The organism is Ruegeria sp. C9 (assembly GCF_056537585.1).
This window is the reverse complement of record NZ_JBQFRU010000006.1, coordinates 164,801-222,471: the sequence shown is the minus strand read 5'-3', so window position 1 is coordinate 222,471 and position 57,671 is coordinate 164,801. Positions and strand designations below refer to the sequence as shown.

The following is a 57,671-nucleotide window of genomic DNA, read 5'->3' as shown; positions in this document are numbered from 1 at the left end:
CTGATGTCGTGCCGGGTGACGCCTGGACCGACTTCCTGCCGGAGTCGGCTGTGCTCGTCTCGGATTGGAAAGAGCTGGGTTGCGGTATGTACAACACCGAGACCAAGACCTGCGTTCAGACCCTGTCGAACTACTAACAGACCACGCAAGGCGGGTTTGTTTGCCCGCCTTGCCACAAAAGACATTCGGGTTTCACCACATGGTACGACTTTTCCTTGCGGGCCTCGCAATCCTGTGCGCCTGCCTGACTGCCAACGCTCAAGAGGTCGGTCTACAACCGATCCTGCAAGAGCATCAGGAGATCATCGCCAAAAGCTCGCGCAAGACGATCAAACCGGCGATTGATGCGATTGCGTCAAGCGGCTTGCCTCAGGCGCAAGTGATGCTTGAGACATGGGCAGCCAAGAACATGTGGATGCGCAAGTCGGACGGTCTGTTCTTTTCTGGTCAGAAAGGAGAGGGGCGGTCGTATGAATTGACCGACTTCGATACCGGAGAAGTCGTCGGTACATTTGAGAAATCCGAGCTTAGGCAGCTTAAGCCCAACAGCGGTATCCGCGCGATGATCGGGACCGCTCTGGTCCGGTTCCAACTGACCGATCCGGATCGCGCAAAACGTCTGGCCGCATTGCAATCCATCCAACGTGATCCCGAAAGTGCACTCTTGGAGCCACTTCGCGCTTCGATAGGGGATGAACCCGAAGCAGAGTTGAAGGCGCAAAAGCAGCGGCTGGAACGGTTGCTGACGATTGGTTTTGACGAAGATACCGCAGCCCGCGTGGCGGCGATCAAAGAAATGTCCGGCGATCTGGGCGTAGACGTTCGTGCGGCTCTGAACCCGTTGGTCGTCACTGCCCGCCAAGCCGCTACCGAATTGCCCCAGGACCTGAACGTCGCCGTTATTCTTGAAGCGGGCTCAGACGCCTTAACGTCTGACGAAGCATATGACTTGCTCGTTGCAGGTAACCTTGCCGCACCGCGTGTTTCGGCGGAAGATATCAGATCGGCACTGGCGGCCAATATAGAAGGTGGTCGTGTAGGTGGTACTCCCGTCGCACAGTTGAATTCAGATACAATGCGCGCGCGTGCGTATACCTCTCTGGCAGAGGCGGGGACTGTGCCAGCCTTGGTCACGAAGGCGGATGTCAACGCTGCAGTTAACACGCATGTATTCTTCGAAACCTACAGTGAGCCATCTGCCGAGGTCACTGAAGCAGCAGAGAAAGCCCTGCAACAGATCGAACTGAAGGTCGGCCTGAACCAAACACTCGACCTGACGCTGGACGCGATCTCACTGGCGTCGATCTATTTCCTCGCCGCCATCGGTCTGGCCATCACCTTCGGCGTGATGGGCGTGATCAACATGGCCCATGGCGAGTTCATCATGATGGGTGCTTATACCGGCTACGTGGTGCAGCAGATTATCCCTGACCATACGATCTCGATCATCGTGGCAATTCCCATGGCCTTTGCAGTGACCTTTGCCATGGGTGTCGCGATGGAGCGGTTGGTGATCCGCTGGCTTTACGCTCGCCCATTGGAGACGTTGCTGGCGACGTTCGGTATCTCAATTGCCCTACAGCAACTGGCCAAGAATATCTTTGGCACGCAGGCGCGCCCGCTGACTGCTCCCGGTTGGTTGGATGGTTCGTGGATGCTGAATGACGTGGTTTCAATCAGCTACATCCGCATTGCGATCTTCGTTCTGGCGCTGATTTTTCTGGGGCTTTTCCTGTACATCATCAAACGGACGAGGCTAGGGCTTGAGATGCGTGCAGTAACGCAGAACTCGCGCATGGCGGCGTCAATGGGGATTAATCCCGGGCGAGTGAATATGCTGACCTTTGGGCTTGGCTCCGGCATTGCCGGCATCGCCGGGGTCGCGATTGGCCTATTCGCCAAGGTCACGTCCGATCTGGGCAGCGACTATATCGTGCAAAGTTTCATGACAGTGGTTGTGGGTGGTGTTGGTAACATCTGGGGCGCGCTTGCAGGTGCGGGCATGATCGGCTTCTTGCAGAAGGGGATCGAGTGGATGAACCCGTCGAACACCCTCGCGGCCCAAACCTACATGATCATCTTCATCATCATTTTCATCCAGTTTCGGCCGCGGGGCATTATCGCCCTCAAGGGTCGCGCGGCGGGGGATTGAGCCATGGAACGCAGCTTTATCGCCAAGAACCCATCCGTGCTGGTCTTTCTTGCCATCCTGTCCCTGTTCACCCTGAGCGTAACCATCCTGTCCGAGGGATTCGGGATCGGTGTAATCTCGACCAGTTTCGTCAAAACGCTGGGCAAAACCCTGTGCCTTTGCCTGATCGCAGTGGCGATGGATCTGGTCTGGGGTTTCACCGGCATCCTGTCACTGGGTCACTTCGCCTTCTTCGGGCTGGGGGGCTACATGATCGGCATGTGGCTGATGTACGAACGCACCCGCCTGATCGTGGTCGACTCGCTGGCACAGGCCGAAATTCCACCGACGTCGTCCGAAGTGGTGGACGCGATTGGAACACAAGTCTTTGGCGTTGTCGGATCGTCGGAGTTTCCGTTGATCTGGGCGTTCTCCCACAGCCTGACCCTGCAACTGATCCTGGTTGTGCTGGTCCCGGGTCTGTTGGCGCTGGTCTTCGGATGGTTGGCTTTCCGGAGCCGTGTCACCGGTGTGTACCTATCGATCCTGACACAGGCGATGACGTTGGCACTGGCCCTGTATCTGTTTCAGAACGACAGCGGGCTGCGTGGGAACAACGGCTTGTCCGGCCTACAGAACCTGCCAGGTGTCACCGCCTCGCAGGACGTGGTGTCGATCTGGTTCCTCTGGGCCTCGGCGCTGGCCTTGGGGCTGGGCTATATGCTGGCGGCGTGGATCGTGTCAGGCAAGTTCGGCTCGGTCATCCGCGGCATTCGCGATAACGAGGCACGGGTGCGCTTCCTTGGCTATTCAGTCGAGGTATTCAAGCTGGCTGTCTTCACCCTGACTGCTTGTATCGCAGCCATTGCTGGCGCGCTTTATTACCCGCAAGCTGGCATCATTAATCCCGAGGAGATGGCCCCCATCGCCTCGATCTATTTGGCCGTCTGGGTCGCCATCGGTGGACGAGGCCGCTTGTATGGTGCGGTAATTGGTGCAGCTTTTGTAAGCCTTCTGAGCACGTGGTTCACGGGTGGGCAGGCCCCCGATATTCCGCTTGGGTTTTACACGATCAAATGGGTCGACTGGTGGCAGGTGCTACTGGGCGTAACTTTTGTGTTGGTTACGTTGTTCGCTCCGCAGGGCATCGGAGGATTGTTCGACTTGTGGACCGACAGCCGCCACCCGGATAGGCATGGGGCAAATCTGGGACCGGATGACGGCGCCCTGCGCGAGAAGGAGGCCATCGAATGAGCACTTTGCTTGAGGTTAGCGGCGTTTCGGTCACTTTCGATGGTTTCCGAGCTATCAACAACTTGTCTTTTCAGATCGGAGAGGCCGAGCTTCGCGCCGTGATCGGCCCGAACGGGGCAGGCAAGACCACATTCATGGACATCATTACAGGTAAAACCCGGCCCGATGAAGGACGTGTCATCTGGGGGGAGAAATCGGTATCTTTGTTGGGGCTGTCCGAGGCAAAGATCGCGCAGGCTGGGATCGGAAGGAAGTTCCAGAAACCTACGGTTTTCGAAGACCAGACCGTGCAGGAAAACCTGTTGATGGCGCTTCAGAACAAACGTGGCTGGCTTCACGTGCTTTTCTATCGAACCTCCACTGACGATTTGCAAAAAGTTGAAGGTCTGGCTGTTGAAATCGGTCTGAATCAGAGTTTAAGCCGCAAAGCTGGTGAACTGAGCCACGGTCAAAAGCAGTGGCTGGAAATTGGCATGCTGCTGGCTCAGGAGCCACGACTTTTGCTGGTGGACGAGCCTGCCGCTGGCATGACACCGCAGGAGCGCGAACACACCACCGACTTGCTAGTACAAGCCGCCAGAACCCGTGCCGTTGTAGTGGTGGAACACGATATGGAATTTGTACGACGCCTGAATTGCAAAGTCACGGTTCTACACGAAGGGTCCGCCTTGGCTGAAGGCAGTCTTGATCACGTGACATCTAACCAGGACGTCATCGACGTATATCTAGGGCGCTAAACAATGCTGAAGCTAACAGAACTGACTTTGCATTATGGGCATTCGCAAATCCTCAACGGGATTTCCATGGAAGCCAGACAAGGTGAAGTGACTTGCGTCATGGGGACCAATGGTGTCGGGAAAACCAGCCTTATGAAAGCAATATCAGGTACGCATCCGCGATCGGGCGGCAGTCTGGAACTGGACGGGGAAATTCTGGGCGTCCTGCCTGCTCATCAAATGGCGTGGAAAGGTGTGGCCTATGTCCCACAAGGTCGTGAGATATTTCCTTTGCTCACAGTTCGCGAAAATCTTGAAACGGGGTATGCCTGTCTGCCTGCCAGCGAACATTTCATTCCAGGTGATATATTTGATATGTTCCCGGTCCTCAAACAGATGCAAAACCGTCGCGGAGGTGACCTTTCTGGCGGTCAGCAGCAACAGCTGGCGATTGCACGGGCATTGATAACACGACCACGCCTGCTTCTGTTGGACGAGCCGACCGAAGGTATTCAGCCCAACATCATCCAACAGATAGGCGAAGTCATCCGACACCTCAGAACCACGAGAGGAATAGCAATCATTCTAGTGGAGCAATACTTTGACTTTGCCTATGAACTTGCCGACAGATTTATCGCGTTGCGACGAGGAGAAGTCATAAGCAACGGCACCAGGGAAGACGTGACACGCGGTGAGTTGCTGCAGGCTGTAACAGTCTAGTGCTGATACTTGAAATTGGTTTCGGAATTGAAGGATGAAATCCAAAATTTGGCACAATCTAAGCTCGGGACATGGTTTGATGATCTGAACAGGTTCAATTGAAACTGTATTTTCTTCTGAAACCCCATCGCGTGGTGTCTTCTGGCTTGAAGAGTAAATATTTTTTGATCAGATGACGGACTTCATTTCGTTCTATGGCTCGACGTGGACGCTCCTCCAACTTGCACCGCAATTAACGTAGTGACGGCTTTCTAGACGCACCTTTGTTGTGGAAGGCTTTTGAGCCGCAAACGGCAAAACCTGTACGCCGAAGAATTACCGAATGACTAATAGTCAATGACTTAAGTGTCATTGGAGGGTAAAACTATGTATCGCACAACTTTCCTGTTGAATGTCACACAAACCTGATCCAACCGTCATAGTCAGACCAGAAAAGCAGGGTACTTTCGACATCGGAAGGCGCTGCCAACGTTAGGCATCAGTTGAATTTGACCTTTGCGTCCTAAGCTTTCCGCAATAGCGGGGGCGCTGCAGCCGGAGGGCGGCCCGGTTACGCGAATCTACTCCGTCCGAGGCAGGAGCAAAGCAGTGCATCTTGATGAACTGTAAGAAGCCGCATCGCGTTACAACAATCTAACCTTTGTCCTGCGCGAAACATCCAAAGTGGACCGCTTCGACGCATCGGCCTTTTTCGGTTTCGCGAGAGACATGGTAGAAAAACCGTTTTGCATTGCGGACCCGTCACCCTTCGGGATGCATTTTGGAAAGGCCTCAAAGAAAAAGGCCAGTTCGCCCGACGCTTTCACTATGCGTTGTTCGAGATCCGACAGGTATTCAACGTCCGTTTTTGTTGTTGGCGGTGTAATCAAATGCTGCCTCCAGCTCTACACTCAGACTTGCGGCCAAATCAAAAAACCGTCGTCGGACGGTCTCGGCGTAGGGATTGGCCTTCTCAATCGCTTCGAATACTTCTGGCGCATCGTGCTGAACCATGGAAATCGCCTCAGACAGCATGTCAAAACTCTTCGTGGTCATGCGCGTTGGCAGCGGTCCCATTCGCAGAAGCACTTTGGCGATGAGGTGCGTGAGCCCTTGGACTACTGCCGCTTCTTGGTCGTGATCTTCTGGAGTTGTCATGATGACAGTCAGACCCAGTGTCTTGCGCAAAAACGCAGCAAGTCTGGCATGTTGCCTTCCCTGAATGGGGCAGACGGCAATTTTCAAACCCTTAATACCTGTCGCAGCACTCTGAGGACCAAACAAGGGGTGGGTCGCGATTATGTCTACATCGTTCGGTAGCCGCCGCCGCATGATTTCCGAGGGAACTACCTTTACTGAGCCTACATCAACAATCAGCGCGCTGGGCTTACAAGCAGCCGCGATCTCGCTGACAACTTGCTCAAATGAGGATACTGGTGCAGCAATGAGGACCACGTCAGCCTGCGATACTGAGTATAATGATGACAGACGTACTCCGAGTTGCTTTGCGGCCTTGGCAACGTCTGGGGACGGATCGTAAGCAGATATTTCGAAGTGCTGGCTAAGATGAAGGGCTGCAAGCTGTCCGAACGCACCAAACCCCACGATACCTAGTGAAGTGTTTTGATTTCTTCTGTTGTTGTTCATTTTTCGACCTTTAAATTTGCCGCCCGGCACAAGGTCGATTGTTTGTTGACCGCTGTCAGGGGCAGCGGAAACTAATGATGAAGCACCCGCAGCTATCGAAGCTGAGGATAATAGTCCTGGAGTGCAAAGAACGATTTCATCATGACAACAGCGATAAGACACCCGAGAGAGCAGAGTCAACGATATTGCTGCATAGCGGCAATCGGCTAGGGCGCTGCGTTTTAGAGTTTTGGATTCTATGCGGCCGTTCGGCCAACTCGATTTGAAGCCCGCATTGCGGGTAAAGTAGATGTTGCTTTTGACTCAGACTGTCCTTCTGGCAGCCGATTACTCGGCTGCCAAAGCCTTGTGCCGGCAATAACATGATGCTTTGATTGGCACTTCGGCTCGGGCAGCGGCCTTGTCCAGTTGTAGTTTTATTTGGGGCGCTTCAACCGTTTCACCGCGCCGAGTCAGGCATTCGTACAAGCCGTGCAAGCTCCAGACATTGCCTGGGTGCTGGCAGGCCCGGCTAAGCGTTGCATCCAGACCAAGGTCGGCGCGATAGACGCTTTCCGCTTCCACCATATGGCCTTGCTCCAATAATAAAGCGCCGAGCGCATGCCGAGTGGGCTGCATCCAACCCCAGGGTTCGTCATAGGGCAGCGCATCATCAATCTCGACCGATCTGCGAAGATGCTCGAAAGCGCTCTCGTGCTCTCCCTTGTGATAGGCTAGCTCACCTAGCATCATTTGCTCAGCAACCTTCAAGATGTCGAGGCACGTGTTGTTGAACAGCATTCTGGTTTCAGGCACCCGATCCAAAGCTTCATAAAACTTTACCTTTTCACCATCGGCTTCAGTGATCTTGTGCTGGTTCGCCAAGGCAACGGTTCGCGCGTACCGCATCATGGCGGTAGTGACGCAGAAAAGCTCTTCATCCACTGGCAGGTCCTGATCGAGTATCTCTTGCCAGCGTCCGAACCGGATCAGAACATGTTGCTTCATAGGGATGAAACCTTCGAACCAGTCGGCCATGGGGCGAAGGGTCTCCGCAGGTAATGTCGCAATCAATTCTTCCGCCGCTTCTATCGCTGCACTCGGTTGTCCGAGGAACATCGCCCCGTAGATCTTGAAGTGGTAATTGTGGCAGCGATAAACGGAGTAGAAGTTGTCGGGGCCTTCGTGCTTCAGAAACTTCCTGTCGGCAACGATGGCCGCTTGATTGCGAAGCACCACGTTCATGTAGTCACCGCACAAAACGTCGACATGAGTAGGCATATGCAGTAGGTGCCCGGCGTCCGGAATCAGTGTGCTGAGCGCATCGCCATGGCGCAGCGCCCTTTCGGGGTGTGGGGACATTTCCATCAGATGGATATACATGTGTAGAAGCCCAGCATGTTCCCATGCGCCAGGAAGAGAGGAGAACGCTGTGTCGAGCACGCCAATTGCCTCAAGCGTGTCTGCGCCTTCGGCTGGCTTCCCGGTCCGTAAATCCCAAAGCTGCCAAGGCGTCCGGTTCATGATAGCCTCGGCAAGGACGGCGCACACGTCCAGATCATTGCTGAATTCGGCATGGACTTTGCGCATTGCGGTAGCAAAGGCATCATTCCAGGGTCTGAAATCCTCTACGTCTGGCGAACTCGGATAGCGGGATGGGATCGCCTCGATCAAGGCACGTTCAATTGGTGTCAATCGATCTAAAAGCGCGGTAGCGGCTTCGATTGATGCACTTGCCAATGCGATGCAGTCGGGCTTCTCGTCGTCCTCAAAAGTTTCCCAAGGCTTGTTGTAGTTAGGTCCGATGCAATACGCGATGCCCCAATGCGCCATCGCACAATCGGGGTCGGCGGCAAGAGCCTTTTGAAAGCAAACTATCGCCTCTTCGTGATTATAGGCATATGTCCACGCCAAGCCCCGATCAAACCATCTCTGAGCGTTATCTGACGACGTTGAAATCTTACGAGTGTAGTCGCCGAGGTCGTAGTACTCCATCGGGATTTTCCCCCACTAAATTCGCTAAGTTTATCATGGAACGCCTTGAGTCGATAGCGACGCCGCAATTTGGCGAGAAATGGAGTACCTGCTCATTCTTTTAGCTGATTTGCGCTCACTGCTGTCATGTGGGCGCTTCTGTCTGATGACGCCTGTCTTCGCTATGCGGTTCTTGGCTGTCTCCGGTTCGAGGTTTCAGTCTTTCAGGTCCGTTTCTTCCGTCTGCGTAAGCTCAGCAAGATCGAGGCAAGGACAGAGACTCGGACAAAACGGCCTTTCGCAAAAAGACGTATCTGCAGGCACTTTACGTGACTGTATCTCCGATTTTCCGACTTTTAGAGACCTTGCGAACGGTAATCTCGAAGCAAAAAACACGCCTTCTGACAAGTTATCGATTCTAACATCTTATGGGCGTGGTAGAGTTTTCGAGCAATCTTGCGGGAAATAACCATGAGCCAACGTCGCCTTGCTGCAATCCTGTCTCTCGACGTCGTCGGCTTCAGTCGGATGATGCAGGGTGGCTCAAAGGCACTGCTCAAAACACTGAACACGCTGTACCGCGATTTGGTGACACCAATCGTTGGACAGCACCATGGCCGGGTGGTCAAACTTCTTGGCGATGGGGCACTAATAGAATTTCCGTCAGCGAGTCACGCACTCGAAGGGGCAATCGCGATTCAATCCCACCTTAGAGAGCCAGACCATCCATATTTGGTTCCAGAACGCATTCAGCTTAGAGCAGGCTTGCATGTAGGCGATGTCACTGTGGACGGTGAAGATATCTTCGGAGACGGCGTAAACATTGCGGCACGTCTCCAAGCGGCAGCTGAACCCGGTGGCATTCTGGTCTCAAAAGTACTCTGCGATCTTGCCGGGTCGGATTATGCCAACCGATTGCACAGAGAGGGACTGCGGACACTCAAAGGTATTGCACAGCCGATTGAGGTATTGTCGATTAATTTCACTGATGAAGGTGTATCAAAGTCACGAGTTGATTTCGCCAAAACACAAGAAATCTGCTACTGTCAAACTGATGACGGCATTAGTCTGGCTTGGAGCGTAGTGGGTGACGGATCCCCGGTTGTTAAAGCACCAAGTTGGATTGGACATCTAGAACTGGACTGGCGCAATCCTGCGGTGGCTCCAATTTGCACTTCGGTTGCGCAACATCACCGACTAATTCGATTTGATGCACGGCTCAACGGTCTTTCTGACTGGGATGCAGAAACTTGCACGTTCGATAGGTTCGTTGATGACTTGGAAACCGTTTACGACGCGGCTGGTCTAAAGCGCGCGCCAATCCTTGCGATTTCACAGGGGTCTGCTGTAGCCGCCGCCTTTGCAGCCCGTCGACCGGACCGTGTCTCGGCAATTGTTATGATCGGTGGTTTCCCAGTAGGACGAGCAAAACGTAAGTCTCCGAAGGATGTGGAGCGGGCTCTGGCTATGAAACAGATGATGACTGCAGGGTGGGACGACGAGTATCCGTCTCTACGCGATTTGATGGCGCAGATCATTGTGCCTAGCGCGAGCCAAGAAGCCCGGCGGCAATATGCAAAAGACATGAGCCAAATGATCTCGCCCGAAAACATGGGACGTTATCGCGATGTGATCGACCAAATTGATATCCAGCAAACACTGTCAAAGGTTGAGGTGCCGTGCCTAGTTTGTCATGCGACGGGAGACAGGATGCAACCGGTCGATCAGGGGCGACTGTTCGCTAAGGGATTACCCAACGCGAAGTTCATCGCCTACGAAAGCTCTAACCATGCCATGCCGGACAACGACCCAGAGTGGCCGCGTTTCGAGAGAGACGCATTGGCTTTCTTAGCAGAACACAAGTGAAAGGTTATGTCAGATTAACTACGCTTGATCGTGGCGCGAGATGGCGTTTGGGAATGACCAGACCAAACTCCGTCATGTACTTCAAAAGCATTCCCGGGGTCATTCGCCCAATCGTGATCCTGGTAGGCATCGACCGCTATCCGGCGATTGAAGTAATGGTTTGCTTGGTCCGCAGGGGAACTGACCACTCAACCAAAGATCGCTTCAAATTAAACCCGTTAAACATCGCTTGTCGTTTGTTTTATCCCATTTGTAGCGAGCGGGTTTGAAGGTGCTGGCTGAAGTATGCGTACCGCAATTACCATGAATTCAAATAGAATGGCTAACGTTAGTTGTTTAACAAGTCCGCACTCAAAGTGCTTTTTCATATGCAAATTTGCCAGCATCGGCTTTGGTTTCTTTCTCACCATTTACATACGTCCAAGTCACCTCGTCGCTGGAAAAATCTAGTTTCAAAACGCCGGGAGCATTGGTGATCAACTGATCCGCAAAAGCGGCGGGTTCTATTCGATCGGTTTCTGTATTCCCTCCAGCGCCTGAGATGAAGTTCATAGTGCCACCCTTGGCGGGCCTCCCATTTCCATCCGTCGGCTTGGTGTGCTCGTAGAAATGGTTATGCCCATATAATACAAATAAAACACCGGAATCCGCCAGGACTTTACAAAGTGCTTTTGCGTAGGAAGCGCCCCTCGGGACGGTTGAGTAGGCAGGTTTGTGATAAAAGGCACCAATGCAAGCATCTGGGTTTGCGGTAATAATTTCGTTCAACCAGGTTGCCTGTGGAGAGCCAGGCGACGCATCAGCCTCGCTATTTAGCGATAGCAGGGGCCAATTACCTGATCGAAGCGCATAGTAGCCCTTCCGATCTGGCCCTGCGCGTTCTCGCCAATAATCATAGTATCCATAAGCACCCGGAGATTTGTATTCATGATTTCCGGGAGCAGGCCATGTCCGTGATTTTGCCGCCCTCCAGTAAGGCTCATGGTAATCATCAAACGCGGCAGGTTCTCCACGCCCAAACCCGATCCACAGTTTGGATATGTAGCAACTATGGCCGCTTAGGTAAACTAACGTTGGGCATGCGATGAAGTCGGCTTTTTTTCGCAACCTATTCTGCGCGGTTGCACCTGCATCCGGTCAATTTGCGCGCTTCGCAATCGACTAGAGCCGATCTACCACCTCAACGACATCGAGGTAAATCGCTTTAGAACCCACTTAAACGTTCTATGAGCCAGTACATCGATACCGACCCGATGCCATAAGCGGCAATCACAGTCGCCCTTTGGCTAACTGGACGTGCCATCAATCGCCAGATCGCGACAAGAAGTGCCAAAGCTCCGACAAAGCTCAACTGACCAGCTTCGACGCCTAGGTTGAAGGCAAACAAGGCTGCAGGAATATCGTTGGAGGGAAGTCCTATCTCGGCCAAAGCGCCTGCAAAACCAAGGCCGTGCAAAAGCCCAAATCCGAAACAAACGATCCAGGGCTTTTGTTTTGAAAGTCGAAAACGCCCGTCACCGCCCTTAACAATTTCCATTGCCAAAAAAACGATAGAAAGCGCAATGACGGCCTCGACCGGCGGGCCGGGGACATTCAGAAATCCCAGCGTTGCCAGTGCCAGTGTTATTGAATGTGCCAAGGTGAATGCCGTGATTGCTCCCGCCAGTCTCCACGGATCAGGGACCAAAATAAATAGGGCGAAGACGAAGAGCAGATGATCCCAGCCTTCTAGTATGTGTTCATAACCCAACTGAAAATAAGCTATGAAAACAGACCATGTTGTCTGTTCAAAAGGTATGTTTTGGATGGCAGCATCTGGGGTGAAACGAAGCGTGGCAGGCTCGGCATGCAGAGGATGCACACGGACCAAAACGTCGTTCTTTTGTGCTGCCAGTCCGTCGATCTCGATGGATTGGCCCGCGATCTCAGCACGGCATTCGACAACCCAGGAAGAAACCCACGCTCGCCCATCGGAGATTGGGTCAGGGCCGTGTGTGGGTGTACAGCCATCCGGTAACACCGCATCAATCGCCATTGGTTGACCATACACATCTGGTTTTCGCCAATGAACACTCCAAGTGTCCGTAGTGATTTGTCGAATTTCCAAGTATCCCGGATCAAGCGCATGCGCGTTGGCGTACCCCGTGGGCCACGCGAACAGCAGAGCAAACATCAAGCTGAAGAAGAAGTTCATTTGACCTGACCTGTGAGATCGGGTGCTGTGATCTCATAATTGTCGGCAAGAGCCTCGTATTGCGCCTGCGCCAAATCTTCGCTCATGGCGCGACGCCAATCACGAAGCACCACACTGTGGATCTCTTGCAAGCGAGGTATCCGGCTTGGTTCAATGGCAAGCACTTTCACCAGATGGATGCCGTAACCTGATTGGACCGGCCCCATCCACTGACCTTTTTCGAGATTGGCGAGACCATTGGAAAATCCGGTTCCAAAGACCGAGTCGATTACCCGTGTCGCGGTTAGGGGCATTGATGCAGGCAGCAGTGTCGCGCTTTCCAAGCCGGAAGTCTCTTGTTCCGCACGCAAGGCGGCCAGTGCCCTTTCAATCTCGGTCTCACTTGGTCCTTCACCAAGAAAAACTTGAGTGAACGCGACCTTGTTGGGTGTCGCGTAGCGGTCCGTGTTTTGTTGGAGGAAAGCCTCTAGATCTTCGTCTTCTGGAATAACTGAAGCGGCGATGGCTTCGGTCAGAAAATCCATCTTTTGGCTCAGCCGCGACCTGATCACACTATCTCCGCGTTCTAAACCAAGTTTTCTTGCTTCCCTAACTAATACTTCTTCGCGAATTGAAGCGTCGACCAAAGCTTGTAACTCGGAACCGCTTGGCTGGCGTTTCCACCTTGCTTCGAACTGTGAAGCTAACAGCGCGGCATCACTTTCGCTTATAGTTATCGTCTCCGGATCTGCAGCGGCGTCGTTATCTGGTGATATTATGTGGAACCAAATGAATATGGCAGCTCCGATCAAGAAGAAATGGAACAGAGGTTCTTTCACTATTCGCATGAAGGCTCCTGCGTGAAACGCGATACGGCATTATGTTTTATGCTGGCATCAGGCAGTTGAATAACACAAGGAATTGCAACTCAAGGCGCGCCGCTTATCATAAGAGCGTCCCGAGTTAGTGATTGCGACCTGGGTCCCCAAATCTGCATGAAGTAAGGTCACTCTGCAGGCGTGTACCAAATCGGCGAGGAATACGCGCGCTCCTGATGCGTAAGTACCGCATCTTCTGGCAGCTCCGCACCAAACCTCAGTTTGTCGTACAACACCCAGCGTGGGGTTGGGATTTCGAGCGCACGTACGTAATAGAATGCCCGCGCATTTGGATCGAAATCAGGGTCAGACCAAACGGTTACCAGTTCGGCGGTTCCAATTGTATTGGTCCAGCTGGCGGTTTCCAGATCCACGGTATTCCCAACCGCAGGGATCTTGCCGTTTTGATCGGCAACACGGTTGTCCGACCATGCCACGTCATAGACGTTTTCCTGCAAAGCACCTTCGGAATCGAGCCATCCCTTTATCACCTGTACACGATCCAGGTTGGCCCCGACCGGGTCGCGCAGAGCAGCGATCAGGAATGTGGGTGGACCTTCACCCTCGCGAGGTCGCAGATCCGAACCCATTGGAACACCTTTTGTGTAGCCCACATCCGCAAGGAAGCGAGTTTCGACATCAGCGTCGAGGAAATCCCATCCGCCAAAGAACCGTAGACCAATCCGCGGTCCAGTGCTCGCGTAGGTTTCGCGCCGCTTGAACGCATCGAAGATCGCAGCGCGAGTATTGTCGGTCGCCCAAACGGCCGTGTACCCGGAAGCTACAAGGAGGTCGCCAGGAATTTCGCCAAGATCGTTGGCGATGAAAGGATGCTTTATTCTCGTGGCCGAAGGTTCAACGCTGACGGATTTTCCGAAGAAGTTGTCTTCCTCAGCAGTTGCCAGAGACGTATGGCTGTCCGTCGCGCCACCCATGCCAAACTTATATGGATTCACGCCGAACTTCTCTTCCAACAACAAACCGCGCTTCAAGGCTTCTCGGGCGTACTCGCCGGCCAGCATGTCATCGGTTTTCAGCTCGGTTATGTCGAGGTTGCCAACGTCCCAGTTTTCGTAATCCGCGAATTCGTCGTCGGGGCTCAGATAGGGGTGCGCTTCGCCATCGCCCTTGATCTGAGTGACTTCGTAATGGGGTTCCCATTTTGCGCGGGCAGCCACATATTCCTCGTCGACCTTGCCTCCGTGATAGGTGTCTTCGGTCGGGAACATCCATCCGTTCGAAAGGTTGCCATTATGGGCGAAAGCTACCGCGCGACCACCCGTTTTTTCTTGATAGTCATCTAGCCATGCATACAGCGTTCTTGGGTCGGTATCACCAAATGGCGGTTGCGTGACTGGCGGCACCATCTGAAGCGCCCTGATGGGCCCATCGCGCAGCATAACATTCCGGTGCAGGTTGAAGCCCTTGGGTACAGAAGTCCACTCGAACCCTATGAACGCCGTGAAATTGCCGGGGTCGTTATGTTCTTCCGCAGCCAGAACGATTTGCTCCCATGTAAAAGCAAAAGCGTCAGCACCCGGGCTGTAGGAGTCCAGAAGGACTTCTGGCAGGGTCATTTGCGAGAAATTGGTGATGATATCGAACGCCGCTTTGCCGGCCTCTTCGCCGCCTGCCTTGTAACCTTCGTACCATTCCAAACCTTTCGGATCGGCAAGAACGCCTGGCTTGCCAGCCTGAAGGTCAGGGGCGAATCCCATTAGGTCAGTGTGATCCGTGAGAACCATCCAGTCCAAAGGCCGGGCCAGTCTTACTGGTTGACCCGTTGAAGAAGTAACCTGTTCACCTTTTGCAAAACGCCATGCTTCATCAGGCAACAGAGTGTTCCCAAAAGCACCTGCGTCCAGCGAAAGCCCGGTGTGAAGATGCGTGTCTCCCCACAGCGGTCGCTCGGGGAAAGTGCGTTCGGCATACGGGGAATACGGTTGATCTGAGAACAAGCCTGCCGCGGCTTCTTCACTTGGAACAGCATCTGCAAGGACAGACGATGATGTCAGCCCTAGTGAGATAGAACAAACAAAAGCTCGAAGCATGTGGAACTCCTAAATCAAGATAGCGCGGTGGTGCCGATGACCTACAACTCAAGAATTTATATTCCTATTTATCTATATAACATCAATTTTCCGTTTGTGGGGATATTCCGCTTTTGGCATTGTCACGATGGTACACTTAGGAGTTTGTCTGAAGAAGTTGGTCTAACAATAACTCCATAAGCCATCTCCTAGATTGTTGTGCTCAACATCGATAACGGAAGCTTTAGAGAAATTGCGACTCAGCACCGTTAGGATTGGCAAATGCTCGGCCGCCCTCCATTGCAGCAGCCATCTAACTTTAAGATGAAGGCCTGAGATGGATCTTGGGATGATTTAAGATCAGCAACTCGCCGCAGCCCAAACCAGGCCTTCAAACCTGCGCCTTGCAATTCTAGCTTTGCAGACTTTGCCGCTATTAGCGATTAACTGTTTTAATGTCCGCTCTCAGATCAAAGAAGAAAGCAAAAAAAGCGGTCAGGCTAAGGAAAGCTGACCTTCGACGACCCGGAGCTGAAGGCCCCGCTTGCGGACAAAGCAAGGGTAAATTTCAGAACTGAATCGCGGTAATTTAAGTTGCTAATAGTATCAAGATATTCAACGCTGTGCATCAGATGGGCGCGCGCGCATTGCTCGGAAGCTTGCTTGAGGGTCCCGTTCAGCCAATCCCTGCGTTGGCGAGGATCAATGTTTGCACAATGATTGGATAGCCCCATGGCCTTCTCATTTCGCTTCCTGTTAGCGCCCGTTGCATTAATCGCCCTTGCGACGACGGCAGTACACGCTCAAACCGCCGACACCATATACACCAATGCGCAGGTCTATACGGTCGACCCTGAACAAGAATGGGCCCAGGCGTTTGCGATTGAGGATGGACGTTTCATTGCTGTCGGTTCAGCAGAAGAAGTCGTTGCGCTGGCTGGGAGCGAGACTGAAACGATCGACCTTGCGGGTGCGATGGTATTGGCGGGCCTTTATGACATCCATGTTCATTTCCGCAATTGGTACGTTGCTGCGGCATTGTCTGACGAGGTGATCCTACTCCCGGGCGATGCCGACCCGGAAGCGGCAGCGGAGTTGATTCGCGAATTTGTAGCTGCGCGCCCAGATCTCGAATACCTTTTTGGATCTGGATTGGCCAACGAGCTGTTTGATGGAGAACCGAACACTACTTGGCTTGATGAGGCAGTCTCTGATATTCCGGCCTATATTATCACTGCAACCGGGCACGAGGCAGTGCTGAATACACCGGCGATGATCGATAGCGGTATTGATGTCGATACACCGGACCCACGGAACGGGATCATTGTGCGGGATCCAGAAACAGGAGAAGCAACAGGCTACATGAAAGAGGCCGCGATGGGTCTTTACGCGATGCCATTTCTACGCGGGCTGGATATCGAAACCCACGTTGATGGCGCAAGGGACGTGCTACACTTGCTTGCCTCAATGGGTGTGACATCTGCCAGAAACATGCATAGCGAATTGATAAATGTGCAGGCGCTACATCGGCTTGCAACGACCGAGGGGCTTCCGATCAGGGTTAGTGTGGCGTGGACCTACGATTCTCCGACGCGGGCATATCAATCCGTGGAAGACCAACGTGCTGCAATCGACACGTTTCAAGACTTGATCGCGCCACGGCTGGACCCAACCTTTATTAAGGTCAATATCGATGGCATCCCGACTGAAACCGGTGCGATGCTGGAACCTTTCCTGACGAACGCCTCGAAAGCGGAACAGTCCCAATCTGACGCGGTTTCAAAGTATGATCCTCTTGCTTCTGGTCAGGGCGACTATGGGCTAATCTTTTTCACCGAAGAGGAACTTGTGGCCGACATTATCCGGTTTGAAGAACAAGGTATGAAAGGCATGGTTTTCCACACTGTGGGTGATCGCGGTGCTAGGCTTGTTCTGGACGCAATGGAAATCGCACGAAACCAACTGGGCGAGCTGAAAGGCCGCTACCAGCTTGCCCATTCGTTTTTCATATCGGAAGAAGACATGCCAAGACTGGTAGAACTCGATCTGACACCGGAATTCTCGCCAGTACTATGGTTTTCGAACCCCCACAACGATGTCGTCAACCGCGTGGTTGGCCCGGAACGCGCGCAGAGGGTTTTCCCAATGCGCTCTGTGGCTGATGCCGGAGGACGGGTCGTTATCGCTTCTGATGGTCCGTTGTTCATGCAGACCCCATTGGCATCGATAGAGGCGGCCGTGACCCGTATCGACCCTGTGGCTGACACGAGTCCACCCGATCCTGCGGTGGGCCAAGCGATCACGCTGAAGCAGGCAATTGATGCCCGCACAATCAACTCTGCATACTTGGATTTTGCGGACGAAGAGCTTGGCTCAATCGAAACCGGCAAGCTTGCCGATTTCATCGTGCTTGACCGCAACCTATTTGAAATTTCGATCTCGGAGGTCAGTGAGACGCAGATATTAATGACGTTCGTCGAGGGTGAGATGGTTTTTGAGGCCAAATAACGTTTTGATCTGAGTTTATTTAACTCACTGGCACCAAGGCTTCCGAAAGAGATCCATGGTCCAGGCTCTCTTGGGGGTTACAAGGCCATGCGCTTGTGAACGCACCGGGTTCAATTCGGCAAGGCCGAGCGCCTGTACAAGTGTTTGTTTCAAGGCACGCCTGCAACCATGTAATTCTCGCTTTCCGTGTTTCTTTTTCATTGGCAAACCTTGAGTCATTGGGCGCGATGGGCTCGAGGCACGTGTTTGGCAAACTTGAATAATTGGCTGTTAAGCAGACAAAAGCTGCCGTTGATCGTTCAGTACGATCGGTACTCAAAAAACTAGTCGGTGGGCATTCTGAGAAAGCCGCTATCGCACCTTCTTCACTTTCTGGGTTGTGCTTTTGATCTCAACGAGTGTCTCATCAGCTTGTAATGTGTTCGTTGGATCTTAGCCGTGTTCGAAGCGCCGACATACCTCGCGATAACATCGATTGCAGTCATCGGTACTGTTCACGTCTTCTGCGTGTCTTTTTTCCGCAGATTCCCGGCCCCGGCAAGCTGGCTATCTGATTTTTCATCAGGGATCGGACTTGGCTATGCTTTCCTTTTCTTGCTGCCAAAAATCGGTGAATTGTCAGCCGGTTTAGCTGCAACCGGGAAATGGGAATACTCGCTGTATGGTTACTCTCTGCTAGGATTTCTCGCTTACTACTTGTTGGAAGCCGGTCGCGAGATAGGGGTCGACAACAGGTTGTCTCTTGGCTTGGATACAGTGGCACTCGGAACCTATAACTGCTTGCTTGCCATTACAGTCATGCAAGCAACCGCAACTTCGCCTGAACTGTACGTCATAGGAACGTTGGCCTATTCGCTGCATTTATTTGGAGTGAATATTTATCTATATAAAACCCACCCCGGGCATATGTCTGGATGGCTACGTACATATTTTGTCGCTTCACTTACGGTCGGCATATTGATCGGTCTCAACGCGGACAAAAGTAGCATGCTCTATTCAATCGCGACCGGGTTAACGGGGGGCGTGATTATAGCTCTATCTCTTCGGGTTAAACTGCCCGATCGTTCTTCAATGAATACAAAGGCTCTTTTGATTGGTGTGGTGTTCGCTGCGGTCGCAGTCGTTGTAACCCGGTACTGATCCGAGGACACTATTGGACTTTTCTTTAGATTAATGCACCGGATGTTTCTCAGCCTTTTTTGAGAGGTATGGGCAAAGCATCGGATTGCTCTTCAGGCAGCGCCCTCTACCAATTGGCTTTGAAAACACACTTAGAACTTCAGACGGATGATCGTGCGTTTGCCACAATTGTTATTTTCGTCCGGCCACAATCCGATCTAAGATTAACGCGCAGAACAAGATTGCCAAACCGGCCAGAATTCCTTGTCCCGCCGCTGCGTATTGCAGTGCCTCTAGCACGTCCTCGCCCAAACCCTTGGCTCCGATCAGCGAGGCGACTACAACCATTGCCAGAGACATCAGGATAGTCTGGTTCACACCTGCCATGATGGTTTTGTGCGCCAAGGGCAGGTCTACCCGCCATAGCAGGTAACGAGGCGTTGCTCCAAAGGCCAAAGCGGCTTCCCGCACAGTTTCAGGGACTTGTTGCAGGCCAAGTACGGTAAAGCGGATTACCGGAGGGCTACCGAAAATCATGGTTGCAACTACGCCTGCAGGCTTTCCAGATCCAATAAAAGCCACCACCGGGATCAAGTAGACGAAGGAGGGCATTGACTGCATGAAATCTAGAATGGGCCGCACGATGGCAAAAGCACGTGGGCGACGGGCGCAGTAGATACCCAATGGAATGCCCAGCGTGATCGAAATCAGCGCCGCGGCGCCCAACAGGGCGATTGTAGTCATCGCCTTTTCCCAAAAATCCAGCAGGCCTAGATAGGCCAGCGCGGCTCCGGTGAAGATCGCCACACGGGGACCAGCCGACAGGTAAGCCAGCATGATGATCACCAAAGCTACGACCGGCCAGGGGGTATCGACCAGCACAACCTCGATCCAATCCAGCAGGGTGCGCATACCATAGGTCAGCCCATCAAAGAAGCCGCGCCCGGCAGTCTTGGTCCACTCGAACACCGCTTGCACACCATCGCCTACGTTCAGACGCCAGTCCCGGTTGGTTGGGAAGGTCTTGAGCACAGCCACCGCGTCCGGTTGTGCAAATTTGATCATAGACAGGATCACCACCACAGCGGTCAACGCCGTTGCCACAATCAGCCGAGAGATAGACCAGCCATGGGCTACACTTGGGTCTGAACGCCAGCGCGCGAATTGACCTTCAAGCGTCCAGTTGGCCAGCGAAGCAGCTAAAAACTTGACTGCCAGCAGAAGGGCGATCCCAATGATCAGATACGTGACACCGGTAGAGTCCGCTGTGCGTGCGGCCTCCTGCGCGCCAGCCAGAGCACCTTCAAGTGATTCCGCCGCGCGTTTCAACGACTCCAACGTGGTCGACCCGGATTGCTCCGCCGCTGCAATCTGCTGTCGGCGCAGCTCCAGTGTCTGCTCGATCTGTATCGCCCGCTCGCGGAACTCGCGCCCAAGATCACCAAACAAACCCAGACCGATCTGGATGTAGGCCAGCGTTTCCAAAACCAAAAACCCGAGAAACCACGACCACAGCCCGCGTGCACCAAACCAGATCGGCCCGAGGATTGCTGCAGCTGTGTTTAAAGTAAAGCGATAGCCTGGGGCCTGCATCATGTAGGCGAAGGTCTTCTGGTAATAGGCGTTCCCCTGACCGACAAAATCTCCTATTAGCCCATTCAGACGGTCGGCGGTTTCCGGTTGGATCTGTTGCGTATCAACATGTTTCATATCGTTACCCTTACGCCTGACTGTCCTGAATTGCGCGGATCAAACCCGCACGGTTAATAACACCTACCGTCTTGCCATCCTGCGTCACGGCTACGACTCCATGTCCGTCCACGCAGAGGTTCATCAGGTCGGACAGATCCATATCTGGGTGAGCCTCTTTGGCATCCTCCGGGAGTTCGCCGTGATGTGCCTCGAACTCATCGACCGGTTTCATGACCGCATGGGCGAAGATCATATTGAGTTTCGAAATCCCCGCCACAAAGTCGGCCACATAGTCGTCAGCGGGGTTGAGTATGATCTCTTCCGGTGTGCCGATCTGCACGATGCGCCCGTCCTTCATGATCGCGATGCGGTGGCCGATGCGGATTGCTTCATCCAGGTCGTGGGTGATAAACATCGTGGTTTTGTTCAGCTTGTGACTGAGGTCCATGAACTGATCCTGCAACTGCTTGCGGATTAGCGGGTCTAGGGCCGAGAACGGCTCATCCATCAAAAGGATTTCAGGGTCTGCAGCGATCGCACGGGCCAGTCCCACGCGTTGTTGCATACCGCCTGACAGCTCATGTGCGTATTTGTCTTCCCAACCGTTCAGCTCGACCAGCTCCAGCACCCGGTCGGCCTCTTCCCAGCGGCGTGCTTTTCCGGTTCCGCGAATTTCCAGCGGCATTGCTACATTGTCGCGGACTGTGCGGTGAGGCATCAAGCCAAAGTTCTGGAACACCATCGCAACGCGCCGGTTACGCAGATCGCGCAGACCTTCATCGTTCAGGCCCATCACATCCTCGCCATCCAGATAGATATGCCCGTCAGTGGGCTCCAGCAGACGGTTCACATGACGCACAAGGGTCGATTTACCCGAACCCGACAGGCCCATGACGCAGAACAGTTCACCTCGTTCGATCTCAAAGCTGGCATCAGCCACGCCGACAACGCAGTTGAAGCGTTCCAGCACCTCGGCCTTGCTCAGGCCCTCGCTGTGGATAGCGTTCAAAGCCTCCTGCGAGCGTGTACCGAAAACTTTCCACACGCCTTTTGCGTCGATTGCTATTTCCGCTGTCATATTGGCCCCATTGGAATTGTGTTGGTTCGCGCCCCCGATAGTCAGGGGCGCATGGGCTTTAGTTGGTCGTCAGTCCCAGCCAACCGTCGACGATATCGCCGTTGGCGGCGATCCATTCGGCTACGACTTCATCCGTGTCACGGCCCTTGACTACGACTTCATAAGTCAGACCGCTTAGCTCTCCCGCATCCATGTCGATATTGGCAAGGAAAGAGGCCGCTGCCGGGTTGCGCTGTTCCAGCGATTTCGAATGCGCCACTGTCACGGTTTTGACCGGTTCACCCGTGCTGACATGGGATTTGTTATACCAATCGGCATCCTGATCGGGCTGAACCATCTTGTAGGTGGCCGCGTCGTGCTCGGGCTCTTCCAGAATGGTCACATCATATAAGGCGTGCACGTAGTGTGGCGCGTAGCAGTAGAAGGCCGCGCCTTTCTTCTGGTCGATCTGATCTTTCAGACGGGAATAGAACACGGTTTCGTCTTCGGTGGTCGGCGTCAGAAATGTCTCGATCCCATAATCCCGCACCCGCACCTTGAACGTGTTGGTCGAGGCCCAGCCCGAGGCACCAACCCAGACCTCACCCATGCCGTCGCCATCGGAGTCAAACAGCTCTTGCGCGACGGGTGTCGCCAGGTCGTAGATCGAACGGATGTTGTGATCTTCGACCATGTAGTTTGGCACGCAAATCCCGGCGCGGCCTTCGTAACTGCCTGAGGATAAACCTACGGTGCCTTTCTGATCGACATATTCATCCGTGAAGGACGACTGGTTCGGCAGCCAAACATCCGGGTGTACGTCGATGTCACCACGACCGCCATCCATGGCGGCAAAGATCACCGCGTTTGCTCCGGGGGCATAGCCAGCTTCTCCACCCAAGCGGGTCTCAATGATCTGGCCGATCACACGGCTCATTATTTTGGCACCGGGCCAGCTGGGCTCGCCCACCATAACCTTTTCTTGTGCCATCGCCGTTGTTGCGCCGAAAGCAAAGGTCAAGGTTGCAATAAGTTTCAGTTTTTTCATGTACTTTCTCCCGTTGCGTTGAGTTGCATGCGCCTTCAGGCGCGCGCCCGCTTACGTTGCGGGTCTATGAATGGAATATCCGAGACGGTGGCTCGCAGTCGTTTCATCCGCCCGTCGAGTTGACCGATCTCAAGTTGAGTGCCGTTTTCCGCGTGTTCGATGGATAACCGTGCCATTGCGATTGCGTGTTCCAGCGTCGGTGATCGGGTGGCAGACGTTACCACACCTACTTGCCGTTCACCTGTATAGACGGGTGCACCGTGCGCTGGCACATCATCGCATCCGATTAAAAGTCCTTTGAGCGCCCGACGTGGCTCGCGCAGGTTGCGTTCCAGTGCGGCTTTTCCAGTGAATTCGGTTTTTGTCAGATCGACGGCGAAGCCAAGACCAGCCTCAAAGGCATCGACACCCGGCGCAAACTCGGCATTGGCCGCGGCCAGCCCCGCCTCTATCCGGATGACGTCCAGGGCGGCCGAGCCCATTGGCGTGATCCCAAACTCTTCCCCAGCCGCCATCACCGCATCCCAGATCGCAACGGCGTCGGATTTGGAACAGAAGACCTCATACCCCAACTCACCGGTATACCCCGAGCGTGACAGCATAAACGGCGCACCCTCGCGGTCACGTAGCCGCGCGACGGTGACGCCGAACCATTTCAGATGATCCAAGCCTGGCACATGCGGTTGCGTAAAGGCGATCTTGCGTAGCAGTTCGCGCGACTTTGGCCCTTGAATGGCCAGGTTGGGCATTGCTCCACGCAACGCATGGATCCGCACTTGCAGGCCACGCGCATCGGCCAGTTCTTGCAACGCGCGCCCGCTTTCCTCGGTGCCGCAACACCAACGGAAGATTTCGGGCGCAAGTCGGAACAGGGTGCCATCGTCGATCACCGAGCCGCTCTCGTCACACATCAATGTATAAGACCCGCGCCAGACCGGTAGCTTCGCCACATTGCGCGTGGTGGCCAATTGCATCAGAGCCTCGGCATCCGGGCCGACAATATCGAATTTGCGAAGCCCGCTCATGTCCTGAACAGTCACTGCCTCGCGACAGGCCCAGTATTCACCCAACGTGCCGTGGGCAGGGTAACTGACGGGCGCCCATAGGTCGCGCGCAGGTGCGAAATGCTGGGTTAACGGGGCCAGACGGTCGTGAAAGGCCGACTCCTGACTGATCGACATGGGCGCGTCTTCCTTTTCACGATAGGCAACCGCACGGCGGATGGGCGTTTCGGGGCGGTAGATGCGTACATGCACATCGGTCGGGTTCCAGCCATTGATGGGATCAATGTCGTCCGGGCAGGCGGTCGAGACGCAAACCAGATCCTCAAGCGCGCGCATGGCGACATAGTCACCGGGACGCGAGTGGGATTCCTCGGTTAGAATGTGATGGTTCGTCGGGTCGATCCATGTATTCCAGAAGAAGTTGATTGCAGGCCACGCAGCCCGCTGTGAAACGCCGTAAGGGGCCAAGGCATTTGACATATTATCCGAACAGTTCAGATGGCCGGGGAACCCTCGCTCCTCATACCCGCGAGCGGTACAGGCTAGCCCGAATGTGTCATGCCGACCGCAGGTATCCTGAACCACATTCAACAGCGGGCGCATCTCACGATCAAAGAATTTGTCCAGCAAGCCGGGGCCGGGATAGGCACGGCGCACCATCGACCGAGTGGCAGTTGAATCGATCATCCATTCCTGGCCACGATCCAGCCCATCAGTTCGCAGCGCCATGAAGTCAGAACACTGCTGGCCTTCAATGTCGATGATTTGAACAAATTCTCCAGCCTTCAGTTCATAGGCCAGAGCGCTGCCGCGTTGCACGGTGAATTCGTCCCGTGTATCACCCAGCAAAGGTGGCAAAGGCGGCCCTTTGACCATTGCTGGTTTGTGCAAGACTGTGATGTTCCCGGTCGTACTGCCTTCAATCAACCCTGTGACCGCGGTTGTACGGATCACCCAGACAGTAACCGTGCGGTCTGCGCGGAGAATCAGCGGCTCGGGTATATGGTCCAGCATGTGACAGGGAACCTGCCGACTGCCGCCATGCGCCGTAACCCAGGTCAGGAGCTGTGTACTGTCAAAATCGTCCCATTTGACCTGCCCGGTTGCAGTCAAACTCAGCGCCGCCAGTCCCGACTTTCCATCATTGGTGAACGCCACAACATCCAGTGCCTGCTCTGGACCAACCCCTTCTATCGAAAGCAAATCACCGGGCTTTACGACCAGTCGAACAGCCTCACGTGGGGCAAGGATATGCATGCGGGTGTCAGAAGCGTTTTGAAACCCAGGAAACAGGCGGCCAGGGCTGTCAAACCCCGAGTTGGTAAACGCATGTAAGACGGATGACCCCTGCATATCGCTGCTGAATTCCCAAAATGTAACTAGTTACAGAGGTTGATGAAACTAGTTACATATGTCAACTCTTTACTCTGAAATCCGCGAAATGGACACCAAATCCTACGATGCAAAAAGCCCCAGAGTCTAAAAAACGCGCAAATCTCAGAGATGTAGCAAAGGCTGCGGGCGTGTCTGTCGCGACGGTGTCGCGCGTGTTGAACGAACCGAGTGTGGTTAAGAAAGATACTCTGGAAAAAGTTCAAGCCACCATCGCTGACCTCAAATTTGTCCCAAGTGCGGCCGCGCGCGCGATCAACTCCGGACGCACTAGATTTGTCGGCGCATTGGTCCCAACTCTGGACAACGCGATCTTTGCCCGCTTTCTTGCGGCGCTAGAGCGCAAGCTGTCGGACCACCAATTATCACTGATCGTAGCAACCACCGAGGCAAATCTGGATATCGAAGCCAAGAAAGCCAAAAGCCTGCTGGATATCGGAGCTGAGGGGCTGATTATCACCGGAGCCACACACAATGCCGCGCTGCTCGATCTGATCGAGCGCACTATGTTGCCAACAATCATTACGTCTTTCTTTGACCCCGAAAACCCGTTGCCGACCATCGGGTATGATAACGCGGCCGCGGCGCAACTTGCATTGCAGCACCTTGCAGATCTCGGACATCGGGACATTGCTGTCGTACATGGCCCGGTTCACGACAATGATCGCACACGAGCTCGCCTTGCAGGCATTACAACCTTTCCCTTCGCTGGAAATCTTTCAACCTTCGAAACCGAGATCAGCCATCAGGGCGGAGTAAACGTTGCAAAACACCTCGGCGGTCTAAACACCAAACCAGATGCAATTTTATGCCTATCTGACGTCGTTGCGCTTGGGGTTTTGCTTGGTCTTCAAGCGCAAAACATCAGCGTCCCGGACCAGATTTCTATGATGGGCGTTGACGACCTTCCAATTTCGTCCGTGACCGTTCCGCCACTGACAAGCGTGCATCTACCTGTTTCTAAGATGGGTGAACGAGCAGCAGACGCGCTAGCCGATTGGATCGCTTCTGATCAGGCACCTAAATCCGAAGAGCTCGCCACACGACTCGTTGTTCGGAGCTCTACAAAACGAATTTAGACGACCTGGGCATCACGATTTGCGAAACGAGCGAGGCTATGGATGATGCCGAAGGCCTAGTACGGGCTCTGATCGCCGGCCCACCCAAACCACAGTGGATGTCAGAGAGAAGCGCGTTTGCTCATCGGTCGAGACGCAGCTAATACCTGAGAAATTCTAAGAAGGGCGCTGACTAATCGGAAATGCCTTGACTTGCGAGTGTTAGTGTCTGCGCTCCTCTAAGGAAAAATAACATATAAAATCAGTAAACTAATATCTATCGAATCGCAAAGCTATATGTCTCCCCACATTCCTGTTGTTTAAAGTCAAGCGAACCCGACCTAACCGTCATAGTTGGACCAGACAAGCGGTGGACGTTCGTCATCAGAAGACGCCCCCAATGTTAGACATTAGTTGAATTTGACATTTGCTTCATAAACTAACCCACCGCCTCCAGTTCAGGCTCCGACGGACTGTTTGGTTTGATCTGACTTCCCTTTCGGAAAATCAGAGCTGATTTGTAGGTCAGGCAGCGAACAATGGGGTTGCCTTAGAGGTCAGCCGCGCCTTTTGCGACGTTAGTAACCTTAATGATCGCGCGCTTCCTGCCACCGGACGAAACCCTTGAAGGCCTGAAAGCGTACAGTCCGCCCGAGCGAGGGCGCGACTTCCCGTTGTTCTCAGCGGCAGAGTGTTTTGTTGGCTATGCGATCAACCAAAGCTCGTTGTACAATGGCAAACCTCGGAGTGTGTGCTATTTCATCAAGTGTCGCGACCCACAGTGGAACATCAATTCCAGGATCCATCTCGCTCGATAGCTGAAGCCGAGGGTCCGCGTTCCCGATGAACAAGGGCAGAAACGCTCTGCCCACCCCAGATGCAGCCATCTGCTGAAGCACTAAGAAGCTATCTGCTCCGTTGGTCATTTCATCCGCACTGACATGATCGGCAAGCCATTTTGCTGGAAGAGAACGACTCAATGCCCCATCAAGCCGCAACCATTTTCGATTGGTGCCGCCGTCGTCGAAAACTCCAAATGACAGCGTACCCGCGCGTTCCCCAACAAGCCCTTCTTCAAGTTTTATGGAGGGTCTTACGGCGATGTCCGCAGTTAATCTCGATAAATCATGATGGCTGTTGCCGCTCAATAAAGTCAGCTCCAAGCCAGGGTATAACTGGGATATCTCTTTAAGTATCTGGGGCAAGACAAGCTGGCAAAGGCTGTCAGTTGACGCGATACGTACGTGACCTACTGGAGACCGGTTTGCTCCTACAAGCGCTCGTTCGACCGATAGCACCGCATCTTCGACGCTTTCCATAGCCGACAGAACAGTTCTGGCCTCGGGCAGGGCAGAGTATCCCGAAGGGCTTTTCTGGAAAATCACACAGCTATTGCGCTCTTCGAATGCGGCTACCCTTCGCAACACGGTCGCATGCGTGACGCCCAGTGCCGCTGCAGCTGCATTGAGTGAGCCGTATTTGCTTACGGCGAGTGCGTACCGAATATCATCCCAGTTTGCGTTGTTCATAAATTAACAAGTGACGACCAATAACAAACAATTACAAGAAAAATCGTTCAAGTTAACATTCGGAGCATTAAACAGGGAGACACATCATGAAGAAGAAGTTCTCAATATTCGCGGCAGGTCTTTTGTCATTAGCCGCAATTGGCACAGCCATCGCCCATGAAAGTGAAAATCCGGCTGTGAAAGCTCGTACCTCAATCATGCAACTCTATGCCTTCAATCTTGGTACACTTGGCGGAATGGCCAAGGGAGAGGTGGATTATGATGCCGAGGCCGCAACTCGGGCCGCGAATAATCTTGTTGTTCTGACACAAATCGACCAATCCGCGATGTGGCCCCAGGGATCTGACAATGTGTCCGATCCGACCACCCGTGCATTTCCTGCGATCTGGGAGAACTTCCCTGACGTGGGTGCAAAAGGGCAGGCCATGGCAGACGCCGCTGTTGCGATGCAGGCTGCGGCAGGTCAAGATGTTGATGCCCTGAAAGCAGCGATGGGCGATCTGGGCGGAAGCTGTTCGGCATGTCACAAAGCATACAGAGCTCCAAAGAACTGATTGGGCACTAACGGTGCGGCGCTTTCTTTTCTTTGTCGCAATCGTCATTGTTTTGGTCGGGTTGGCCGGTTTGGTCCTGACCCGACCTCAACGAATGGAACAATCACGACTCGACGGTTTGAACCCAGATCTTGCTAGAGGTGAAATCGTGTTCCACGCGGCAGGATGCGCATCCTGTCATTCAGCGCCGGATGCGATCGGTGAAGACAAGCTAGCGCTCGCTGGTGGTCGCCGGTTTGAGACGGAATTCGGCACGTTCATTGCCCCCAACATTTCCAGTGACCCGGAAGCTGGTATCGGATCCTGGTCTGCCCTGGATCTGGCCAATGCCTTGATCCATGGAACCGGACCCGAAGGGCAGCACTATTTCCCAGCGTTTCCCTATACCTCTTACGCCAACATGTCGGCCGAAGACGTGGTTTCGCTACACGCATTCCTCGGCACGCTGCCAGCGGCCGCAACGGAAAGTGTTGCGCATGACGTAGGTTTTCCTTTCAGCGTTCGGCGCGGATTGGGGGGATGGAAGCTCTTGTTCATGTCATCAGGCTGGGTGGTTGAAGGTGATCTGACCGACCAACAAAAACATGGCAGGTATTTGGTCGAGGCGCTGGGTCATTGCGCTGAATGCCATACCCCGCGAAATGGTTTAGGGGGCCTGAAACGAGACCTTTGGCTGACGGGTGCACCAAATCCAAACGGGAAAGGTCGTATCCCCGGCTTAACCTCAGACCAGCTTGATTGGTCAGAGGCAGACATTGCCGAATACCTAAAATCTGGCTTTACACCAGACTATGACAGTGCGGGTGGTGAGATGGTGGAAGTCATCGAGAACACCTCACGGCTGACGGATGAGGACCGTTTGGCGATTGCCGCCTATCTCAAGGCTGTTCCTGTTTCGTCGACCGGGCTTTCATCCGAATAACAGTCGTTTGGCGCCACGCAGCGGCGACCAGATGCTGTCGCCAATAGGATGCCGTAAGACCTATTCCCTTTTCGCCAAACACCTGTTTTACGTTTTGAACATCGGAGCTCACCAATCACCCGAGTTTCTGTTCATAATTGACTGAGGGTCGCGGCCAAATGACACAAAAAATCGCTCTTTGGTCTATCCCGATATCCATTGCGGTACTGGCCCTGAAACTGTTGGCTTGGTGGCTGACAGGTTCGGTGGCTTTGTTGTCAGACGCAATGGAATCAACCGTGAATGTTGTCGCGGCTTTGTTGGCGTATTTCGCAGTTCGGGTTGCCAATAAGCCCCCTGACCAAAACCACCCCTTTGGTCATAAAAAAGCGGAGTATCTTTCAGCCGTGGTTGAGGGCGCGCTGATTGTGTTGGCGGCGTTCTTGATCATCAGAGAAGCTGTACTGGTGCTCCCGAACCCGCATCTTGAGGATGCGCCGCTGCTTGGAATTGCCGTCAATATCGTTGCAACGGGTGTGAACGGTGCATGGGCCTTCCTCTTGCTTAGGACAGGTAGGCGCGAGGGATCGCCCGCCTTGGAAGCGAGCTCCCGCCACATTTTTACGGATGTTATGACTTCTGTTGGTGTCGTCGCAGGACTGATACTAGCGCTTGTCACCGGCTGGTTGATCCTTGACCCGATCCTGGCAATTCTTGTTGCGCTGAACATCTTGTGGGAGGGCTGGAAAGTTATTCGGGCATCCGTCGATGGCCTGATGGATGTGAGCCTGTCGGAACATGACTTGCAGACTGTTTCTAATGCAATCGAAGCAAATCTCGGCGCAGCCTTAGAGTATCATGACCTCAAAGGGCGCAGATCCGCGAATGTTATCTTTGTAGAGTTTCACCTTGTTGTGGATGGCACGATGCCAGTCAGCGCAGCGCACGATATATGCAACGACATAGAGGAAGAACTAGAGTGTCTGTACCCGGGTTCCGTCTTTGTCATCCACCTCGAACCTGATGACGAGCTGAAAGGCGACGGGGTTGATCCCCACTAAACTGCTCATTTGGTTCTGCAAAGAATCTATTGGTTTGACTGATCTGATTAAGACGTTCGGCTTGAAATTCGTCAGACCTAAGCCCGATGTGGGAAAGTCGGGCCGGTAGTAGCCTGTCTCCAATGTCACGAAGCGTGTCGATCAAAATTGGAGGCGAAAGTGAAAATTCAAAGAAAGCTGGGTCAACTTCTAAGTACCGCGGCGTTGGCTTCGTTGATTGCCGCGACGCCTTATGTACCAACCTTTGATGAAGATGGCCGTCTACATTTTGAACCGTCATATGCCTTTGCCAAAAGCGGCAAAGGGAAAGACGGGGATGATCGTGACGATGACAGGGATGATGATCGCGACGACGATCGGGATGATAACTCGGGGTCGGGTAATAGCGACCGTGGTGGCGACCGAGATGATGATCGTGATGACGATAGAGACGATGATCGAGACGACGACAGAGATGATGACCGGGACGACAATTCGGGGTCAGGAAAAAGTGGTCGCGACGACGATGATGATGACGATAATGACGATGATGACTCCAAACGCTCCAATAAGGGCAGCGGAAAGAAGGATAAGTCTAATTCAGGGGGCAAATCGTCGGGTTCGGCTGGGATAACAAAGGTCGAAACGAACGCCAACGGCATTGAGGTGCGTTACTCGGACGGAACCAAGGAAGAGATCGAAAACGGGCGGTATGAGAGAAAGAATGCTCAGAACCGAACTGTTGAGGAGCGCGCCGCGACCGGCGCTGACGTTTCAAGGCTTCGGTCCTTGGCGAATGGTATCTCAATCGAAAATGTACGCTCATCTGGGCAAGGCGGCACTGCTGGAAGTCGACCCACGAAAATCGAACGCCAAGGCAACAATATCGAAGTGAATTATGCCAATGGTTGGAAAGAGGAGATTGAGTTTGGGCGTTACGAGTTGAAAGACCCGTACAACCGGACTGTTGTCGAAAGAAACGCAACGGCCTCTGATCGCCGGAGGTTACAGTCGGTTGCTAACTGAACAGCAACTTCAGTCGATAATCGTTGGCGGCTTCTCTTAGTGAGAGGTCGCCATAGTCGTCAAAGAGACCGCAGCTATTCTCCCTTGTTCCAAACATCATGTGCAATGAGCGCGGCCTCTACCCGATTTCGCGCATGAAGCTTGGACAGGACCGCGGTCATGTAGTGCTTCACGGTCTTTTCCTGGAGGTCTAACTCGTCAGCGATTTCACGATTACTCAGTCCTTTGGCCACACGTCTCAGTATTTCTTCCTCACGATGTGTAAGGTCATCTAGAATGCTGCTGTTAACAGACATGCCGGTGTCAGCGTTGATTTGAAGAAGTACCCGCGAGGCCAAGCCAGGAGAAACGAACCCTTCACCTGCGGCGATGCTGCGTAAAGAAGCGGTTAGTTCGCTTGCGGTTACTCCCTTCACAATGTACCCAATCGCACCCGCCTCCAAGGCGTCCGCGACATCGCCGCTGTTCTCTGAGACTGTCAAGATTGCAATGACAGGTGGATTTGCCATCGCCGCGATTTTACGTGTCGCGCTTATCCCGCCACCGGGCATCGAGAGGTCAAGAATAGCTATGTCCGGCTGATGCGTGCCGACCAGCGATACTGCCTCTTCAGCACTGGACCCAGCGGCTAAAACTTCGAAGCCATCGGCTTCATCCAACGTGCGCTGCAAACCATCCCTGAATATCGGGTGATCATCGGCTATTACGACAGATGTAGTCATGATGTGCCTAACTTTCTGGGAAATAGTGTCATAGCTATGGTGGTGCCTTCGCCCGGTCTCGATGCGACGTCGAACCTGCCACCAATGCTCTCGACCCGATCTCGCAAGCCCATAAGCCCCTGGCCACCATCGTCTCGCAACGCGGTTTCTTCTGACCTGTCAAATCCTGGTCCGTCGTCTGTGATCTTTACAACTATGCGGTCGTTCTGCGCCTCAGCGATAACAGTGCACTTGGAAGCTGGAGCATATCTAGCGGCATTGGAAAGCGTTTCCTGGAGGAACCGAAAAACGCACAGTTTGTCGGACAATGACAACTCCGGGGCCTGGCTGCCCAGGAATGAAATATCCGGTCGCAACGGGCTGTGTTCGGCGTGATCCTCTACGGCTCTCTTCACAACATCGACGAGTGACAGGCTATCGATATCTGGCGCGGACAGCCCTCGCGAAATTGCACGAATTTCAGCCAGCGATTTTTGCAAAGACTGCTGAATTTCCACTGCCTCTTTAGGCCTTTCCGACTCTTTGGAAAACGCCGCCTCCAGCCTAAGGGCGGCGAGCGACAGGTATTGCGCAGGGCCATCATGTAGCTCAGCTCCAAGATTCTTGAGGAACCGATCTGTTTGCGTGGTATATCTTTCCGACGCCTCGACCACACGCGACCGCAGCAGCGCATTCTGCTCAGCCATCTTCTCACTTTCTTTCAACCGCTGTTTAAGAAGAGACCCCTGTCGTCGAATTGTTTTGTCGCCAATTGCGACAATGGAATACAGAACAATAGTACTTGCCAGAAATGCGGAGCCGACGACCAACCAACTTGTTCGCCTAGCCTTGGCTAAGTCTAACTCAAGCTGGTCAGCTCTTTCGTAGAACTCCGCAACTGCGATGATTTCGCCGGACCAGAGTTCGCGGATGGGGCTGTAAACTTCAAGCAGTGGTATCCCCAATGCCGCCTCGGCGGCGCTCTCGGCATGATCAAGCTCTTCGAAAGAGCCGGAGATATCTCCGCTCCACGCTCGCCTTAAATCATCCGTTGGATTGAAACGGTTTCCTATGATGTCTGTATCCGAGGCATGCGCAATCACACCGCCTTGCTTCCAGAATTTGTAGGAAACGATACGGTCACGCATTGGCTGGGTCATGAAAATCTCATCCAGCGCCAGGCTCGCCTGCTCAGAAAGGCGGTCGCCATGTGCCAATTCCTGGCTGAGCGGGGAAACTACGCTTTCCATATACAGCGCTGCGGAGTTGGCGGAGTTTTGCACGACTGCGTTCTGAATTCGATTAGACACCCAGACCCCAACGATTGCGGTAGCAGTACCCATCACGAAGATACTTGCCGCAAGAAAGACTCGCGACAACGACCAATTGCCAATCGTCAGGTCAGTTACTTTCGCTCTCATCGTGAAATCGACTATGAACTACAATCTGTTACCGCACCACAGACCTTGGTCTGAGGTGATCTGGCTAAATCTCAGACCCTGAGTTTCCGCCCAGTGTCCAGAGTCAGATATCATCCATCGTTCGCAGACTTTGCAGCATCGGGCAGTGAACGTTACCACTATCACAATTGGCAGTAAGCTCACTCAAGGCGTGCTCCAGACGTCTGAGCTCATCAATCTTGCTTCGAACGCTAGAAATATGCGCCTCGGCCAGCTCTTTCACCGACCGGCAGTCTTCGGCACTTCCTTCTGACAGCTCTAAAAGCGCCTTTGCGTCTGGGAGAGGAAATCCCAGGTCGCGGCACCTCTTCAAAAATCGAAGTCTTCCCACATCGCTTGCTGCATAGAGGCGACGATTGTTCAGAGCTCGCACAGGTCTTGGTACGATACCTTCGCGTTCGTAGTAGCGGATGGTTTCTATGCCAACCCCGGATTGCCGGGAAGCCTCACCTATCGCAATCATGTGAAGTGCCTCCACTTGATCCTGTAGTTACTACAGGAGTTATACGCTCTGAATACCGGTGCTTCAACACAATCAAATCGAGCATCTCGGGAGCAAAAGATGAAGAAATACGTGAACCTCAGCTACTTGGGATCGGTTTCAGCTCTGGGCGTCGCAACATGCTGTGTTCTTCCAATGGCCATGATGTTGTTAGGCTTGGGCGGCAGTTGGTTGGCAGTATTCGGAAAAATAGCGGCGGCAAGCTACTGTGTTCTCGCCGTCTCAACAGCGCTGGCCGCGGTTTCGTGGTTCTTAGCGCATCTAAACGAGACGTTGGCAAATCTGAAATGGTGGCTTGTCGGAAGCACGGCGACTACCGCGTTGGCATGGGTCATCGTGTTCAATAAGGCTCAAATCAACGACTATCTAATCATGCAGATGTGAGACAATGACAAATCAAACTGTGGTGCTCGATAGCATTTTGACCTGCCCTCGGTGTGGGCACGTTGAAACCGAGAAAATGCCAACTGACTCGTGCCAGTGGTTTTATGAATGCAAATCATGCGAGGCAGTTTTGAAACCGCTGGCAGGCGATTGCTGTGTCTTTTGTTCCTACGCAACTGTACCATGTCCGCCAATTCAGTTGGGGGATAGCTGCTGTAGTAAGGCCACTGCGGCTAAAGGTTTCGACCCCCAATGAAAATAAATGAGCTAGACCGATTTTTACCTTGGCTGCTTGGGAAAAGATTCAATCACTAAATCCGCTCATTTTTCACTTTTCAGATGCGACAAGTGTTCTTGCGGGGCTAGTGTAACGGCTCAACAAAGGTTTAAGAGGTCTTAGTCTTTCTAAAACTAAGAGTGTCAGAATTCGCCAGCACAACTTAGGTTTTTAGTTTCTACTTTGTTTCCTCAGTCCGCCCAACGAACCCTTTAAAAACTGCAAGGGTCTCTTCGCTTACATGATGCTCAATGCCTTCAGCGTCATGCTCTGCGACTTCCGGTGAAACGCCCAAGGCGATCAGGAACTCCACGACAATCCGGTGACGCCTTCTACAAGCTTCCGCCAATTGACGCCCGGCATCGGTCAGTTGAAGTGAGCGGTAGGGAATTTGTTCTATGAAACCTTCTCGTTTCAAACGGGCCAAATTCTTCGAAACCGTAGGTTGGGTTACGCCCAACCGCTCGGCTATTTCGACCGGGCGCGCCGTGCCATTCTGATGGATCAACTCCGCAATAAGTTCAACGTAGTCCTCAACCATTTCGCTTTGGTGCGCCTGTCGCACAGCCTCAAACCCGCTCGCCTGGGTATCAATACTACGATCTGAATTTTGCGGTGTCGTTTCAGTCATCGGCTCACGATTAGGTCGTTAATCCAGTCACTAGTGTATGCACCTGAAAGCCGAACTTGACAATGAGCATGCCTTCATCAATAAATTAGACAAGGCTAACTTTAATAGACAGTGCTATGAAATATCTGATAGCGTCCACACTTCTTTGTGCATTGCCAGTGATCGCGGATGCCACGGCGATTGAAGAATCTCCTTGGGCTCCGCGCGCTGCCGCGTATCGACTGACCTTGTTCATGGGAAATCTAACCCCGGTTCCCTGGGATGAAATTGAGAGGAGTTGGACCTCGCCCGCGCCTGGCAGTGACATTCAGGTCGCTCCATTGTCACGCGTTTCCGACAAAGAGGCGCTTGCGATCAACCAAGCCATGGAAGCCGAAGATCTCCAGGCGCTGTTCGAAGCAAGCACAATTGCCATTGCTGAGGGAATTCTGCGCCATCTGGATGTCGCAAAGACCGCGCTGGGTCAGCCTGAGGCGGCCCGCGAGGTTGCACAAGCGGCAGCTCTGTTCCGCGCATTCGAAGATGGTATCAAGGCTGCGGATGCGTCGGCGGCTCGCGATCTGGGCCGGGCATGGCTGGTTCTGAACTCCACCCTTGGCAGCGCAGGAGTACTGGGCAATGGTGCACAAACGGTGGATGTCGACCAATTTGCGGAGGCTCAGGCCATTGTCGCTGCCTATATTCGTGCCAACTATCTGCCATCCGAGTATGCCCAACGCGACAAGTTAACACCGCTGCCTGAAACAGTTGTGCTTTCCGGCGAACAAATCACAATGCCCGCCACGCTGCCGCCAGGGTCGAACATCGGAGATCAGGCGCAGCTGCCGCGGCTGGTTCTTCAGTTTGAAGAGGCGGGTGAGGATGAAGCCAATCTGCCGCTGGTGGCCTACGGTGACATGCTGTTCGACAGCCCCGAAATCTTCGGCGGCCCGGCGCGCGAGTTGGGCATTGCCTGCTCGACCTGCCACAACCGCTCCGACGTGAACCGGGATTTCTTCATTCCGGGCTTGTCCTCTCATCCGGGCGGGATGGATGTGGACGGTTCGTTCTTCAATCCAATGTTCAATGATCGGACCGATGATCACTTGGACACGCCTTCCATGCGCGGCATCCGCTTTACCGCACCTTATGGCCGCGACGGGCGCGAACCCAGCCTGCGCCGGTTCATCCGAAATGTGATTGTGACCGAATTCGCGGGAAAGGAACCAACGCCGTTCCAACTGGACGCGCTGGAAGCCTATGTCAAACAGTTCGACTTTCTTCCCAACCCAAAGATCGATCGGTCCGGTAAGCTGACCGATCTGGCGTCAGATGACGCCAAGCGCGGGGAGGTGCTATTCAACACCAAATTTGCAGGACTTGGTGACAAGTCCTGCGCTTCGTGTCACACGCCTGACCGTCAGTTCCGCGATGGTCTGACCTACGACATCGGCAGCGCGGAACCACCATTCCCCGGCGGCACGGCTACCGCGTTCGAAACCCCGACACTGCGCAACGTCAATTTCACTGCACCTTACATGCATGACGGATCGCTGCCGACGCTGGCCAGCGTTGTTGACTGGTTCAATGATACCAAAAATTTGGGTTTGGACGAAGCACAGCGCGCAGATCTGACCGCCTACGTCGAAGCTGTTGGAGACGGTGAAGACCCCTATCAAGTATTCGAAGGTCGCAACAGCGTATTCCGCTTGTCCTGGGAGGAGCTGACGACATTCGCCAGCACGCTCGATACCCTGCTGCCGATGCAGGATGCCGAAAACATAGCGGTTCTGATCGACACGGTAGCTCCTGATCTGGCCGCGGATGCCAGTGTCATGGTCAATCAGAACGCCAAGCCCGAAATCTACGAATTCGCCGCGATCCTGCGAGCGGTTGGCGATGCCAGCGCCGAAGGAAACTGGACCGAAGCCACCCGCCAGTGGGAACTGTTCAAGGCCATGCAGGCCGAAATTGACGAGAGGATGTTCTGATGTTGTCGCGCCGCAATTTTCTGGTCGCTGCAGCCGCATCTGCAGCCCTGCCCGTAATGGCTGCAACTGACCGGGGGCTGAAGCTGGCCTTCATCCCGCAGGAGAACCCCGAAAAGCTGTTGGGTGACATCAACGTCATCACCGGCTGGCTTTCAGAGCAGATGGGCGTCCCGGTCACGGGGTTTGTCACGTTCGACCACGCTGCTGCCGTTGAGGCGCTGCGCAACGGTGATGCCGATATCTCGTTCATGGGAGCGTTGCCCTTTGTGTTGGCCGAAGACCAGATCGGCGCCGTACCGCTATTGTCCGAGGTTTATCGCGGGCAACCCAGCTATTCGGGCCGGGTCTTCGTGCGGCGTGACAGCGGAATCGAAACGCTGGCCGATCTCCGGGGACGTGACATCGCCTTTTCCGATCCGGTCTCGGAATCCGGTTACATCTATCCCCTTGATCTGTTTGTGCGCGCCGGGCTGTTCTCGGGCACGGGCGATGCCGACAGCTTTTTCGGGCAAAAATTCTTTGCTGGCGGATATCAGCAAGCGATGCAGGCCATGGCCAACGGACTGGTCGATGCGGCAGGCGCAAGCCAGTATGCCGATCTCTATCTGACTCCGGATCAGCAGGCCGAGGTCAAGGTGCTGGCGGAATCAGAACAAATTCCCAGCCACGCAATCATTGCCGGCCCTGATCTGGACGCCGGGCTGCAGGCGAAGTTCATTAAAACCATGCTGCGCCTCAACGAGAGTGAGAACCGTCATCTGCTGGCTTACCTCTATGGCCCGGACGGGTATCTTCCTGCTGATCCTTCGGTTTACGAAGGCGTGCGCGAGACTGCGCGGCGCTATGGGTTTCTGAAATGAACCCTATAGTTTCACTCAACGCGGTATCGCAGCACTTTGCCAGTGCGGCAGCTCTTTCAGATGTTTCGCTGTCGGTGCAGCCCGGTGAAAGCGTCGCGCTACTGGGTCCTTCGGGTGCGGGCAAATCAACGTTGCTGGCGTTGTTGGATGGTCGTTTGAGTGGATGGCAGGGCGAGGCACAGGTGCTGGGCAAGCCACTTTTGGCAACAGGAATTCCATCCCGCGAGGACCGTGCCAATACTGGCTTTGTCTTCCAGGAATTCGCCCTGGTTGATCGGCAGAGTGTTTATCAGAATGTGATGAACGGCCGGATGGGCCGGATGAATATCTGGTCCTCACTCTGGGGTCGGTTCCGGGAAGAGGACCATATGTGCGTGACACGGGCGCTTCAGGATACGGGGCTGTCCGATCTGGCAAGCCGCCGTGCCGATCGGTTGTCGGGTGGACAACGGCAGCGCGTTGCGATTGCCAGATGTCTGGCACAAGAGCCCGAGTTGATCCTTGCGGATGAGCCCGTCAGCAATTTGGACCCTGCTCACGCCGAACGCATTCTGAGCCTGATCACCAGCTCTGCACGTAGCCGCGAAATCGGCGTCATTTTCAGCTCGCATCAGCCCGACCTGTCACGCCGCTTTGCTGAGCGCATCATAGGCCTGCGAGATGGCGTGGTATTGTTCGACAAACCGTCGGCTCAGTTGACCAGCGGGGACATCGATGAACTGTATCACGGTGCCGGTGTCACATCGGGGCTGCGTGTAGTCAGTTGATGGGCCGATCTGTCATTTGGGTCATGCTGGCACTGGCGATCCTATGGTCGCTGACCAGCGGGGATATGGGATTGGGCAAGCTGCCAGGCGCGGGCCCCCGTCTGGCAGAGTTTCTGGGGCGCATGATCCCACCTGACCTGTCCGTTTGGCGCGAGGTTCTGACCGGGCTGGCGGAGACACTGAGGATCGCCATTCTGGGAACATTGTTCGCTGTGATCCTGTCGGCGGGACTGGCCGTTTTGGCCTCTGAAACTATGGTACCAACAGCGATCTGGCGTCCCGTCCGTGCCTTGCTTGCGGTTATCCGGTCGATCCCACTGATCCTGGTCGCTATGCTAATGGTGGGCGCTGTTGGGTTGGGCCCGCTTCCCGGTATACTGGCAATCACATTTCACGCGACCGGCATGTTGGCAAAGTTCTATGCGGAAGCCATCGACAATACTGCCACCGCTCCTGTGGCGGCGCTTGAAAGCGCAGGGGCCAACAGAATTCAACAGTTGCGTTGGGCAATCTGGCCGCAGATGGCGCCTGTGATCATGCGCGATACCGTATTTCGGTTTGAGCTAAATCTGCGCGAAAGCCTGATACTGGGCATTGTCGGTGCCGGTGGCATCGGGTTGTATGTACAAACCTACGTACGGTCGTTTCAGTATGAAAAGGCTGCGACCGTGACGTTGGCAATCATTGTTCTGGTGCTATTGTCAGAGGCACTGAACGCAGCCTTGCAAAAGCGTTTCAGTTGAGGCCCCGCTATGCATTTCCGTGTGTATGCGTGGCCGCCATTCGAGCCTTCAGCTTCCCATTGCGTAGGGATCGAACGCGCGCGTTCATCCAGTGACGGAATATGCAGCGATAAAGCCAACCCCGAATGCTGCCGAAACTTTGCGCATGATCAGCATAGAACGCATCCGGACTATCAAAAACGCCAAAATCCTTCACGATGCCGGTTTTCTGAATGTACGTGTCGCGACCTTCCCATTCGACCTGTGGGTTGCTCAAACAACCGGTACCCGCCCCGTAACCGCACAGGCTTTCTGTTTCTGCAAAGTTATGCTGCAACGCCTCCAGGTATGGCTGATCCAGAATAAATCCTTCGAGGTTGACCCAACGATCGCCTACTTCAACTTCGACCCACGAATGCAAGATTTCTTCTGGCGCCAGCGGATAAATCAATTCGGGGACCACACCCCTCTGCAACTCTTTGTGGATCATAAAGCCATGCAAACGGCATCGAATACCGCTGCCGCGAAACAGTGCCATCAAAAGAGTGCCCTTGGTATTGCATTGCCCAAAGCCGTTAGCGAGCACCTCTGAAGCCGGGATATCGTCTGCACGGTTGTAACCAAAGGCAATCTCGTTACGAACGAAATCATAAATAGCGCCAATTCGATCCCCGATAGGCAGATCGGGCCAGCGCCGTTCCGTTATGAGCCCAGAAATTGCGGGTGTTTCAAAATCAAGCAGAGGTGTGGCGGTTAACAACGGGTCTCGGTTCAGCATTTGGTCTCTCGTCGAATCAACTCAGAAAGACTTGTAATTGCTACAGTGACTGTAGCTTCAAGAGGCTATTTCCAGTTCGCAACAACGCTGCCCAGGGTTACGCGCCGATGTCTTCGTGATCAGTAAGACATTCGGAGTGATCGCGTAGAACTTCGAGTACACGACAATCCGAAGTGTTGCCGCCACTGCATTCATGCACCATGCGCTCCAGCTCGGTCCGCAACGCTTCTAGCCGCGCCATTCTTTGCTCAATCTGTTTGAGTTGCCGGCGCGCAATACTGTCGGCTTCATGACATGGGCGATCCGGATCGTCGGACAAATCAAGCAGTTCGCGTATCGCCTCAAGCGAAAACCCCAATTGGCGGGCGTGACGGATAAAAGCCAGGCGATCCAGTTCGGTATGGCCATAACGCCGCTGGCCACCCTCGGTGCGCCCCGGTTCCGGCATAAGTCCGATCTGCTCGTAGTAGCGGATCGTCTGAACCTTGGTTCCGGTCTTTTTTCCAAGCGTTCCGATCGTCAGCATCTGGGTCTCCTTACAAAGCTACAGCTTATGTAGGCTCGGGTTGACGCCGCACAATAGAACCTTCCAGCCGGTGGACCTGTGACACCCAGCCGCAGGCTCAAAATCCCCTTTGAACCTCTAGCAGGTAGAGGGTGTACATGCCGTTCTGAACCAAGAATCACAGGCGGACGGCTAACTTTGAAACTGACCGTATTTCAAAAAATCTTATGGGTACTGGCTGGTGTCGCAACGGCGGCATTTGCCTATCTGATGCTGTGGTCAGAATATAGACCTGCGCGGATTGAGGAGGGGTCTGTTCCGTTCGAAGCCAGGTTCGAACTGACAGATCACTCTGGTGTTGTCCGCACCCAGAACGACTTTGCAGGCAAGTGGATGTTGGTGTTTTTCGGTTTCACCAACTGCCCCGACGTTTGCCCTACAACACTGTCCGAGGTGGCAGCAGTGCAGGAAGGTCTGGGAAATCAATCAACCCAAGTGCAACCTATCTTCATATCCATCGACCCCGAGCGCGACACTCCGGCCGTGCTGGCCGAGTATGTGCCACTTTTCGATGCGGGGATCATTGGGCTTACAGGCACGCCGGAACAGATTGCGGAGACGTCCAAGACCTTTCCGATTTTCTACGAACGGATCGAACAAGCTACTGCACCGGACGGGTATACGATGGGGCATACCTCTCATCTGTTTCTGTTCAACAAGAACGCTGGATTCGTTCAGTCCTGGTCATATGGCACGCCAGCCGAAGAAATTCTTGCGGATCTGAAACAAAGACTCTGAGCACCATGTCCCGGTTTTCCAAAGATACACTTCTTGCCCTGGCCTGGACGATTGCCCTGGTTGCGTCTCTTTCTGTTCTGTTCATTGGAGAGATCTTGGGGCAGAAGCCCTGTGTGCTTTGCTGGTTCCAGCGTGCGTTCATGTTCCCATTGGCGATCGTACTGGGGCTTGGCCTGTGGTGGCAGGACCAGAACGTGGGCCGCTACGGAATAGCACTGGCATTGGGGGGCGCTGCTGTCGCCTTGTGGCACATGGGCCTGTATGCTGGTCTAATCCCCGAAAAAATCCAACCATGCTCGGCCAGCGGTCCGTCCTGCACGGATGCAAATCAAACTGTTTTGGGCATCCCGATTCCGCTGATGGCGCTCGTTTCATTCGCGCTAATCGGCGTTCTGTGCGCCCTTTCACTCAAGGAGAAACAAGTATGAACAGACGTGGCCTGATTTTGTCCGTTCTCGCATTCGGTGGTGCCGGATTCGGAGCCGCTTCCTGGTACGTGAACCGTCCGGCTGCTTCAGGCAACACCGAGCCTGTCGCACCCGAAATCGCTGAAACACTTATCCGTTCCTACTCGCCTGTTCTCGGCCCAAAGGACGCACCGGTTACAATCGTCGAATTTTTCGATCCGGCTTGTGAAGCCTGCCGCGCCTTTCATCCGGTCGTGAAGGACATCATGGCACAGCATGGAGACGCCGTGCGCGTTGTGATCCGGTACACCCCTTTCCATGGCGAGGGCTCAGAGGAGGCGATCCGCGTGCTTGAAGCAGCACGCATGCAGGGGGTCTTTGAACCGGTACTGGAAGCCGTGTTGCGAGAGCAGCCCAAATGGGCCGCGCATGGTGCGCCTGAGCCTGGTCTTATTATTCGAATTGCAGCAGCGGCGGGACTGGATGCCGAGGCAGCGCAGGCACAAATGCTTGCGCCCCAGACAGTCGGTGTTCTCAATCAGGATCGCGCTGATGTCGAAGCGGTCGGTATAAGGCAAACTCCGACATTCTTCGTCAATGGCAAATCTCTGGATCCGTTTGGTGAGGCTGAATTGAGACGCCTGGTCGCTGCAGAAGTTGCAGCACTGCAAAGCTGAGCAGTAGCGAGAGGTACTATGAGACTCACTGCAAAAAATACACTTCTGGCAGGTGTGCTTGCCGCATTCGGCACCACTGCCATTCTCTCGGCACCGGTTCTGGCAGGGGGCGACGATGTTGTCGTTGAAGATGCCTGGTCGCGCGCTTCAATTGGCACCAACCGACCTGGCGTCGCTTACATGACGATCAGCAACACCGGCAATGAGGCCGTCACGCTGACGTCTATCCGCACCGATCTTGCGATGATGCCCGAGATCCATCAGACATCGACCAATGCAGAGGGCGTCAGTTCCATGGCACCAGCTGGCGAGCTGGAAATTGCGCCGGGTGGTTCCGTAGCGCTTGAGCCGGGCGGGCTCCACGCAATGCTCATGCGGCTGCAACGCCCTATGACCGAAGGCGAGAGCTTTACGCTGACTCTGATCTTTGCCGATGACACAGAAAAGACCGTCAACGTGCCGATATTTGGTATTGCTGCGCGAGGCCCTGGGAACTGATGCAGCGGCGACGCATTCTCACATTCGGGGCTGCTGGACTTGGTGTAATCGGCCTGACACTCTTTGCCGGATGGTGGCAAGTGGATGGGCCGGGAGCGGCTCAATCTGATCGCCTTCGTCCCCTTGCGTTGTCAGACATGAACTTTCGCATGGTTGATCACGAAGGGACCACCGTCACCCCGCAATCGCTCGTCGGACGTGCAACAATGGTGTTCTTCGGCTTTACCTACTGTACGGATGTTTGCCCGACGACTCTTTCGGATATTTCCCTCTGGCTGGATGATCTGGGCAATGATGCGGATGAATTGAACGTCGTGTTCATAACCGTAGACCCTGAAAGAGACACAGTCGAATCTATGGCCGACTATGTCAGCTACTTTCATCCGGCTGTCCGTGGGTGGGTCGGCGTTTCGGACCAAAACGCTCAGGCCGCAGACGATTTTCGCGCCACTTATGAAAAAGTTCCAATGGAAGATGGCGACTACACAATGAACCACACTGCAAGTGTATATCTGTTTAGCCCCACAGGCGAATTTGTCAGCACCATCGACTATCATGAGCAGAGAGAATTCGCTGTGCCCAAGATCCGTCGTGCTTTGAAAAGTGGAGCGGATAAAACATCATGAACGCACGGTTTCTAGCAACCTCGGCAATAGCGATCAGCAGCGTCTCAATTGCTTCGATCGTGTTCATTGCCTCGAACCGGTCTGAAGTGACGGCGCCTGCGCCCACGGTCTTTCCGGTGCCCAAGCTTCCTGCGGAAGCGCAGATCACATCGGCTCCGTTGCTGAACGTACCATCAGCAGAACTCGCTCCAAGCCCCGTTTCGTTTCGACCTGCTCAACCGGAACCCATTCAGGCAGAGGAACCTTTGCCACCTGTTGAACCGCCTTCACGGACATGGACGCGCGAACTTGCGTTGGGTGACACGCTCGACAGTTTGCTGTCTAAAGCCGGGATCAACGCAACCGATCGGGCCGAAATCGCACTTGCGCTTGGCGCTGAATATGATTTGCAGCGTTTGCGCCCGGGCCACTCGATAACAGTCGTTACAACCGCAGCGGATCAACCGCAGAGCGTGGAGCTTGCGGTGGAGGATGGTGTAAGAATCGAGGTGATACTCAGCGAAACGTTGTCCACGCGCGTGGTCTCGCCAGAACCCGACACCGTCATTCTGGCCCGCAAAACAGAGATCGAAACTTCGATTTCAAATGCGCTGAGTAGCGCAAAGATCCCGGTTCGTTTTGCGGTGGATCTGGCGCAGATGCTGAGCGGCACAGTGGATTTTCGGAGGGACCTGACAGGTGGTGAAGCTCTCCGTCTTCTCTGGCGCGAAAAGAGCATCGATGGCGAGAGAACAGGCCAGGCAGAACTCATTTTTGCGGCGCTGGAAGTTGATGACCAACTTTACGAAATAGCATGGCCAGACGCCGAAAATGGCCGCGCCACAATCTATGTCGATGGTGAGCTTCTTCGCGTCTTCTCGCAGCCAGTCGAGGGCGCGCGCCTGAGTTCAGTCTTTGGTCGGCGGAAGCACCCGGTCTACGGAAATGTTCGGATGCATACAGGTGTCGATTTTGCTGCCGCACGTGGTACTCCGGTGCATGCGACGGCCCCGGGCCGCGTGTCTTATATTGGTTGGCGCGGGGGGTATGGGCGTGTGGTCGAAATCGCTCATGGATCGGACACGGTCACGCGATACACGCATCTTAGCGCAACCGCCGATGGTCTGACCAAAGGTCAGCGCGTGGAGGCGGGCCAGGTGGTTGGTCGTGTCGGGTCGACCGGCACCGCGACCGGCCCAAATCTTCATTATGAAGTATTGGTCGACGGGCGCCCGACAGACCCGCTTTCTGACGATCGACTTGCTGCCGCTGCGAATGACAAGGTAGAAAACGAAGCAGCGCAAAAGCGATTAAGTAGTGCACGGGCACAGCTTGAGAAGCAGCTGGGCGATCTCACTGCCAAGAAACGCGAAGCTAACTCGTGAGAGTTCTTTCAGAACGCCTCCAGACGCGCGGCTATCAGTTTGACGATTTGAACGCCTGAAGTGAACTGCACCGCAAATGAACAAAATCAGAGGATGTAAGATGATGGCAATCGCGGGTGCCTTGGTTGGCGCCGTTTGGGGTGGGGTCCTGGCAAAGCGCCGGAATGGCAACAGCCTTGATATTCTTCAGTATGCTGCAGGATACGCCATCGTTTGTGGCCTGATTGCGTTCTTTCTGTCGATCGCAGTTGTGCGTCTGATTTCCTAGGCTGATCCGAATGGTGGTTGAAATTGAAAGCGCTGCTCAGGATTGTGCTTGGGTTGGTTCTTGCAGCCCTGTTCATCGCTACCGTCTGTTTCGGCACGGCTACATATCTCATGCTGGCTTCTCTTCCGGACTATGAGGAAGATTTTAGGTTAGAGGGTTTGAAAGATTCTGTGGACGTCCTGAGGGACTCTATGGCGATCCCACATATCTCGGCTTCATCCCCGTCCGATGCCTATTTCGCACTTGGTTTCGTTCATGCGCAGGATCGATTGGGTCAGATGTTAAGGGAACGGCGGTCCGCTTCGGGCAAAGTGCCGGTTCCGCGATATCGCGATATGGATCCAGTTTTGTCCGAAATGCTGATTGCCTATGCAGCTGGCGTCAATGCCTGGATCGGGGAGGTGTCAAAAGACCGGCGTGGCCGGGGGGCACCAGAACTGTTGTTGTTCGATGAAAAGACCATCATGGCCTGGCGGCCAGAGGATAGTCTCAGAATAACTCAACAGTTTCTAGACAATCTGCGGGAGACAGAGAGTGGCGGCGCGTCAATTCCAGGCGACAGACCGAAAACACCTGGATTGATCATGAACACGCCAAAAGCTCGGCTGGGAGCCTGGGCATTGACCAGTGAACGAACGGTTTCCAATTCCCCAATTCTCGCGGTCGAGGCTAGCGGGCCGCTTTCGCTCCCATCAACCTGGTACATGGCTGATCTTCAATTTCCCTCGGGGGCAGTAGCAGGGGTGACTTTGCCCGGCGTTCCGTTCGTTGTTCTGGGTCGTTCAAATGACGTTGCTTGGGCCTTGGACTCAAATGCCGGGCAACCTGAATTGCAAAACGGCACATCCGAATGGGTAGATAGCGATATCTTTTTGAAAACTCTTTACCGACTGACACAGGTAGTCACCGCAAAAGACGCCGTGAAGTTGATCTCTGAAATGCCTCTGTTCGGGTTGGAGACCGTCGTTATTGACAAAGAAGACGTCATGACCTGGCCGGGCATCTCCGATGAAGATGCAATCCTGCTTCGGCAGCAACGGCTCACAGAACTTGATGCGCGCCAACGCGTTTTTTCAGTTGATGGTGTTATGGCGCTACAACAAGATACCGTTAGTTCGGCAGCGCGTAGCTTGTTGCCTCTGATGGCGGCGGACTTGTGGCGTTCTGCACCCATGATCCCCGCAACCGACGACCCGGTCGATGGAATCCGACAGGATGCCTTGAACCGCTTGGCTGAATGGAACGGTGAAATGGATCGTTTTTCACCGGAGCCATTAATATTCTGGGCATGGGCGCGTGCTTTGCAACGCCGATTTCTACAGGATGAATTTCCTGCGACGCGTGATTTGTGGACAAATCCGAATCCATATTTTCTTGCCGCGGTTCTTTCAAATAGAGACGAGGCCGCGATGTTGTGTGATAATCGCACCTCAACTCGTGTCGAAACCTGCGACGAGTGGATCGTTCCCGCACTCGACGATGCGCTCGTCTGGATAACCGAGCGCTACGGTCCCGACCTTTCTTCGTGGAGCTGGGGAGCTGAACACATTGTGAATCTGGATTGGTCTGCGGTTAGCCCAGCCGGATTCCTCAATGGGTTGTTATCTGTGCGGGAACCGAAGTCCGGAGGACCTTATTCATTGCTCTCGTCTCAATTCGGGATGTCTGACGAAAAACCGTTTGCAACAAATATCGGCACGAATTTTCAGGCCGTCATGTCTGTTTCAGAAGACAAAGGCTTCTTTTTCCTGACACCATCCGGGCAGTCGGGACACCCGCTTTCGCGGTTCTACAAGAACTTGTTTTCTTCATGGATGCGCGGTGATTACAGGATGATGGCAATGGATCTGGCAGTAGCAGAGGGTGGGGCAGTGGGGCGATCCAAACTAACCCCCCTCATTCAGGATGAAGTTGACTGATTAAAGTGCGGCTCCGGGAAGCCAGATCAGTGTCAATGTGCCCTCATCTTCAGGATGAAATGCCATACAAGATCCAAGACTGATTGATACATCGGGCACCACGCCACAGTGATAGATTGTGAAAATCGGCTGTGGGATGCTGATTTCAGTGGGCATCCCACAGCACACGCGATCTTAGGTGCCGCGCGCCTGATTACTGCCCATGCGCCAATTCAGCATTTTCACCTGGCGTTCCAACGGTTTCTGTTCCTGTTGAGTGTATGTTACCCTCCGAGGCTTTCAGAAGCCGCAAGGCGTTAGCCACGACCAGCAAGGACACTCCGACATCTGCGGCGATTGCACCCCACATTGATGCCAATCCAAAACCGGTAAGGGTCACAAACAGTGCTTTGGTCGCAAGTGAGAAGCCGATGTTCTGACGGATGATCGACATGGTTCGACGTGAATGATCGATCAGCCAGGGTACTTTGCCGATGTCATCAGTCATCAGAGCAATGTCTGCAGTCTCAATAGCAGCATCAGATCCAACTGCACCCATCGCAACTGCATAATGTGCCCGAGCCATCGCAGGCGCGTCGTTGACGCCATCGCCGATCATCGCAACCATCTCGTGCTGTTCTGCCAGTTCCTCAATCGCAGCGACTTTGTCCTCCGGCAGAAGTTGGGCCCGGACTTCGTCGATGCCGACTTCGGCTGCTACCGCTCTCGCTGTTTGTTCGTTGTCACCAGTCAGCATGATGATTGACTTCACGCCCTGCGCATGAAGCTGGGCTACGATGCTTCGGGCTTCGGGTCGAATGCGGTCCCGCAGCTCAAGCAAACCGGTTAACCCGTTCTCATCCCCGACAACAACAAGTGTGCTTCCCGCGCTCTCGATTTGGTTGCGCAACTCGGCAGGGATGGACGCGCCAAAGCCTTTCTCGACAGCGAAGCGGTCAGAGCCAAGCCAGATATCTCCACGCTCGGTACGGCCTTCCAGACCACGACCGGGAACGGTTCGGATGTCTTCAGCCGCCGATATCGAAATGTCGGTCTGTTCTGCCTTGGTCAAAATGGCGCGGGCCAGCGGGTGTGAAGACCGAACCTCGAGGCTGGCAGCGCTCGCCAACAGCTCCTGCTCGGATGCGGCGCCCAGCGGATAGACATTGGCCACTTCAGGCTCACCCATGGTGATCGTGCCTGTCTTGTCCATGGCCAGTGCGGTGGTACGCCCGGGGGCCTCGATATATGCGCCGCCCTTAATCAGAACCCCAGCCCGGGCCGAAGCGGTCAAAGCCGCAACGATTGAAACCGGTGTGGAAATGACGAGCGCACAGGGGCAGGCGATAACCAGCAGAACAAGTGCATTGTAAAACCAGAAGCTCCACGATGCGCCAAATGCAAGCGGTGGGATCAGGGCGATAGCCACTGCGACGACCATAACGATGGGCGTATAGATCCGCGCAAATTTTGTAACCCACTGCTCAACCGGCGCACGGCGAGCATGAGCATCACCGACCATCCGGATGATCTTGGCAAGCACGGTATCGGACGCTGTTTTCGTCGCACGTATTTTGAGGGTGCCTTCACCATTGATTGTGCCGGCATAGACCTCATCACCCAGCTCTTTAGGAATCAGCGCGCTTTCACCTGTGATTGGAGCCTGGTCAACGGCACCAGCCCCTTCGATGACTTCCCCGTCAAGTGGAATGCGATCCCCACCCCGAACGATGAAGCTGTCACCGACAAAGACATCCGCCGCTGGGACCGTTGCCTCAGAACCGTCAGCACGAACCAGCCGAACCGTCGGGGGGGCCAGATCAAGCAGTGCGGATACCGCGTTCCGAGCACGTCCGACACTCCAGCTTTCCAGATAAAGAGAGAGCGAGAAGAAAAATGCTACAGTTGCCGCTTCAAAAAACTCACCCAGAGCGATGGCACCAGCGACAGCAACAACCATCAGAAGGTTCATATCCGGCGAAAGTCGACGCGCCGAAGACCAGGCCTTAGGGGCCACCAGCCAGACGCCAAACAAAATCGCGACTGCGAACAAAGCTGCCTCGGCTAAAGGCATCGGAACCTCACCATGTCCTGAGAACAGCCCGAGCGCACCGCCCATGCCGGTTTCGAAAATGTGCCAGCCAAAACCTGCTGCCCAAAACCCTCCGCTAAGAGTGGTGAACCGCCGCTGACGTGCAATATGCGCCGCCTGGTCCTGGGCGGCATTTCCGTCATCCCATGGTTTGGCGGTCATACCAGTACTCGCAACCAGCAGCATGACATCTTCGTCAGATAACTTGGAAGCACTTTCAAGAAGCGTCATCCGACCGTTGATCACATCAAATGCGAGATGCTCTTCACCACCTGCTTTCGGGCCGACGACACGGTTCAGGATCGCCACCTCTTCGGCGCAATCAAGGCCAGAGACCTGAAAGCTTCTACCACCTTCAGGAATTGGACCGGCGGGGGCGATGTCGCCACACCCGCCACTACCGCATGCGTGGTGACCATGTTTGTTTTCGTGGCCATGGTCGTGGCTATGGGTATCGGATGACATGATTGGACCTCAAGAATCTCTATGGTCCTTTGTAAATAGTTCCTACAGTAACTAGAGCTTCAATACCTTTTATATTTTTTTCATCCGGGTTCTTTGCCTGCGATATTGTTAGTTCATTTCGTCTTGCGGGCCGGCCGTGTGGATGCAATCTAATTGCAGATGACGCAAAAAATTTGGAATAGATCAATGCAGAAACGGATCGCAATTACCATCACGTTAGTCTCGATTACGGCTGGTTGCTCAGCCCAGTTCACTGGGGCCAAAAGCAAAGCACTTGAACCAGGCAACGTGCCAGATTCGGTCGTAGCGCTGGCAGGGCCGGCGCAGGATTTGACCACAGCGCGCCTCCTGCCCGAAGACAATTGCTTTTGGTATGAGCACAGCGGACCCGTCGAGACGACATTGGTACCATTGCGCGCGACGAATGGCGCTCCGATCTGCATTGCGCGCGACGCCTGATCGAAATGAGGGCAGCGACGTCCATGTACGCTGCCCAATATTCATGAGCGGGCTGTGACGCTATCTTCGGCAGAGTATAGGAAAGCGGTCGAGCCGGTTTTCACGTTTGGGTAGAGGTCATTGATATGAGCCATGATCATTCGCACACATCCAGAACTTGCGCGACCGCCGATGCTTCTTGGCTCAGGCGTGCCGTGAATTCTGAGATATGTGTCTCGGTCTCCAACGTATAGATAAAGGGCACGAGAGCCGAGAGCATTATTCGGCCCGGGCTCCATTCCATTCCGGAATTCCGCGTATTCGGGGTTGCGCTCGATCATTGAAGCGGTTGGTGTCCAGTGTGGCCATTCGACCTTTCGGCGGATAACATAGGTGCCGGGCTCGTAAAGGTTCCCGCGCGCGATCGCTACGCCATAGCGCATTGCGGTCCCGCCTTCTTCGATATGGTAGAGATAGCGCGCGACGGCATCCACATGGATGTCACCTGGAACCAAACCATCATTTGCCGCGACGCGTCTTGGTAAAAAACGGTCATGAACACCCCACGGATTTGAGGTCATTGGATCGTAACCAATTGGCGTGACCTGACTGTCCCAATAGGTCTTCTGCGATGCGGTTGGCCAGGTTTTGGCGATCAATGGACTGGCCGCAGACGCCGAGAACAGCGCTGTGGTGGATTGAATGAAATGGCGCCTTGTAAGCATAGGTCTCGTCCTGGTTCACAAGTTTAACGTATTTGGATCGCACCATCGCGAATTAATTCGAATCTTAAAGCCTCTAGCAGCTAGAGCTTCAAGAGGTTTCAGGTAACGCTTGGTTTACCCAGTTGATCACGTGACCGGTTGCGTGAATCCTGCTTCGGTCGAGTTTACATTGGAATAGGTCGCAAAGACAATTGACACAGGCGAAGCCGCCATTGTAGCGGTGATTTGTTTTCGGTTCCTGATGGCGGAAGCCAAAAGGATTAAAAGGGAATACGGTTCGGTGTTTTCAATGGCGCCAATTCCGTAACTGCCCCCGCAACTGTGAGCGGAGAGCGATGCCAAGACACCACTGGTTCGTAATGGAACCGGGAAGGTTGGCGGAGCGAGCACCCGTGAGTCAGGAGACCTGCCGTAAAGCGCCGGGCTATGCCCAGACTGAACCTGTCGGCCTTACGGTCGATTCAACCTGACAAGCCGCCGGGTGAGGCGGTAGGGAGAAAGAACATGCATATCGAACCGGGCATCGTGAATGGTGCCAAAATCGCGCTTTCCTATGTTACCGCCGCAGGTGCGGCTACTTACGCAGCGAAAGAAACGTTTTCCACATTGCGTGCGAATGGACCTGCATCTTTTGTTATGCGCTCGGTGCTCGCCACCGTTGGGGTTTTCCTTTTCTTCGAAGTCCTGCCGCATTTCCCGGTTGGTGTCTCTGAAGTCCACTTCATCCTGGGGTCGACGCTGTTTCTGCTTCTCGGTGCTGCACCCGCGGCTTTTGGATTGGCAGCTGGTCTCCTGATTCAGGGTGTGTTTTTTGCCCCGTTCGATCTTCCGCAGTACTTCATCAACCTGACCACTCTGCTGGTGCCGCTATTTGCGCTACAGGCACTGGCCAGCCGCATCATCGCACCCGGCACAGCATATGTTGACCTCAAATATGGCCAAGCTCTTGCCCTAAGTGCGACGTATCAGGGAGGAGTAGTCGCATGGGTTGGGTTCTGGGCCTTCTACGGCCAGGGTTTCGGCGCAGAAACCATGGCGTCGGTTCTGTCCTTTGGCGGCGCTTATATGCTGGTAATCGTCATTGAGCCGATTGCTGATCTGGCAGTGCTTGCGGCAGCCAAGGCAATGCGCGGTTTGAACAGTACAGGTCTGGTGACTCCGCGTTTGTACAACGCTGCGAAAGCTTGACCAAAGTTTGAAGCGGTGTCCTAAACTTGGGTTGCCGCGAAACAACCAGTAGTCGCAGGACCAAAATTTTATTGTGGCGCGTCTCTAAGGCGCGCCACATTGTCTTTAGCCGCTAGAAACCTGTACCCAACGATCAGGGTGATTTGGGTCCTGTATTCGTAGGAAAAGATACCTCGTTTCCTTCCACGATTTGATCCTGTTGGTGACATTGTCCAGAATCAAATCGCCTTCACTCGAGCGATAAACTAAAACTGCATGGCCACTGCGATTGGTGTCTAAGACAGTTGCAATAAGTAGCTTCGTAGGATCCAAGCCGTTCTGCATTAGTTCAAACTTCTTTTGCAAAGCGAAATCTTCGCAATCCCCTGACCCCTGCATTGGTAGCGTCCAGTATTCCTTTGTCCCGTATTGGTTTTGATCCGAAACGGCGCGGATCCTCCGATTGACGCGCAAGTTAATCGCTTTAACGATCTGTTTCTCCTGCGCTTCTGGCAGACCAGAAGTACGAGTATTCGCGCACGCCCACGAATAATCTTTGCAGAGTGATTTGGCGCCCGATGGCGCCTGAACCTCTCTATCTAGTTTGATCCAGGGAAGCTCAGAAGCTTGCAATGAAGCGGCGGAGACAAGGTAGCTGCATATGATACAGGCCAACGATAGATAAACTGGTAACCGTTCCGAAAGTTTTTTCTGAGCGGAAGTAGGTTTTGTCATATCTGCTTTCCCCATACTCGTTTCTCCTGGGTATCTGAAGCTACCGAGCCAAGAGAACTCTATTTCAATCTTTTATGTTCATCGACGCATTACAACAGCTTATACAATTTAAAATGCAGAGCAGCAAAGTTCTCGAGCGCGCAGTTATTAGTCGTGATTATGTGGGTGAGCTTAATTGAGATTCTTGCAGCGGCATAGAAGAAAGCCGGCTAGTAGTCCTGGGTTAGAAACGCTTGAGGTTTGTGGCGGATTTGGATGACGCGTCAAGCTGAACATCTTTGTGCAATGAAATGGGTATCAACCGTTCGCCGGGGCGCACCCTAACAGTGTATCTGCGATTATATGTTTCATGCGGCCAGATGTAACTGGCAATTGCAGATTTCCCCTGACCAAGGTGTGCAGGTTTTGATTGGAAATTCTAAAACAATGACTTCGTCGCTACACTCAGTCCTCTGTTAACGCGCACAGCGACGGGAGCGATGAGTTGGGCAGGTTCAGTGGCCTACGAGACATATTGCGTCAGGTTTCTATGATGCGTGCAAGTTTCGTACGATCGACTTTGGAGGCATGACGCTTGTCCATAGGGATGTGCTTAATCGAAATCACATTTGGAACGTCAAAACCAAGCGCAGATTTAGTCCAATCGTCGATGTGATCCGCGGAACCTTGGACGCAAAGTGTGGGGCCTGCTTTGGTATTGATGAGCGCGCATCGATCTACGCCTGGCCATCGCTGTGCCGCGACTTCGATAGCAAAGGGGAAGAGCGTACCTGAAAAGACTTCAATTTCGGACCCGACGTGCCCCCATAACCATAAACGCCCGTCATCATCCAGCGTGCCAGCGTCACCGGTCCGATGCCATATGACACCACCTTCTGCGATTTTGTTGTTCTTTGAGTGGGTCGGGTCCAAATACCCGTCATTCACATGTGCGCCGGCGACCTGAATTTCATTGTCGCGGATGCGGAGCGTGATTTCGGGCACCGGGTATCCCACAAGTAGACCCCTTCCAACAGCCATGTCGTGGTGATCCTTCACCGTGATATCCGCGGCGTCAAGATGGGCAATCGGTTCAGCCTCAGTCGACCCGTAGACGCACACAACCGACAGACTGTGCCGGGTTCTCAACGCCTCGACAAGACTCGGAAACACCGGACCGCCGCCGGTGAACACCGTGTGCAACGGACCGGTATCGTCGGATTGAACCAGTTTTTCACATAGCGATGGTGGGATGAGGGCCCGGGTGATCTGTTGCGTTTGGAGCCAGCTTTCCAACTGCACAGTCGACAGGCGGTCCGGCTTGCTGAACCTCCAGTTGGGCAGAACACTTGTGCGCCCGGCCGCCAGATTGATCAGGGTGAACACCGGAAAGGCCACCAGATCGCGCTCGGCCTTGCGGCTGTCGAGGAGGGGTGCGATGGCATCGTGCTGCGCCATCAGAAACGCATGTGAGCGCGGAATGGCCTTGGGCAGGCCAGTTGTACCAGAGGTAAAGGAAATAAGGGCGATATCGTCCGGTTGTACCTTTTGCGCCACCGGGTTACTGCGGCTTTTACCAGGCGTCAGCAGGGGCAGGGCCCAGAGATCCGGAACCAGAAACTTCAGCAAAGAATACGCACCCGCTGCACAGAACGCTTTTGGCTTCGTTGTTCGGGCGGCGTGGCGCAGACCGGCCAGCCCCAAGGCTGGCTCTGGTAAGACAACGGTTGCGCCAAGGGTCCAAAGCGCAGCCAGACTCGCATATAGGTCCGCGTTGACAGGCATGGCCAACAACACGCGATCACCTGACTGGATACCCTTGTCCTGCCACCGACCTGCCAAGTGCTGAACGCGCGTGCGCAGGGTTTGAAAGGTGATCTCGCGGCCCTTGCCGTCCACTATGGCTGTCCGGTCAGGAACCCGTTTAACCGCCGCGGCGAATTGGGACAGCAGGTCAGCCATTCAGTTTCCGTCCAAGCAAAGTATAGCGCCGGAATATTGTCGCACCTTCCGCTGCACTGCGCTCGGCGGAGGTGTTGTCATCATGGATCAGCGCATGAATGGCGGTTTCGTACCCCATCCTGAGCGCCGCCTTGTGAAACCGGTGGGCTAGATGCCGTCCGGCGCCCGGTTCGAGACTTGCATAGGTCTTGAGGATTGCGGATGCCGGATTGGGGCCTTCGGCATAATTGGGAATGCCAAACAGAAACCCGGCCAATGTGCCGTCATGGCGGCGCGTAAAAAGGATCAGTTCGCGCTTCATCATCGGCACAACTGGCATATACATGGCCAGAAAATCTGCCTCGGCAATCGGCTTGTAGAACGCGTTGTTTGAGAACGCACGGGTTGAAAGTTTAAAGACCTGACGAAACAGTGCCTCGGGGTTTGTTCCATCCCATTCTTCCACGACAAAACTATCGGTTTCTGGCGGTGCTGATCCAGCGGCGGTCCGCAGCGACACCCGAGCCGAGAAATAGCGGCTGATCTCCGTGAATCCTGCGGATCGGAACACCTCAAGCTCATGCGGTTTGTTGGTAGGCTCCATCAGGAACGGAGCGGACCCGTCGCTGTCCGAGACGAACCGGTAACTGTTCCAGGTATCGCCTGACATCGGCCCGATGATGCGATCCAGGCCTGCGTCTTGCACCCTCTCGATCCCTTTGCGCAGGATTTCGGCACCGGCTTCGGAGGTTTTGCAGGAAAAATCGCCGAAGGTCGCGGCGCGCGCGCCTTCCCAGTTCGGACCGTTCAGATAAACGGTCAGCTTTGCATCCGCCGTTCTGATGATCTCTTTGGTCATGAAAAAACTCCGGCAAAGAACCCAGCACTTAGCGATCCAGCAACGATCCAAACGTAGTAAAGCAACGGCGGCGCGAGGGCCAATAGCGTCAGCCTGAGCACCCTATCTTTTTCGAACCAATGTGGTCGGAGCAACGGCGCAGCGACTGAACAAGCTAATGAGAACAGGACCAGTACCGTCAGCGGCTCGGCCCAGTTCGACTGTTCAGAATTCTGGGAAACAGCCCATGTCCGAATAAGAAACAGGACAGCCGCAGCAAGTGGTATCACAATAGGAATGGGACGCAGCGCCACAGCAGCGAGGCCCATAGCCAGCCCCATCGCGCTGAGCCCAAAGAAGGAAACCGCATCCCATCCCGTTGCATTTCCAGCCGCAAGCCAACCGAACCCCAAAAGCCCCAAGGCGGCTATGATATCCAGATCGGGGTACTTACTGTCACAAGGAGAAGCGGTACGCGCCCAGCCATGTGCGGCAAGAACCATGATCGGCAGTACTGTGTTCTGCAGCTTTGCGGCGGCCAGCAGCAAAAAAACCGCGACAACATAGACACGGGTCGCATGTTTGGTCAGGCCCAGTTTGGTTCCCACTACGCCGAAACTGGCAAGGGCGGCAAAGAACATGGCGGCCAACAGGGCGAGCTCTGCCAAAGAGCTGAAATAGTGGCCGTTTAGGAAAATCAACAAGCCAAGCGGCAGGAACAGGTTGTCAAACCCGCGCCAGCTTTGTGCCTCGACCAATGTGCCAAAAGCCGCAACCATAAGGCACAACATCATGATGTTAGATGGCGGGAGTTTCGATAAGAACAAGAAGCAGATGATCGCAACCAATAGCGTTACGACAAAAAACACCACGGACCCTTCTAAGCTCTTGTCGCCATCTTCTACCACGTAGCGTTTGGTTCCATACGTAGTCCCGGCAAGCGCAGCGGCTGCATCCGCCAGTGTTAGAACGGCGATTGGCAGGATGTAGAACAGCGTGTTTTCCCCGGCTAGCAGAAAGCATAGCCCAACTGCCAGGGCGAGCAGAAAGTCGCCGTAGGACGTACGATCCACACCATGCAAAGTTGCACCCAGACCCGACGAAAAACGAGGCAGGCGCAGCACCAGCATCACCAGGATTGTGGCCGCAATCAGCATGTAAACCGGCCAGCGATCGGGAAACAACCAGGGCAGCAGCAACGCAAAGAGGCCGGTGCTGACATGCATAAGCTTGCGCTGCACTTCGGGTTTCAGGCCCGCTGTATTAGCCAGATTGCGTATAATCATCATTACGCCGACCAGAGCCAGCACCGACCCCGCCGCCAGCAGAATCTGCCCAATAACAGTCACGGTTGAAACTCTTCGACGACGAAATCCGAATAGAAGAATGCCATGTCGCGGGCCTTCTGCTGTGTTTCGATGTCGGTCAGGGTTTCAATCTTGTTTCTGAATTCCGGCGGAACCCTCCGGGGTGCCATCATGTTCCAATAGACTAGTCGGGCATTTGGCTCTGCAGCGGTCAGGATCGACCCGTAAACCTGATGGAAGGTCTCGGGCGACATGTACTCGAAGATGTCGGACAGGTTGAATCCTCTGGCTTTTTCGTCGGTCGACACAAAAGCCTCAAGCGATCCAAGGCGGATGTCGAGACGATCCAACCGGGATCGGATTGTCTCATAATGCTCGGAACGCCACGCCATCGGCAGCGCGTCGCCATGATCGCCTTTGAGAATCCAGTGCAGATAGGGATTTTGCGAGGGATCGGTGGTGACTCCCGCATGACGGATGCGGCGGGCGACATGTTGGGCCGGGCTACCCTCTACATGGTCGAAAAACGCACTGTCCCGGCCCATGCGGCCCATGACAAGGCGAGAGAAGAAGATGTTCAGCAAAAGACGCCATCGCACCGTGTTGAACCGCGTGT

53 protein-coding genes and 1 riboswitch (2 of these 54 running past the window's edge) are annotated in these 57,671 nt (G+C 54.2%); of the genes, 29 read left to right on the top strand and 24 right to left on the bottom strand.

Annotated features, from left to right (window positions below; translation table 11 throughout):
- From urtA to urtE, 5 genes are all read left to right on the top strand, one after another.
- A protein-coding gene (gene urtA / locus ACR0NE_RS16840; protein WP_170392782.1) for an urea ABC transporter substrate-binding protein crosses the window boundary here: on the top strand, positions 1-137 show its end. It extends 1,144 nt beyond the left edge of the window; only the last 137 of its 1,281 coding nucleotides appear in the window; its start codon lies beyond the left edge, outside the window; it ends in the stop codon at positions 135-137.
- A 62-nt stretch (positions 138-199) separates the two neighbouring features.
- A complete protein-coding gene (gene urtB, locus ACR0NE_RS16835; protein ID WP_170597610.1) occupies positions 200-2,152 on the top strand; it encodes an urea ABC transporter permease subunit UrtB in 1,953 nt (650 codons plus the stop codon).
- 3 nt (positions 2,153-2,155) lie between these two features.
- Positions 2,156-3,385 (top strand): urea ABC transporter permease subunit UrtC, encoded by a 1,230-nt coding sequence (urtC, locus tag ACR0NE_RS16830; protein WP_170597608.1) that lies wholly within the window; start codon positions 2,156-2,158, stop codon positions 3,383-3,385.
- The gene (gene urtD, locus ACR0NE_RS16825) at positions 3,382-4,122 is read left to right on the top strand and encodes an urea ABC transporter ATP-binding protein UrtD (RefSeq protein WP_170597606.1); all 741 of its coding nucleotides are present in this window, start codon (positions 3,382-3,384) and stop codon (positions 4,120-4,122) included. The genes urtC and urtD overlap by 4 nt, the downstream gene beginning before the upstream one ends.
- A 3-nt stretch (positions 4,123-4,125) precedes the next feature.
- Positions 4,126-4,821 carry an urea ABC transporter ATP-binding subunit UrtE gene (gene urtE / locus ACR0NE_RS16820; RefSeq protein WP_170597604.1) on the top strand — a complete coding sequence of 232 codons (696 nt, stop codon included), beginning with the start codon at positions 4,126-4,128 and terminating at the stop codon, positions 4,819-4,821.
- Positions 4,822-5,655: 834 nt separating this feature from the next.
- On the opposite strand, the gene ACR0NE_RS16815 is transcribed toward urtE, so the two are convergent.
- Positions 5,656-6,609 carry a prephenate dehydrogenase/arogenate dehydrogenase family protein gene (locus tag ACR0NE_RS16815; RefSeq protein WP_480459769.1) on the bottom strand — a complete coding sequence of 318 codons (954 nt, stop codon included), beginning with the start codon at positions 6,607-6,609 and terminating at the stop codon, positions 5,656-5,658.
- A gap of 165 nt (positions 6,610-6,774) precedes the next feature.
- Positions 6,775-8,421, bottom strand: coding sequence for a hypothetical protein (locus ACR0NE_RS16810; protein ID WP_170597602.1), 1,647 nt, complete (start codon positions 8,419-8,421; stop codon positions 6,775-6,777).
- Between the two features lie 450 nt (positions 8,422-8,871).
- Between ACR0NE_RS16810 and ACR0NE_RS16805 the strand changes: the two genes are divergently transcribed.
- On the top strand, positions 8,872-10,266 hold the full coding sequence (locus ACR0NE_RS16805; protein ID WP_170597600.1) for an alpha/beta fold hydrolase: 1,395 nt from the start codon (positions 8,872-8,874) through the stop codon (positions 10,264-10,266).
- Positions 10,267-10,617: 351 nt separating this feature from the next.
- On the opposite strand, the gene ACR0NE_RS16800 is transcribed toward ACR0NE_RS16805, so the two are convergent.
- The 4 genes from ACR0NE_RS16800 to ACR0NE_RS16785 all read right to left on the bottom strand — a co-directional run bounded on the left by ACR0NE_RS16800 (position 10,618) and on the right by ACR0NE_RS16785 (position 15,368).
- Entirely contained in the window at positions 10,618-11,373 is a 756-nt protein-coding gene (locus tag ACR0NE_RS16800; RefSeq protein ID WP_170597598.1) for a metallophosphoesterase, read from the bottom strand.
- Between the two features lie 97 nt (positions 11,374-11,470).
- A complete protein-coding gene (locus ACR0NE_RS16795) occupies positions 11,471-12,460 on the bottom strand; it encodes a HupE/UreJ family protein (protein WP_170597595.1) in 990 nt (329 codons plus the stop codon).
- Positions 12,457-13,287: a peptidyl-prolyl cis-trans isomerase gene (locus ACR0NE_RS16790; protein ID WP_170597593.1), complete on the bottom strand. Its 831-nt coding sequence runs from the start codon at positions 13,285-13,287 to the stop codon at positions 12,457-12,459. Before ACR0NE_RS16790 ends, ACR0NE_RS16795 begins: the two co-directional genes overlap by 4 nt.
- Positions 13,288-13,445: 158 nt before the next feature.
- Positions 13,446-15,368, bottom strand: coding sequence for a DUF3604 domain-containing protein (locus ACR0NE_RS16785; RefSeq protein ID WP_170597591.1), 1,923 nt, complete (start codon positions 15,366-15,368; stop codon positions 13,446-13,448).
- 711 nt (positions 15,369-16,079) lie between these two features.
- Here ACR0NE_RS16785 and ACR0NE_RS16780 point away from each other — a divergent pair.
- Positions 16,080-17,855, top strand: coding sequence for an amidohydrolase (locus tag ACR0NE_RS16780; RefSeq protein WP_170597589.1), 1,776 nt, complete (start codon positions 16,080-16,082; stop codon positions 17,853-17,855).
- Positions 17,856-18,293: 438 nt separating this feature from the next.
- Positions 18,294-18,995 carry a hypothetical protein gene (locus ACR0NE_RS16775; RefSeq protein ID WP_170597587.1) on the top strand — a complete coding sequence of 234 codons (702 nt, stop codon included), beginning with the start codon at positions 18,294-18,296 and terminating at the stop codon, positions 18,993-18,995.
- 171 nt (positions 18,996-19,166) lie between these two features.
- On the opposite strand, the gene ACR0NE_RS16770 is transcribed toward ACR0NE_RS16775, so the two are convergent.
- The 4 genes from ACR0NE_RS16770 to ACR0NE_RS16755 are packed head-to-tail and all read right to left on the bottom strand — an operon-like array spanning position 19,167 to position 25,032.
- Positions 19,167-20,684 (bottom strand): ABC transporter permease, encoded by a 1,518-nt coding sequence (locus ACR0NE_RS16770; RefSeq protein ID WP_170392769.1) that lies wholly within the window; start codon positions 20,682-20,684, stop codon positions 19,167-19,169.
- Between the two features lie 10 nt (positions 20,685-20,694).
- Positions 20,695-21,744, bottom strand: a complete 1,050-nt coding sequence (locus ACR0NE_RS16765) for a quaternary amine ABC transporter ATP-binding protein (protein WP_170392768.1) — start codon at positions 21,742-21,744, stop codon at positions 20,695-20,697.
- Between the two features lie 58 nt (positions 21,745-21,802).
- Positions 21,803-22,771: an ABC transporter substrate-binding protein gene (locus ACR0NE_RS16760; RefSeq protein WP_170392767.1), complete on the bottom strand. Its 969-nt coding sequence runs from the start codon at positions 22,769-22,771 to the stop codon at positions 21,803-21,805.
- 35 nt (positions 22,772-22,806) lie between these two features.
- Positions 22,807-25,032 (bottom strand): DUF1989 domain-containing protein, encoded by a 2,226-nt coding sequence (locus ACR0NE_RS16755; protein WP_480459766.1) that lies wholly within the window; start codon positions 25,030-25,032, stop codon positions 22,807-22,809.
- Between the two features lie 203 nt (positions 25,033-25,235).
- Here ACR0NE_RS16755 and ACR0NE_RS16750 point away from each other — a divergent pair, with 203 nt between their 5' ends.
- The gene (locus ACR0NE_RS16750; protein ID WP_170597582.1) at positions 25,236-26,246 is read left to right on the top strand and encodes a LacI family DNA-binding transcriptional regulator; all 1,011 of its coding nucleotides are present in this window, start codon (positions 25,236-25,238) and stop codon (positions 26,244-26,246) included.
- 659 nt (positions 26,247-26,905) lie between these two features.
- Here the strand turns inward: ACR0NE_RS16750 and ACR0NE_RS16745 are convergent.
- Complete coding sequence (locus ACR0NE_RS16745; protein WP_170597580.1) at positions 26,906-27,754, bottom strand: LysR family transcriptional regulator; 849 nt, start codon at positions 27,752-27,754, stop codon at positions 26,906-26,908.
- A gap of 86 nt (positions 27,755-27,840) precedes the next feature.
- On the opposite strand from ACR0NE_RS16745, the gene ACR0NE_RS16740 reads away from it, so the two are divergent.
- The 4 genes from ACR0NE_RS16740 to ACR0NE_RS16725 all read left to right on the top strand — a co-directional run bounded on the left by ACR0NE_RS16740 (position 27,841) and on the right by ACR0NE_RS16725 (position 31,275).
- Positions 27,841-28,308 carry a cytochrome c gene (locus tag ACR0NE_RS16740; RefSeq protein WP_170597578.1) on the top strand — a complete coding sequence of 156 codons (468 nt, stop codon included), beginning with the start codon at positions 27,841-27,843 and terminating at the stop codon, positions 28,306-28,308.
- A 13-nt stretch (positions 28,309-28,321) separates the two neighbouring features.
- Positions 28,322-29,230, top strand: coding sequence for a c-type cytochrome (locus ACR0NE_RS16735; RefSeq protein WP_480459764.1), 909 nt, complete (start codon positions 28,322-28,324; stop codon positions 29,228-29,230).
- Positions 29,231-29,388: 158 nt separating this feature from the next.
- Positions 29,389-30,270 carry a cation diffusion facilitator family transporter gene (locus tag ACR0NE_RS16730; RefSeq protein WP_170402537.1) on the top strand — a complete coding sequence of 294 codons (882 nt, stop codon included), beginning with the start codon at positions 29,389-29,391 and terminating at the stop codon, positions 30,268-30,270.
- Between the two features lie 159 nt (positions 30,271-30,429).
- Positions 30,430-31,275: a hypothetical protein gene (locus ACR0NE_RS16725; RefSeq protein WP_480459762.1), complete on the top strand. Its 846-nt coding sequence runs from the start codon at positions 30,430-30,432 to the stop codon at positions 31,273-31,275.
- Positions 31,276-31,349: 74 nt separating this feature from the next.
- Here ACR0NE_RS16725 and ACR0NE_RS16720 read toward each other — a convergent pair whose 3' ends face one another.
- The 3 genes from ACR0NE_RS16720 to ACR0NE_RS16710 form a co-directional block, all read right to left on the bottom strand.
- The gene (locus tag ACR0NE_RS16720) at positions 31,350-31,997 is read right to left on the bottom strand and encodes a response regulator (protein WP_170392761.1); all 648 of its coding nucleotides are present in this window, start codon (positions 31,995-31,997) and stop codon (positions 31,350-31,352) included.
- Positions 31,994-33,136, bottom strand: coding sequence for a sensor histidine kinase (locus ACR0NE_RS16715; RefSeq protein WP_170597576.1), 1,143 nt, complete (start codon positions 33,134-33,136; stop codon positions 31,994-31,996). The genes ACR0NE_RS16720 and ACR0NE_RS16715 overlap by 4 nt, the downstream gene beginning before the upstream one ends.
- Positions 33,137-33,500: 364 nt before the next feature.
- Entirely contained in the window at positions 33,501-33,899 is a 399-nt protein-coding gene (locus ACR0NE_RS16710) for a MerR family transcriptional regulator (RefSeq protein ID WP_170597574.1), read from the bottom strand.
- 99 nt (positions 33,900-33,998) lie between these two features.
- On the opposite strand from ACR0NE_RS16710, the gene ACR0NE_RS16705 reads away from it, so the two are divergent.
- On the top strand, positions 33,999-34,322 hold the full coding sequence (locus tag ACR0NE_RS16705; protein WP_170597572.1) for a hypothetical protein: 324 nt from the start codon (positions 33,999-34,001) through the stop codon (positions 34,320-34,322).
- 4 nt (positions 34,323-34,326) lie between these two features.
- Positions 34,327-34,578: a GDCCVxC domain-containing (seleno)protein gene (locus tag ACR0NE_RS16700; protein WP_480459758.1), complete on the top strand. Its 252-nt coding sequence runs from the start codon at positions 34,327-34,329 to the stop codon at positions 34,576-34,578.
- A gap of 199 nt (positions 34,579-34,777) precedes the next feature.
- Here the strand turns inward: ACR0NE_RS16700 and mntR are convergent, their stop codons facing one another.
- Entirely contained in the window at positions 34,778-35,230 is a 453-nt protein-coding gene (mntR, locus tag ACR0NE_RS16695; protein ID WP_170597570.1) for a manganese-binding transcriptional regulator MntR, read from the bottom strand.
- A 116-nt stretch (positions 35,231-35,346) separates the two neighbouring features.
- Here mntR and ACR0NE_RS16690 point away from each other — a divergent pair, with 116 nt between their 5' ends.
- Genes ACR0NE_RS16690 through phnE form a run of 4 tightly spaced genes read left to right on the top strand, consistent with a single transcriptional unit; the run spans position 35,347 to position 39,570 of the window.
- Positions 35,347-37,200: a cytochrome c peroxidase gene (locus ACR0NE_RS16690; RefSeq protein WP_170597568.1), complete on the top strand. Its 1,854-nt coding sequence runs from the start codon at positions 35,347-35,349 to the stop codon at positions 37,198-37,200.
- Complete coding sequence (locus tag ACR0NE_RS16685; protein ID WP_170597566.1) at positions 37,200-38,060, top strand: phosphate/phosphite/phosphonate ABC transporter substrate-binding protein; 861 nt, start codon at positions 37,200-37,202, stop codon at positions 38,058-38,060. The genes ACR0NE_RS16690 and ACR0NE_RS16685 overlap by 1 nt, the downstream gene beginning before the upstream one ends.
- Positions 38,057-38,827, top strand: coding sequence for an ATP-binding cassette domain-containing protein (locus ACR0NE_RS16680; RefSeq protein ID WP_170392755.1), 771 nt, complete (start codon positions 38,057-38,059; stop codon positions 38,825-38,827). The genes ACR0NE_RS16685 and ACR0NE_RS16680 overlap by 4 nt, the downstream gene beginning before the upstream one ends.
- Positions 38,827-39,570, top strand: a complete 744-nt coding sequence (gene phnE, locus ACR0NE_RS16675; RefSeq protein WP_170597564.1) for a phosphonate ABC transporter, permease protein PhnE — start codon at positions 38,827-38,829, stop codon at positions 39,568-39,570. Before ACR0NE_RS16680 ends, phnE begins: the two co-directional genes overlap by 1 nt.
- 7 nt (positions 39,571-39,577) lie before the next feature.
- On the opposite strand, the gene ACR0NE_RS16670 is transcribed toward phnE, so the two are convergent.
- Entirely contained in the window at positions 39,578-40,327 is a 750-nt protein-coding gene (locus ACR0NE_RS16670) for a transglutaminase-like domain-containing protein (protein WP_170392753.1), read from the bottom strand.
- Between the two features lie 97 nt (positions 40,328-40,424).
- Complete coding sequence (locus ACR0NE_RS16665) at positions 40,425-40,853, bottom strand: MerR family transcriptional regulator (protein WP_170392752.1); 429 nt, start codon at positions 40,851-40,853, stop codon at positions 40,425-40,427.
- A 177-nt stretch (positions 40,854-41,030) separates the two neighbouring features.
- Here ACR0NE_RS16665 and ACR0NE_RS16660 point away from each other — a divergent pair, with 177 nt between their 5' ends.
- The 8 genes from ACR0NE_RS16660 (at position 41,031) to ACR0NE_RS16625 (ending at position 47,389) form a co-directional block, all read left to right on the top strand.
- Entirely contained in the window at positions 41,031-41,630 is a 600-nt protein-coding gene (locus ACR0NE_RS16660) for an SCO family protein (protein ID WP_480459756.1), read from the top strand.
- A gap of 5 nt (positions 41,631-41,635) precedes the next feature.
- Positions 41,636-42,058: a disulfide bond formation protein B gene (locus tag ACR0NE_RS16655; protein WP_170392751.1), complete on the top strand. Its 423-nt coding sequence runs from the start codon at positions 41,636-41,638 to the stop codon at positions 42,056-42,058.
- The gene (locus ACR0NE_RS16650) at positions 42,055-42,714 is read left to right on the top strand and encodes a thioredoxin domain-containing protein (protein ID WP_170516106.1); all 660 of its coding nucleotides are present in this window, start codon (positions 42,055-42,057) and stop codon (positions 42,712-42,714) included. The genes ACR0NE_RS16655 and ACR0NE_RS16650 overlap by 4 nt, the downstream gene beginning before the upstream one ends.
- Positions 42,715-42,732: 18 nt before the next feature.
- Positions 42,733-43,212 carry a copper chaperone PCu(A)C gene (locus tag ACR0NE_RS16645; protein ID WP_170516108.1) on the top strand — a complete coding sequence of 160 codons (480 nt, stop codon included), beginning with the start codon at positions 42,733-42,735 and terminating at the stop codon, positions 43,210-43,212.
- Positions 43,212-43,838: an SCO family protein gene (locus ACR0NE_RS16640; protein ID WP_170597562.1), complete on the top strand. Its 627-nt coding sequence runs from the start codon at positions 43,212-43,214 to the stop codon at positions 43,836-43,838. Before ACR0NE_RS16645 ends, ACR0NE_RS16640 begins: the two co-directional genes overlap by 1 nt.
- Entirely contained in the window at positions 43,835-45,202 is a 1,368-nt protein-coding gene (locus ACR0NE_RS16635; protein WP_170424846.1) for a M23 family metallopeptidase, read from the top strand. The genes ACR0NE_RS16640 and ACR0NE_RS16635 overlap by 4 nt, the downstream gene beginning before the upstream one ends.
- A gap of 76 nt (positions 45,203-45,278) precedes the next feature.
- A complete protein-coding gene (locus ACR0NE_RS16630) occupies positions 45,279-45,470 on the top strand; it encodes a hypothetical protein (RefSeq protein WP_170391782.1) in 192 nt (63 codons plus the stop codon).
- 23 nt (positions 45,471-45,493) lie between these two features.
- Positions 45,494-47,389, top strand: coding sequence for a penicillin acylase family protein (locus tag ACR0NE_RS16625; RefSeq protein WP_480459755.1), 1,896 nt, complete (start codon positions 45,494-45,496; stop codon positions 47,387-47,389).
- Between the two features lie 193 nt (positions 47,390-47,582).
- Here ACR0NE_RS16625 and ACR0NE_RS16620 read toward each other — a convergent pair whose 3' ends face one another.
- Entirely contained in the window at positions 47,583-49,925 is a 2,343-nt protein-coding gene (locus tag ACR0NE_RS16620) for a heavy metal translocating P-type ATPase (protein ID WP_170597560.1), read from the bottom strand.
- 186 nt (positions 49,926-50,111) lie between these two features.
- Between ACR0NE_RS16620 and ACR0NE_RS16615 the strand changes: the two genes are divergently transcribed.
- Complete coding sequence (locus tag ACR0NE_RS16615) at positions 50,112-50,384, top strand: hypothetical protein (RefSeq protein ID WP_170392939.1); 273 nt, start codon at positions 50,112-50,114, stop codon at positions 50,382-50,384.
- Between the two features lie 41 nt (positions 50,385-50,425).
- On the opposite strand, the gene ACR0NE_RS16610 is transcribed toward ACR0NE_RS16615, so the two are convergent.
- Entirely contained in the window at positions 50,426-51,088 is a 663-nt protein-coding gene (locus tag ACR0NE_RS16610; protein WP_170402530.1) for a L,D-transpeptidase, read from the bottom strand.
- Positions 51,089-51,303: 215 nt separating this feature from the next.
- A riboswitch (cobalamin riboswitch) is annotated at positions 51,304-51,516 on the top strand.
- Positions 51,517-51,592: 76 nt separating this feature from the next.
- Between ACR0NE_RS16610 and ACR0NE_RS16605 the strand changes: the two genes are divergently transcribed.
- On the top strand, positions 51,593-52,276 hold the full coding sequence (locus ACR0NE_RS16605; RefSeq protein WP_170392744.1) for an energy-coupling factor ABC transporter permease: 684 nt from the start codon (positions 51,593-51,595) through the stop codon (positions 52,274-52,276).
- 105 nt (positions 52,277-52,381) lie between these two features.
- Here ACR0NE_RS16605 and ACR0NE_RS16600 read toward each other — a convergent pair whose 3' ends face one another.
- The 5 genes from ACR0NE_RS16600 to ACR0NE_RS16580 all read right to left on the bottom strand — a co-directional run.
- The gene (locus ACR0NE_RS16600) at positions 52,382-53,005 is read right to left on the bottom strand and encodes a transglutaminase-like cysteine peptidase (RefSeq protein ID WP_255611833.1); all 624 of its coding nucleotides are present in this window, start codon (positions 53,003-53,005) and stop codon (positions 52,382-52,384) included.
- Positions 53,006-53,509: 504 nt separating this feature from the next.
- Positions 53,510-54,931 (bottom strand): AMP-binding protein, encoded by a 1,422-nt coding sequence (locus ACR0NE_RS16595; protein ID WP_170597558.1) that lies wholly within the window; start codon positions 54,929-54,931, stop codon positions 53,510-53,512.
- Positions 54,924-55,769, bottom strand: a complete 846-nt coding sequence (locus tag ACR0NE_RS16590; protein ID WP_170597556.1) for a hypothetical protein — start codon at positions 55,767-55,769, stop codon at positions 54,924-54,926. The genes ACR0NE_RS16595 and ACR0NE_RS16590 overlap by 8 nt, the downstream gene beginning before the upstream one ends.
- On the bottom strand, positions 55,766-57,097 hold the full coding sequence (locus tag ACR0NE_RS16585; protein ID WP_170597554.1) for a hypothetical protein: 1,332 nt from the start codon (positions 57,095-57,097) through the stop codon (positions 55,766-55,768). Before ACR0NE_RS16585 ends, ACR0NE_RS16590 begins: the two co-directional genes overlap by 4 nt.
- Positions 57,094-57,671 carry the 3' portion of a DUF3419 family protein gene (locus ACR0NE_RS16580; RefSeq protein ID WP_170597552.1) on the bottom strand. The gene runs 523 nt beyond the window's last position, so only the last 578 of its 1,101 coding nucleotides appear in the window; its start codon lies off the right edge, out of view — the gene reads right to left on this strand; it ends in the stop codon at positions 57,094-57,096. Before ACR0NE_RS16580 ends, ACR0NE_RS16585 begins: the two co-directional genes overlap by 4 nt.

Coding starts and splice junctions, on each gene's coding strand:
- urtB (WP_170597610.1), top strand. CDS start 200: ATGGTACGACTTTTCCTTGCGGGCCTCGCAATCCTGTGCGCCTGCCTG.
- urtC (WP_170597608.1), top strand. CDS start 2,156: ATGGAACGCAGCTTTATCGCCAAGAACCCATCCGTGCTGGTCTTTCTT.
- urtD (WP_170597606.1), top strand. CDS start 3,382: ATGAGCACTTTGCTTGAGGTTAGCGGCGTTTCGGTCACTTTCGATGGT.
- urtE (WP_170597604.1), top strand. CDS start 4,126: ATGCTGAAGCTAACAGAACTGACTTTGCATTATGGGCATTCGCAAATC.
- ACR0NE_RS16810 (WP_170597602.1), bottom strand. CDS start 8,421: ATGGAGTACTACGACCTCGGCGACTACACTCGTAAGATTTCAACGTCG.
- ACR0NE_RS16805 (WP_170597600.1), top strand. CDS start 8,872: ATGAGCCAACGTCGCCTTGCTGCAATCCTGTCTCTCGACGTCGTCGGC.
- ACR0NE_RS16795 (WP_170597595.1), bottom strand. CDS start 12,460: ATGAACTTCTTCTTCAGCTTGATGTTTGCTCTGCTGTTCGCGTGGCCC.
- ACR0NE_RS16790 (WP_170597593.1), bottom strand. CDS start 13,287: ATGCGAATAGTGAAAGAACCTCTGTTCCATTTCTTCTTGATCGGAGCT.
- ACR0NE_RS16785 (WP_170597591.1), bottom strand. CDS start 15,368: ATGCTTCGAGCTTTTGTTTGTTCTATCTCACTAGGGCTGACATCATCG.
- ACR0NE_RS16780 (WP_170597589.1), top strand. CDS start 16,080: ATGGCCTTCTCATTTCGCTTCCTGTTAGCGCCCGTTGCATTAATCGCC.
- ACR0NE_RS16770 (WP_170392769.1), bottom strand. CDS start 20,684: ATGAAACATGTTGATACGCAACAGATCCAACCGGAAACCGCCGACCGT.
- ACR0NE_RS16765 (WP_170392768.1), bottom strand. CDS start 21,744: ATGACAGCGGAAATAGCAATCGACGCAAAAGGCGTGTGGAAAGTTTTC.
- ACR0NE_RS16760 (WP_170392767.1), bottom strand. CDS start 22,771: ATGAAAAAACTGAAACTTATTGCAACCTTGACCTTTGCTTTCGGCGCA.
- ACR0NE_RS16755 (WP_480459766.1), bottom strand. CDS start 25,032: ATGCATATCCTTGCCCCACGTGAGGCTGTTCGACTGGTCGTAAAGCCC.
- ACR0NE_RS16750 (WP_170597582.1), top strand. CDS start 25,236: ATGCAAAAAGCCCCAGAGTCTAAAAAACGCGCAAATCTCAGAGATGTA.
- ACR0NE_RS16745 (WP_170597580.1), bottom strand. CDS start 27,754: ATGAACAACGCAAACTGGGATGATATTCGGTACGCACTCGCCGTAAGC.
- ACR0NE_RS16740 (WP_170597578.1), top strand. CDS start 27,841: ATGAAGAAGAAGTTCTCAATATTCGCGGCAGGTCTTTTGTCATTAGCC.
- ACR0NE_RS16730 (WP_170402537.1), top strand. CDS start 29,389: ATGACACAAAAAATCGCTCTTTGGTCTATCCCGATATCCATTGCGGTA.
- ACR0NE_RS16720 (WP_170392761.1), bottom strand. CDS start 31,997: ATGACTACATCTGTCGTAATAGCCGATGATCACCCGATATTCAGGGAT.
- ACR0NE_RS16715 (WP_170597576.1), bottom strand. CDS start 33,136: ATGACCCAGCCAATGCGTGACCGTATCGTTTCCTACAAATTCTGGAAG.
- ACR0NE_RS16710 (WP_170597574.1), bottom strand. CDS start 33,899: ATGATTGCGATAGGTGAGGCTTCCCGGCAATCCGGGGTTGGCATAGAA.
- ACR0NE_RS16705 (WP_170597572.1), top strand. CDS start 33,999: ATGAAGAAATACGTGAACCTCAGCTACTTGGGATCGGTTTCAGCTCTG.
- ACR0NE_RS16700 (WP_480459758.1), top strand. CDS start 34,327: ATGACAAATCAAACTGTGGTGCTCGATAGCATTTTGACCTGCCCTCGG.
- mntR (WP_170597570.1), bottom strand. CDS start 35,230: ATGACTGAAACGACACCGCAAAATTCAGATCGTAGTATTGATACCCAG.
- ACR0NE_RS16690 (WP_170597568.1), top strand. CDS start 35,347: ATGAAATATCTGATAGCGTCCACACTTCTTTGTGCATTGCCAGTGATC.
- ACR0NE_RS16685 (WP_170597566.1), top strand. CDS start 37,200: ATGTTGTCGCGCCGCAATTTTCTGGTCGCTGCAGCCGCATCTGCAGCC.
- ACR0NE_RS16680 (WP_170392755.1), top strand. CDS start 38,057: ATGAACCCTATAGTTTCACTCAACGCGGTATCGCAGCACTTTGCCAGT.
- phnE (WP_170597564.1), top strand. CDS start 38,827: ATGGGCCGATCTGTCATTTGGGTCATGCTGGCACTGGCGATCCTATGG.
- ACR0NE_RS16670 (WP_170392753.1), bottom strand. CDS start 40,327: ATGCTGAACCGAGACCCGTTGTTAACCGCCACACCTCTGCTTGATTTT.
- ACR0NE_RS16665 (WP_170392752.1), bottom strand. CDS start 40,853: ATGCTGACGATCGGAACGCTTGGAAAAAAGACCGGAACCAAGGTTCAG.
- ACR0NE_RS16655 (WP_170392751.1), top strand. CDS start 41,636: ATGTCCCGGTTTTCCAAAGATACACTTCTTGCCCTGGCCTGGACGATT.
- ACR0NE_RS16650 (WP_170516106.1), top strand. CDS start 42,055: ATGAACAGACGTGGCCTGATTTTGTCCGTTCTCGCATTCGGTGGTGCC.
- ACR0NE_RS16645 (WP_170516108.1), top strand. CDS start 42,733: ATGAGACTCACTGCAAAAAATACACTTCTGGCAGGTGTGCTTGCCGCA.
- ACR0NE_RS16640 (WP_170597562.1), top strand. CDS start 43,212: ATGCAGCGGCGACGCATTCTCACATTCGGGGCTGCTGGACTTGGTGTA.
- ACR0NE_RS16635 (WP_170424846.1), top strand. CDS start 43,835: ATGAACGCACGGTTTCTAGCAACCTCGGCAATAGCGATCAGCAGCGTC.
- ACR0NE_RS16630 (WP_170391782.1), top strand. CDS start 45,279: ATGAACAAAATCAGAGGATGTAAGATGATGGCAATCGCGGGTGCCTTG.
- ACR0NE_RS16620 (WP_170597560.1), bottom strand. CDS start 49,925: ATGTCATCCGATACCCATAGCCACGACCATGGCCACGAAAACAAACAT.
- ACR0NE_RS16615 (WP_170392939.1), top strand. CDS start 50,112: ATGCAGAAACGGATCGCAATTACCATCACGTTAGTCTCGATTACGGCT.
- ACR0NE_RS16610 (WP_170402530.1), bottom strand. CDS start 51,088: ATGCTTACAAGGCGCCATTTCATTCAATCCACCACAGCGCTGTTCTCG.
- ACR0NE_RS16605 (WP_170392744.1), top strand. CDS start 51,593: ATGCATATCGAACCGGGCATCGTGAATGGTGCCAAAATCGCGCTTTCC.
- ACR0NE_RS16600 (WP_255611833.1), bottom strand. CDS start 53,005: ATGGGGAAAGCAGATATGACAAAACCTACTTCCGCTCAGAAAAAACTT.
- ACR0NE_RS16595 (WP_170597558.1), bottom strand. CDS start 54,931: ATGGCTGACCTGCTGTCCCAATTCGCCGCGGCGGTTAAACGGGTTCCT.
- ACR0NE_RS16590 (WP_170597556.1), bottom strand. CDS start 55,769: ATGACCAAAGAGATCATCAGAACGGCGGATGCAAAGCTGACCGTTTAT.